Genomic DNA, 57671 nt, shown 5'->3' with positions numbered 1-57671 from the left:
CCCCGGCCGGCCCCGCGACCGACAGCGGCCTGGAGGTGGCCCGATGACCTGGAGCGAGATCTGGCCGCTGCTACAGGAGGCGTCCGTCGCCACCGCGATCATGGTCGGCGTGTCCGGCCTGTTCGCCGCGGTGTTCGGCCTGCTGTTCGGCGTGCTGCTGGTGCTGACCGACCGGGACGGGCTGTTCCCCCTCCCGATCCTCAACAAGCTGCTGGGCGGCGTCGTCAACGTGGGCCGCTCGCTGCCGTTCATCATCCTGATGATCGCGATCGTGCCGTTCACCAAGCTGGTCACCGGCGGCTCCTCGATCGGCACCGAGGCGATGATCGTCCCGCTGGCGGTGGGCGCCGTCCCGTTCTACGCCCGCCTGGTGGAGACCGCGCTGCGCGAGGTCGACCCCGGCGTGGTCGCCGCGGCCCGCGCGATGGGCGCCTCCGGCCGCGAGATCGTCTGGAAGGTGCTGCTGCGCGAGGCCCGGCCCGGCCTGCTCGCCGGCCTCACCGTCACCGTGATCGCGCTGGTCGGCTACTCGGCGATGGCCGGGACGATCGGCGGCGGCGGCCTCGGCGACGTCGCGGTCCAGTACGGCTACGAGCGCTTCGAGACCAAGGTCATGATCTCGACCGTCGTGCTGCTGGTGGTCGTGGTCCAGCTGATCCAGATGCTCGGCGACTGGGCGGCCCGCCGCCTGTCCCACAAGTAGACCCCACCCCGTTCCACCGAGATCCGTGCCGGAAGACCCCGGCGCGGCCCACAGAAAGGCACTCTTCGTGCTTCGTAAGATCACCCTCGCGCTGGCCTCGGTCGGGCTCCTGGCGGGCCTGACGGCCTGCGGCTCGTCCGACGCCCAGAGCAACGACAAGGCGGACGGCCCGCTGAAGGTCGCGGTCAACCCCGTGCCGCACGGCGAGATCCTCGAGTACGTCAAGAAGAACCTGGCCGACAAGGCCGGTCTCAAGCTCGAGATCGTCTCCTTCTCCGACTACGTGCAGCCGAACACCGCCCTCAAGGAGGGCCAGGTCACGGCCAACTACTTCCAGCACGTGCCGTACATGGAGGAGTTCTCGAAGTCCAAGGGCTTCACGATGACCTTCGTCGCGCCGGTCCACCTGGAGCCGCTGGGCGTCTACTCCAAGAAGGTCAAGGACCTCAAGTCCGCGCCGCAGGGCGGGAAGGTCGCCGTCCCCAACGACCCGGCCAACTTCGGCCGCTCGCTGAAGCTGCTCGCCGACAACGGCCTGATCACCCTCAAGCCGAACGCCCCGGTCACCGCGACCGAACGCGACATCGCGAGCAACCCCAAGGGCCTGAAGTTCACGCCGGTCAAGGCCGCCCAGCTGCCGCGCACGCTGGACGAGGTCGACCTGTCGGTGATCAACGGCAACTACGCGCTGGCCACCAAGCTGAACCCGGCCAAGGACGCGCTGGCGCTGGAGAAGGCCGAGGGCAACCCCTACGCCAACGGCATCGTCACCCTGCCCGAGAAGAAGGACGACCCGCGCGTCAAGAAGCTGGTCGACCTGCTGCGGGGTCCCGAGGTGAAGAAGTTCATCCAGGACAAGTACCAGGGCTCGGTCCTGCCCGCCGCCTGACCCGAGGCTCCCCGAACGGCCCCCGGACGCCCCGCGTCCGGGGGCCGTTCCCGTCGGCGCGTGGTCGTGCCCTCCCGCGCCCCGACGGGATGATCCGCCGATTCCCTCCGGATCTGTCGGCCGGTGCTGATAGGACTTGTGCCGACGTTGATCCGGAAAGGGGCCCGTATGGGCGTGTACCAGCATCTCACCGAGTTCGCCGGGCTGCCGGTGGCCGAGTTCGACTTCGAGACCGAGGAGGACGCCGAGCTCCCGCCCGCCGCCGGGCACGCCTGGGCCGTGCGCACCTCGTTCGACGAGGAGTCCTTCGAGCAGGTGTGGTCCCGGTTCCGGGCGGCCGTGGACACCACGGCGGTCACCGCGCTGGTCATCGGGTACTGGGGCGCGTCCTACGACGAGCACGAAGCCGACCCCGTGGCGCTGCTCACCGAGGCCGCCGCCGACTTCCCGGCGCTGCGGGCCCTGTTCCTCGGCGACATCACGGGGGAGGAGGCGGAGATCTCCTGGATCGAGCACTCCGACATCACCCCGCTGTTCACCGCCTTCCCGGAGCTGGAACGCTTCGAGATCCGCGGTGCGGACGGCAACGAGGGCAGGATCCGGCTGGAGCCGATCAAGAGCACCGCGCTGAAGCGGCTGCGGTTCGAGTCCGGCGGGCTGCCCGCCCGCATCGTGCGGGCCGTCGCCGCCAGCGACCTGCCGAACCTGGAGCACCTCGACCTGTGGCTCGGCACCGACACCTACGGCGGCGACGCCACGATGGCGGACCTGGAGCCGATCCTGACCGGGGAGCGGCTGCCCTCCCTGCGCCACCTGGGGCTGGAGGACTCCGAGACCCAGGACCAGGTGGCCGAGGCCGTGGCCGGGGCTCCGGTCGTGGCGCGGCTGGAGTCGCTGAGCCTGGCCATGGGGATCCTCACCGACGCGGGCGCCGAGGCGCTGCTGTCCGGCCAGCCGCTCACCCACCTGCGCAGGCTCGACCTGCACCACCACTACCTGGGCGACACCATGATGGACCGCCTCCGCGCCGCGCTGCCCGGCGTCGACCTGAACCTCGACGACCGGCAGGAGACCCACCGCGACGGCTGGCGTTTCATCGCCGTCTCGGAGTGACGCCGTGACCATCAACGAGCACCTCACCGAGTACGCCGGGCTGCCCGCGTTCACCTTCGACGAGTCGACCCCGACCGAGGGACTGCCCGACGCCGCCGCCGTCGCCTGGCGCGTCCGCACCGAGGAGTGGGACGCCAGCGGCGAGTGGGAGCGGATGTTCGAACGCTTCCTGTCCACGGTCGACACCGCCTGCGTCACCCACCTGATCATCGGTCACTGGGGCCACCTCCAGCGGGACGGCTCCGGCTACCCGCCCGGCAGCCTCGCCAAGGCGGCCGACCGCTTCCCGGCGCTGCGGCACGTGTTCGTCGGGGACATCGTGCTGGAGGAGAAGGAGGTCTCCTGGATCGAGCACGGCGACCTGAGCCCGCTGCCGGCGGCGTTCCCGGCGCTGGAGCGGCTCGACGTGCGCGGCAGCGAGCGGCTGCGGCTGGAGCCGTTCACCGGGGCGAACCTGCGGACGCTGCGCTTCGAGACCGGCGGCCTTCCCCGCGAGGTCGTGCACACCGTCATGGCCAGCGACCTGCCGAACCTGGAGCACCTGGACCTGTGGCTGGGCACCGACACCTACGGCGGCGACGTCGGCGTGGGAGACCTGGAACCGATCCTGACCGGGGAGCGGCTGCCGTCCCTGCGCCACCTGGGGCTGGAGAACGCGGAGATCCAGGACGAGGTCGCGGCGGCCGTGGCGGGTGCCCCGGTGGTGGCGCGGCTGGAGTCGCTGAGCCTGGCGCTCGGGGCGCTGACCGACCGGGGCGCCGAGGCGCTGCTGTCCGGCCAGCCGCTCACCCACCTGCGGAGGCTCGACCTGCACCACCACTACCTGGGCGACGCCATGATGGACCGCCTCCGCGCCGCGCTGCCCGGCGTCGAGGTGGACCTCTCCGAAGGCCACGGGCCGAGGGACGACGGCGGCCACTACATCGCCGTGTCGGAGTGACGCCGTGACCATCAACGAGCACCTCACCGAGTACGCCGGGCTGCCGGTGTTCACCTTCGACGAGTCGACCGACCTCGACGAACTGCCCGACGCCGCCGCCGTGGCCTGGCGCGTCCGCACCGAGGAGTCCGGCCACGAGGACGAGTGGCGGCGGGTGTGGGCGGACTTCCTGGCGTGCGCCGACACCGCGGCGGTCACCGCGCTGATCATCGGCTACTGGGGCTCCTCCAGCGTCTACCCGCCCAACGCGCTGGTCGAGGCGGCCGACCGCTTCCCGGCGCTGCGGTCGCTGTTCGTCGGGGAGATCCTGCCGGAGGAACAGGACATCTCCTGGATCGAGCACGGCGACCTGAGCCCGGTGCCGGGGACGTTCCCGGCGCTGGAACGGCTCGACGTGCGCGGCAGCCAGGACCTGATCCTGGAGCCGTTCACCGGCGCGAACCTGCGGACGCTGCGCTTCGAGACCGGCGGCCTGCCCGGCGAGGTCGTGCGGGCGGTCGCCGCCAGCGACCTGCCGAACCTGGAGCACCTGGACCTGTGGCTCGGCACCGAGGAGTACGGCGGCGACGCCACCGTGGCCGACCTCGAACCGTTCCTGTCGGGGGAGCGGTTCCCCGCGCTGCGGCACCTGGGCCTGGAGAACGCCGAGATCCAGGACGAGGTCGCGGCGGTCGTCGCGGGAGCCCCGATCGTGGCGCGGCTGGAGTCGCTGAGCCTGGCGCTCGGGGCGCTGACCGACGCGGGCGCCGAGGCGCTGCTGTCCGGCCCGCCGCTCACCCACCTGCGGAAACTCGACCTGCACCACCACTTCCTGACCGAGGGGATGGCGAACCGGATCCGCGCGACCCTGCCCGATGTCGAACTGGACCTCGACGAGAAGCAGGAACGTGACGACGACGACTGGCTCTTCATCGCCGTGTCGGAGTGACGCCGTGACCATCCGCGAGCACCTCATCGGATACGCCGGGCTGCCGGTGTTCACCTTCGACGAGTCGACCGACCTCGACGACCTGCCCGGCGCCGCCGAGGTCGCCTGGCGCGTCCGCACCGAGGACTTCGACGAGGAGGACGAGTGGCGCGCGGTGTTCGAACGCTTCCTGGCGTCCGTCGACACCACGGAGATCACCGCGCTGGTCGTCGGGTTCTGGGGCCATGACTGCGGCGAGGGCTACACCTATCCGCCCACGCTGCTCGCCGAGCGGGCCGACCGGTTCCCGGCGCTGCGGTCGCTGTTCGTCGGGGACGTCGTGATGGAGGAGCACGAGGTCTCCTGGATCCCGCACGATGACCTGGGCCCGCTGCTGGCGGCGTTCCCGGCGCTGGAACGGCTCGACGTGCGCGGCGCCGACGGCCTGGTGCTGGAGCCGTTCCGCAGCGCGAGCCTGCGCACCCTGCGGTTCGAGTCCGGCGGGCTGCCCGGCCATGTGGTGCGGGCCGTCGCGGCCGGCGACCTGCCGAACCTCGAACGCCTCGACCTGTGGCTCGGCGTCGGCCGTTACGGCGGCGACGCCACCGTGACCGATCTCGTCCCCATCCTCGGCGGCGAACGCCTCCCCGAGCTGCGGCACCTGGGGTTGGAGAACGCGGAGATCCAGGACGAGGTCGCGGCGGCCGTGGCGGGTGCCCCGGTGGTGGCGCGGCTGGAGTCGCTGAGCCTGGCGCTGGGAACGCTGACCGACCGGGGCGCCGAGGCGCTGCTGTCCGGCCAGCCCCTCACCCACCTGCGCGAACTCGACCTGCACCACCACTTCCTGACCGACCCGATGACCGAACGCGTCCGCGCCGCGCTGCCCGGCGTCGCCGTCGATCTCCGCGAACAGGAAAGGGCCGACGGGGACTGGCTGTTCGTCGCCGTCTCGGAGTGACCCGGAGAAGAGAGATGCCGATGCCCACCCATGGCCCCAGGCGGGTCCACGTCACGACCCCGGAGTGATCCATGGTCTTCGCCCACTCCCTGGAGGACTTCGCCGGTCTCCCCGTACGGGACTTCTCAGACTCCGACCACGAGGTTCCCGAGCCCGGCGCCGTGGCCTGGCGGCTGCGCGACTGGAACTTCGCGCAGTCGTGGGAGACGTGCTTCGAGGAGTTCCTCGGCGCCGTCGACACCGCCGAGGTCACCACGCTGGTCGTCGGCCACTGGAGCAACGGCGAGACCTACCCGCCCGACCTGCTCGCCGGGGCGGCCGACCGGTTTCCGGCGTTGCGGAACGTGTTCGTCGCCGACATGACCGTGGAGGAGAACGAGGTCTCCTGGATCCAGCACGGGGATCTCACCGGGATGTTCCGCGCGTTCCCCGGGCTGGAACGGGTCACCGTGCGCGGCAACACCATGCGCCTGGAGCCGGTCCGGTCGGAGAACCTCCGGGAACTGAGGTTCGAGTCCGGCGGCCTGCCCGGCCGCGTGGTGCGGGCCGTCGGCGCCGGCGACCTGCCCGGCCTGGAGCATCTGGAACTGTGGCTGGGGATCGAGGAGTACGGCGGCGACGCGACCGTGGCCGACCTGGAGCCGATCCTGTCCGGCGAGCGCCTGCCCGCCCTGCGCCACCTGGGCCTGATGAACAGCGAGGACCAGGACGAGATCGCCCAGGCCGTCGCCGCCGCCCCCGTCGTGGCGCGCCTGGAGTCGCTCGACCTGTCGATGGGGCTGCTCAGCGACCGCGGCGTCGAAGCGTTGCTGTCCGGCCAGCCCCTCACCCACCTGCGCGCACTCGACCTCGGCAACAGCCGCATGTCCGGCGACCTGGGCGCCCGCCTGCGCGCCGCGCTGCCCGAGACCGCCCTCGTCGGCCTGCCCCGCCCCGGCGACGCGGGCCGCGCGGAGAACGGGTGCCTCGGATGCCACGAGGCCGTCGCCGACTGCGAGTGCTACTGCCGCTCCTGCGGTGAGAGCCGCGAGGAATGCTCGTGCACCGTCTTCCTCTCCGACGAGTGGTACGTCAGGGTCACGGAGTGATGTTCACCGTGGTCGGAACGCCCGGCGACCGGCGGGTGACGATGTTCGCCGACGCCTGCCGGGCCGAGGGCGCGGGCGAGCCGCGCGTGGTCGGATGGCCGGACGTGCTGCGCGGCGCGGACCCGGCGTTCGGGCCGGGAACGCTGGTGCGGATCGACTCGCCGGGGGAGGACCCCGAGGCCGACGCGCTGCTGCGCGGGCCCGGCGACCCGACGCGGGTCGGGGGCGGGGCCGCCTGGTACGCGGCGTTCCGCGCCGGGCTGGAACGCGTCCGCGACGCCGCGCACCGGTCCGGGGCGCGGCTGCTGGGCGACCCCGACGAGATCGCCGTCATGTTCGACAAGCGGCTCTGCCACGCCCGCCTCCAGGCCGCCGGAGTGCCCGTCCCGCCCGCGTTGCCCGAGGTCACCGGCTACGCGGAGCTGCGGGCGCGGATGGCCGAGGCGGGGGAGCGGCGGGTGTTCGTCAAGCCCGCGCACGGCTCGTCGGCGTCGGGCGTGGTGGCGTTCCAGACCAACGGGACCCGCGTGAAGGCCGTCACCTCGGCGGCGCGCGGCCCCGGCGGCTTCCACAACTCGCTGCGCGTGCGCACCTACGAGGACGAGGCCGACGTCGCCGCGCTGGTCGACGCGCTCGGCGCCGACGGCCTGCACGTCGAACGCTGGCTGCCCAAGGCGTCCCTGGACGGCCGCGTCCTCGACCTGCGCGTGGTCGTCGTGGCCGGCGAGCCCACCCACGCGGTGGTCCGCACCAGCCGGGCCCCGATGACGAACCTGCACCTGGGCGGGCGGCGCGGCGACCTCGACGCCGTCCGCCGCGCCCTCGGCGAGGACGGCTGGCGGCGCGCCCTGGACGTGTGCGCGCGCGCCGCCGCCTGCTTCCCCGGCAGCCTCATGGTCGGCGTCGACCTGCTGGTCGGCATCGGCTGGCGGCGGGTCGCGGTCGGAGAGGTCAACGCGTTCGGCGACCTGCTGCCCGGCCTGACCGGCCTGCCCGAGGGCCCGGCTGTCGGTGCCGACACCTACACTGCGCAGGTCAGAGCCGTCCTGTCAGGAAAAGCCACCCCATGCGCGACATGAACGAGATCGTCGGCAGCCACGACCTGCTGCTGGTGACGCTCGACACCCTGCGGTACGACGTGGCCGCCGAACTCGCCGCCTCCGGCCGGACGCCCGTGCTGGCCGGGCTGCTGCCCGGCGGCCGGTGGGAGCGGCGCCACACCCCCGGCAGCTTCACCTACGCCGCGCACGCCGCGATGCTCGCGGGCTTCCTGCCGACGCCCGCCGAACCGGGCCCGCACCCCCGGCTGTTCGCGGCGGCGTTCCCCGGCAGCGAGACCACCGCCGAGGGCACCTGGCGGTTCGCCGCCGCCGACCTGCCCACCGGTCTCGCGGACGCGGGCTACCACACGGTGTGCGTCGGCGGCGTCGGCTTCTTCAACAAGCTCACCCCGCTGGGGTCGGCGCTGCCGTCGCTGTTCGCCGAGAGCCACTGGGAGCCGGGGTTCGGCGTCACCGACCCGAGGTCCCTGGAGCACCAGATCGACCGGATCGAGCAGGTCGTCGCCCGCCAGCCCGCCGACCGGCGGCTGTTCCTGCTGCTCAACGTGTCGGCGCTGCACCAGCCCAACTGGTTCCACCTGGACGGCGCGACCCGCGACCACGGCGACTCCCGCGCCAGCCACGCCGCCGCCCTGCGGTACGTGGACCGGCACCTGGAACGCCTGTTCGCCGCGGTGCGCCGCCCCACCTTCGTGATCATCTGCTCCGACCACGGCACCGCCTACGGCGAGGACGGCCACGTCGGGCACCGCATCGGCCACGAGGTCGTGTGGACCGTTCCCTACGGAGAGTTCGTACTGGCATGACCACCGGCCCCTACCAGGCGTACGTCTACTCGTACCCCCACAAGACCGCCTACCGGCCGCTCGATCCGCGGCCGTCGCTGCGGGAGGTGTGGGCGGGGGAGGACACCCGCGCGCTCTTCCTGTACCTGCACGTGCCGTTCTGCGAGATGCGCTGCGGCTTCTGCAACCTGTTCACCCGCACCGGCGCGCCCGAGGAGCTGACCGGCGCCTACCTGGACGCCCTGGAACGGCAGGCCGCCGCCGTCCGCGACGCGGTCGGGGACGCGACGTTCGCGACGGCCGCGTTCGGCGGCGGCACCCCCACCTACTTCACCGCCGCCGAGCTGGAGCGCCTCTGCGACATCGCCGAACGCTTCGCCGACCTGCGTTCGGTGCCGCTCGGCGTGGAGACCTCGCCGGCCACCGCCACCCCCGACCGCCTCGCCGTCCTGGCCGAACGCGGCACCACCCGGATCTCCATCGGCGTGCAGAGCTTCGTCGACGCCGAGGCGCGCGCCGCCGTCCGCCCGCAGAAACGCGCCGAGGTGGAGACCGCCCTCGGCAACATCCGCGCCGCCGCCATCCCCGTCCTCAACATCGACCTGATCTACGGCATCGCCGGCCAGACCCCCGCGTCCTGGCGGTACTCCCTGGACGCCGCCCTCGCCTGGCGGCCCGAGGAGATCTACCTGTACCCGCTGTACGTGCGCCCGCTGACCGGCCTCGGCAAGATCGGCCGCGAGTGGGACGACCAGCGCCTGGAGCTGTACCGCGCCGGCCGCGACCACCTGCTGGAGGCGGGCTACGAGCAGGTGTCCATGCGGATGTTCCGGCTGCCGGGCTCGGAGAGCGGCACCGAGTACTGCTGCCAGACCGACGGGATGGTCGGCCTGGGGTGCGGGGCGCGCTCGTACACGTCGGACCTGCACTACTCGTTCGAGTACGCGGTGGGCGCGGGCCAGGTCCGCGCGATCATCGACGACTACGTGCGGGCCGAGGACTTCACCACGGCCCGCGTGGGCTTCCGGCTGGACGCCGCCGAACGCCGCCGCCGCCACCTCCTCCAGTCGCTGCTCCAGGCGGACGGCCTGGACCGGGGGCTCTACCGCGCCCGGTTCGGCACCGACCCGCTGGACGACTTCCCCGAGGACCTCAAGCCGTTCGCCGACCGGGGCTGGCTGGCGGAGACCCCGGACCTGCTGCGCCTGACCCCCGAGGGCCTGGCGCACTCGGACGCGATCGGCCCGGCGCTGTTCTCGGCCGAGGTCCGCGCCCTGATGGACGCCTACGAGGCCCGCTGATGGACGCCGGGCACCTGACGATCCTCTACCGGGGTCCGCTGGCGAGCTGCGACTACGACTGCCCGTACTGCCCGTTCGCCAAGCGTCGCGACACCCCCGAGCAGCTCCGCGCCGACCGGGCGGCGCTGGAACGCTTCACCGCCTGGGTCGCCGACCGGGACCATCCGGTCTCGGTGCTGTTCACGCCGTGGGGCGAGGGCCTGGTGCGCTCCTGGTACCGCAGGGCGCTGGTCGAACTGAGCCGCCTCCCGCACGTGCGGCGCGTCGCCATCCAGACCAACCTGAGCCACCGCACCGCCTGGACCGCCGACGCCGACCCCGCGCGCCTCGCCCTGTGGGCGACCTACCACCCCGGCCAGACGCCCTACGAGCGGTTCCTGACCAAGACCCATGAGCTGGCCGAACGCGGCATCCGGTTCAGTGTCGGGATCGTGGGGCAGCCCGAGCACCTGGCCGACGCCCGCCGCCTGCGCGCCGACCTGCCCGGCCACGTCTACCTGTGGGTGAACGCCGCCGAGGGCCGCGCCTACACCGACGCCGAGGCCGCCGAGTGGACGGCGATCGACCCGCTGTTCTCCTACAGCCGCCACCCGCACGCGAGCCTCGGCCGCGCCTGCCACACGGGCGAGACGGTGGTCTCCGTGGACGGCGAGGGGACGGTCCGCCGCTGCCACTTCGTGCCCACCGTCCTGGGGAACCTCTACGACGGTTCGTTCCGCGCGGCCCTGGGGCCCCGCCCCTGCCCCCTGGACACCTGCGACTGCCACATCGGCTACGTCCACCTGAAGCCGCTCGGGCTCTACGACGTCTTCGCCGGAGGGATCCTCGAACGCATCCCCCACCTGGCCTGACCCGCGACGGAGGAGGCGGGCGGAACGGGTGTGAACCCGAAGGGGCGCTTGTGGTGATACATCTCCGACAAGTCCCCTAGAAGGGTCGTTCCACATGGACGTTCTCCGTCTGCTCCGCTGCCTGGGCCACCGGTTGGACCACCGCACTCCACCGACGATGGAGTTCCAGCGGGACCGGCTGCTCCGGGTGATCGCGGGGCAACGGTGAAGCGAGTCCTCGTCTGGGCGTCGGTCGCGACGGCGGCCGTCACCGTGACCGGCAGCCTGTCCGCCTACGGCTACTACTGGCGGCTGCAGAGCAGCATCCGGCAGGAGGACACCGACCGGCTGATCGGCGGCAACCGCCCGCCCAAGCTCAACGACGCCCTCAACGTCCTGGTCCTGGGCTCCGACACCCGCAAGGGCGCCAACGCCCGGTACGGCCGCGGGCACCAGCACGAGACGCCCAAGTCGGACACCATGATCCTCATGCACCTGTCGCCGGGCGGCGGCCAGGTGCTCGGGGTCAGCTTCCCGCGCGACCTGCTGGTGCCGATCCCACCCTGCACCCGCCCGGACGGGACGGTCGTGCCAGGCGCGCCCCAGGCCATGCTCAACGAGGCGATCGGACGCGCCGGACCGTCCTGCACGATCAAGACGATCGAGAAGCTCGCCGGCATCCACATCGACCACTTCGTGCAGGTGGACTTCACCGGCTTCAAGGAGATCACCACGGCGATCGGCGGTGTGCCGATCTGCCTGCCGAAGGACGTCAGGGACAAGGACTCGGGGTTCCGCAAGCCCAAGGGCACGCACCGGGTGCAGGGCGAGGAGGCCCTGGCCTACTTCCGGCTGCGCAAGAACATCGGCGACAACTCCGACACCCAGCGGATCAAGCGCCAGCAGATGTTCCTCGGGGCCATGGCCAAGCAGGCGACCAGCACCGGCGTGCTCGCCGACCCGGGGCGGCTGAACGGGCTGCTGACCTCCGTGGCCAGATCGCTGACCACCGACAGGGGGCTCCGCCTGACGAACATGCTGAAGATCGCCCAGAGCCTGCAGGGCATCGACCCCGGCAGGATCCGGTTCATGACCGTGCCGAGCGGCCCGTGGGCCCGGGATCCGGACCGGATCGTGCTCAGCGACGGCGCGCAGCCGTTCTTCACCGCGCTGCGCAACGACACGACCATGCCCGAGCCGGTCAAGGCCGCCGCCATCCCCGCCAGGGTCCGGGTGCTCAACGGCTCGGGCGTCCAGGGCCGGGCCCGCGTGGTCGGCGACCAGCTCGCCGAGCGGAAGTACACCGTCATCAAGGTCGGCAACCTGGCCGCCCCCACCGCCAGGACGGTGATCCGCCACGCCCCCGCCGACGCGGCCGCCGCCAAGGCCCTGGCCGGACTGATCCCCGGAGCCGCGACCAGACCCGGCACCAGGTCCGCCCCCGGCGTCCTCGACCTGGTCATCGGCGCGAACTTCACCCGCGTCAAGGGCGGCGGCATCCCCCGGCAGCAGGGCGAACACCGCGCCACCGACGACATCTGCGGCGCCGCCAAGACCTGACCCCGCCGCTCCCCGTTCCCGGCCCGGCCACGCCCCGACCGATCGCAACCCCGAGCGTCATGGCCCCGGCCGTCATGGCCTCGGTTGGTCACGGGCCTGGTTGGTCACGGGCCTGGTTGGTCACGGGCCTGGTTGGTCACGGCCCCGGCTGGCTATGGCCCCGGCCGTCATGGCCCTGGCTGGTCACGGGTCCGGTTGGTCACGGGTCCGGCTGGTTACGGCCCTGGTTGGTCACGGGCCTCGGCTGGCGGCGGCTCCGGCTGGCGGCGGTCCCGCTTGGTCGCGGGTCCCGCTGGGCGTGGTTCCGGTCGGTCACGGCCTTGGGCCGGGGCGGATGTCCCTTGGTGACGTGGGGAAGTTGTCACCAAGGGACATCCCTCGCGGTCCCGGAAGGGCAGCTCTGGGGAGGACGGTCAGCGCCGCTGCCGGGGGAGTCGGTCCCCCGGGCCCCCGCGGTGCCGGCTGACCGGCCCTCCTCGGGCCGCCGCGGTCCCGTCGGGACGCGCGGCCCCGTCAGGTCTCCTTCTCGGGGCGGTAGTCGGCCTCGGATATCCCGAACGTCCAGGCGACGCCCTCGCGGGCCGTCCGCGTCGTCGGGGGGACCCGCAGGTGGTAGGTGCGGTACGAGCCGTCCGGCTCGGGGGTGGAGTTGACCACCTCGACCATCACGACCGGCTCGTCGCCCGGCAGGTCGATCCGCCACAGCACGCCGGTCTCGTCGCGGTGCAGCGGGCGGGCGCCGGTCTCGGCCAGGTACCGGTCGTAGCCGAAGATCTCCAGCATGACGCGGCGGAGCTCGGCGTTCTCCTCGGCGGCGATCCGCTCCACGGTGAGGCCGCCGAGGGTGCCGACGAAGTCGGCGGGAACCGGCATGCCGCGCCAGGCGTGCAGGGCGAAGCCGTCGGCGTAGGCCAGGGCGGGGCCGTCGCCGCGGTGCAGGCGGCCCGGCTCGTCGCGGTGCAGCTCCGTCGGGCGTTCCGAGACGATCACCAGGCGTTCGTAGGGCCACCACCAGCCCGCGTTCCGCGCGGCCTCGGCCAGCCCCGGCGGCAGCCGGTCCAGCTCGTCGAACTGGGCCAGCCAGGGCGCGTCGTGCTGGCCCAGCACCGCGTCCAGCGTCGCCGCGCGCAGCAGCGACTCGGCCCGCGAGCCCTCCTCGGCCAGCGCGCCGATCGCCTGCCGGACGCGGACGACGAGGTCCTGCGTCCCGGACCACAGCGGCGCGCCCGTGCGGGACCAGGACCGGGCCCACCGCTGCGGGCCGAGCGCCTCGCAGGCGGCGGCGCGGGCGGCCTCCCAGGGGCGGGTGCGCACGGCGTCGCGGACCGACGCGCCCGCGTCGGCGGGCACCTGCGGCACCGCCAGCCCGGCCTCGCGCAGCACCTCCTCGTGCCCGGCGATCGCCGCGGCGGCCAGGGCGCCCCGCGCGGGGGAGGAGACCCACAGGAAGCGCTCGGGGGCGGGCAGCCCGGCGGCGGTGTAGGCGGCGGTGATCCCGGCCTCGGCGCGGGTCCGGTCGCCGGGGCCGGTGGCGAACGCGGCGGCCTGCCAGGCCAGCATCAGGCCCGCGTGGTCGAGGGGTTCGATGTCCAGGGTGCTCATGACCGGTGCTCTCAATCTGCGACGACGCGGACGCTGCCGGGCACGTACTCGCGCTGCCGGATCACCCGGTACCAGCCCTTCGGCAGCGAGATCGGGGCGTGCTCCTCGTGCGACAGCCGGCCGCCGGCGGGGAGGTGGAGGTGGTCGGGCACCAGCGGGTCGGGGTCGCGCAGTAGCACGCCCTCGGCGGTCAGCGCGTGCGCGTGCCCGGTGGCCTCGCCCAGTGCCAGCACGATCCGGCCCCGCCCGTCGCGCGGCGTGGGCGGCAGGTTCCGAACGGTCTCCGGCACCGCCTCTTCGGCGACCGGCACGATGAGGATGTCTCCCTGTCGGTACATGTCGCGCAAGGTAGACGGCGCCACTGACACTTTGGCCCGGCCGCAGGTCACACGGCTGATCGCCGCGTCCGCCGCCGGGTCAGTAGCCGCGGGTGCGGCGGGCCGCCGGGCGGGCCCACCGGCCGCCCGCGCTGAGGCCGACCCGCTGGAACGCCCGCACCAGCTCGGTGCCCAGGTTCACGCCTGCGCCCAGGGCCAGCGCCGTGGACAGCGCCGCGACCAGGCTCAGCGCGCCCGCCGCCGCCTCCCCGGTGTTGAGCTCGACCATGCCCCGGTACAGCAGCGTCCCGGGCAGCAGCGGGGAGATCGCCGGAACGATGAACGGCAGCGACGGGGCGTTGCGCCGCCGGGCCAGCAGGCTGCCCAGCGCCCCGATCAGCACCGCCGACACCGCCGCCGCCAGCACCGGCTTGACGTGCGCGTTCAGTAGCAGCACGTAGACGATCCAGATCAGCGCGCCGCCGACCGCCGCCGGAAGCAGCACGTCGCGCGGCACCGCCAGGCAGATCGCGAACGTCAGCGACACCGTCGCCGCCGCCAGCACCGGGACCGGCGTCAGCAGCGCCGGGAAGTCGGGCAGGTGGGAGACGCTGACGTCGACGTCCAGCGACACCGCCGCGTACACGGCCACGCCGAGCCCCGCCACGATGGCGGTGATGATGAAGAAGACCTCCAGCAGCCGCGCGCCCGCGCTGACCAGGTCGCCGGTGATGCCGTCCTGGACGCTGGCGACCAGCGGGCGGCCCGGCAGCAGTGCCAGCACCGCGCCGGTCACGATCGTGGAGGCGCGGCCGGGGCTGTCGGCGGCCACCACCACGATCGCCGCCGCCGTCGCGCCGATCGCCGCCGCCACCGCGAGCTGGAAGAACTCGGCGATGCCGCGCCGCGCCAGCCAGGCGGCGGTGCGGTCGCCGCACAGCGTCGCCACGAACGCCGTGGTCGCCACGATCGTCCCGCCGCCCACCAGCACGCCCGCCGACGCCGCGATCAGCCCCAGCGACACCACCATCAGCCACAGCGGGTACGGGCCCCGGCCGCGCTTGATCTCGGCGAGCCGCCGGTGCGCCTCGTCCAGCCCCAGCATGCCGATGGACGCCTGCTGGACGAGCGCGTGCAGCTCGGTGAGCCGCCAGAACGCCGGGGTGCGGCGGCGGATCGCGCGGGCGGCGGTGACCGGCGGGGCCCCGTTGCCCGGATGCGCCGACACCATCAGGCTGGTGAACATCACCTGGACCTCGCAGCGCGGCAGCTCGTAGGCGACCGCGAGGCTGAGCATGGCCTCGTTGACGCGTTCGGTGGACTCGCCGCTGGCCAGCAGCAGCTCCCCGACGCGCAGCACCAGGTCCAGGGCGCGCGGATCGACGACCTCGCCGGGCTCGTCCTCGGGGGGTTCCGGCGGCGTCCCGTCCATCAGCACCTGCAGGCTGCGCCGCAGTCGTTCCGACGTCCCCATGGGTGAGCGCGTCCTCCGGCCCCTCGACTCCCGTTCCCGCCCGCGAGGCTACCCGCGATGATCCGTTCCTTATCCCCTGAAAAGGGGTGTCCTTTTCCACAGCGTCGAGGAGTGAACGCGCTCGGTGACCTTGGCACGATCCGGCCACACCCCTCAAGATCCGAACTTCCGCAGGTCAGAGGCCCTCTAACAGGGATCCACCCTCTACGGCAAGGAGCCGCAGTGAACATCCGACGCGTCGCGGTGGCCGGTCTGGCCGCCGCCGGAGTCACCCTCGGGGCGGCCACGGTGGCGACGCCGGCGTCCGCCGACACCTCTCCCTATGCGGAGGGCACCACCCTCGGGCCCTGGCCCGTCCTCAAGCGTCCCGTCAAGAACGAGAACGTCCGCGCCCTCCAGTGGTTCCTGAACTGCCTGGGCCACAAGGTCGACAAGCCCTCCAACTTCGGACCCGCCACCCAGGACAGGGTGAGGCGGCTCCAGCAGACCCACCGGATCCCCGGCGGCGCCGACGGCAACGTGGGCGCCTACACCTGGATGGCCGTCCTCGGCAAGGCCAGCCCCATGGGCTACAAGCAGCGCAACGACTGCGTCAGCGCGCTGCAGGTCCTGCTGAACAAGTGGGACTACGGCCACGACCTGGCCATCGACGGGGCGCACGGCGACAACACCCGGACGAAGCTCAGGCGGTTCCAGCACGGGCACGGGCTTCCCGTCACCGGCCATCCCGACACGAACACCCTCTACAAGCTGATCGCCACGCGGCCGCACGTCGCCAAGTGACAGACCACCCTTCCCGGGCCACGCGACGGCTCCCCGCGACGACGCGGCGGAGCCGTCCCTGACCCTCCCGATCCCTGACCGGGGATATCCACAGAACGCGGTTCTGTCACCCTGGTGTCGGCGGGGGCTGGTACCAAGGAGCGATGAGCACTCCAGCCGTTCCGGACGACGCCCTCCGCCACGAGGCCGAACGCGTTCTGCGCGCGCTCGCCGGGGACCACGCCCGGCTGCGCGACGACCAGTGGACCGCGATACGCGCGCTCGTCGTCGAACGACGGCGGGCGCTGGTCGTGCAGCGCACCGGCTGGGGCAAGTCGGCGGTGTACTTCGTGGCGACGCGGCTGCTGCGCGAACGCGGCGCGGGCCCCACGGTGATCGTCTCCCCGCTGCTGGCGCTCATGCGCAACCAGATCTCCGCCGCCGAACGCGCCGGGATCCACGCCCGCACGGTCAACTCCGCCAACGTCGACGACTGGGACGCCGTGTTCGCCGAGGTCGAGGCGGGCGCGGTGGACGTGCTGCTGGTCAGTCCCGAACGCCTCAACAACCCCGACTTCCGCGACCAGGTCCTGCCCAAGCTCGCCGTCGGCGCTGGACTGGTCGTGGTGGACGAGGCGCACTGCATCTCCGACTGGGGCCACGACTTCCGGCCCGACTACCGGCGGCTGCGGACCCTGCTGGCCGACCTGCCGCCGGGCGTCCCGGTGCTGGCCACCACCGCCACCGCCAACGCCCGCGTCACCGCCGACGTCGCCGAGCAGCTGTCCACCGACGACACCCTCGTGCTGCGCGGCCCCCTCGAACGCGACTCGCTGCACCTGTCGGTCGTCCGGCTGCCGTCGGCCGAGCAGCGCGTCGCCTGGCTCGCCGAGCAGCTGGACGCGCTGCCCGGCTCCGGGATCGTCTACACCCTCACCGTCGCCGCCGCCCACGAGATCACCGCCCACCTGCGCGACCGCGGCCACGAGGTCGCCGCCTACTCCGGCCAGACCGACCCCGCCGAACGCCTCCAGGCCGAGCAGGACCTCCAGGACAACAAGCTCAAGGCCCTGATCGCCACCAGCGCCCTCGGCATGGGCTTCGACAAGCCCGACCTCGGCTTCATCGTGCACGTCGGGGCCCCGCAGTCGCCGGTCGCCTACTACCAGCAGATCGGCCGCGCCGGACGCGGCGTGGACCGCGCCGAGGTGATCCTGCTGCCGGGCCCGGAGGACCGCGAGATCTGGGCCTACTTCGCGAGCCTGGCGTTCCCGTCCGAGCAGGTCGTCCGCGCGACCCTGGACACCCTCGCCGACGCCGGGCGGCCGCTCTCCCTGCCCGCCCTGGAGACCCGCGTCGACCTGAACCGCGCCCGCCTGGAGATGATGCTCAAGGTCCTGGACGTGGACGGGGCGGTCCGCCGGGTCAAGGGGGGCTGGGAGGCCACCGGCCGGCCCTGGGCCTACGACCGGGACCGCTACGCCCGCGTCGCCGCCGAACGCGAACGCGAGCAGCGCGCCATGCTCGACTACATCGCCACCACCGGCTGCCGTGAGGAGTTCCTGCGACGCCAGCTCGACGACCCGGAGGCGAGGCCCTGCGGCCGCTGCGACAACTGCACCGGCCGCCACCGCTCCGCCGAGGTCAGCGAGCAGAGCGCGAACCAGGCCCGGGAACGCCTCCACCGCCCCGGCGTGGACCTCGCCCCGCGCCGCATGTGGCCGAGCGGTGTCAAGGACGACCTCGGCGTCTCCGGCCGGATCCCCGCCGACGAGCAGGCCGAGCCGGGCCGCGCCCTCGGCCGCCTCACCGACATCGGCTGGGGCAACCGCCTCCGCCAGATCTTCGCCGAGGGCGCCCCCGACGCCGAGATCACCCCGGAGATGTTCGACGCGGTGGTGAAGGTCCTCTCCTCCTGGGACTGGGCCGAACGCCCCGCCGGCGTCGTGGCGGTCGGCTCCCGCACCCGCCCGTTGCTCGTGGGAAGCCTGGCCCACCGCATCGCCCAGATCGGCCGCCTGCCCTACCTGGGCGAGCTCGTCCCCCTCGGGGAGCCGGCCCCGCGCCGCCACAACAGCGCCCAACGCCTCCGCTCGGTCTGGCACACCCTGGCCCTGCCCGACGATGTGGCGGCGGCCGTGGCCGAGGCCGGCGGCCCGATCCTGCTGGTGGACGACCGCACCGACACCGGCTGGACCCTGACGGTGGCGACCCGCCTGCTCCGCAAGGCCGGAGCCCCGGCGGTCCTCCCCCTGGTCCTCGCCGTCCCGAACTGACCACACCACCCCCACCTCCGGCCAACCCCAGGAAAGGAGCCCGTCCACACCCCAGCCACCGCCCCCTGACAGGAGGCTTCGGTCCGAAGGTCGGGGCTCGCGCGGTCCTTCCTTGGTCCTCGCCGCCGGGAACTGATCGCGCCGCCCCTCCACCTCTGGCCAAGTGCATGAAGGGGCCCGTCCGCATCACGGTCACCGACCTCTGACAGGAGGCTTTGGTCCGAAGGTCGGGGCTCGCGCGGTCTTTTCTTGGTCCTCGCCGTCTGGAACTGGCCGCGCCGCCTCCCCTGGCCAAGTGCATGGAGGGGCCCGTCCGCATCAGAGTCACCGACCTCTGACAGGAGGCTTTGGTCCGAAGGTCGGGGCTCGCGCGGTCCTTTCTTGGTCCTCGCCGTCCGGAACTGATCGCGCCGCCCTCCGCCTTCGGCCAAGTGCATGGAAGGGGGCCGTCCGCATCACGGTCACTGGCCTTCGACGGGTGGCTCCGGCCCGTCGGGCATGTCCGGGCATGTTCGGGGTGGTGCTGGGGTGATGTCGCCCTCCTCGCCTTGTGTGGGCGGACGCGACCGAGGTCTTTTGGGAGGCTTCGGCCTTCGGGTCTGGGCGGGGGCGGCCAGTGGTGCCGCGTGGTCCCGAGCTCGTTGGACCGGGTTTTACGGCTCGTGCCTTGTCAGGGCTTGGCGAGCGCGATGTTGTTTCGTGGTCTGACCTGCAGGCCAGATCGCTCGTCCCTAGGGGTGGGGTGCCGCGTTGGCTCTTGGGGTGGGCTTGGTGCCGGGGGTGGTCGTGACGTTGGGTTTCGGGGTGGTCAGGGGATCTTCGTCCACGGGGCCGCCGGTGGCGGGGGTGCTCGCCGGGGCGTTCGCCGTGGGGTGGCCGACCGGGGGTTGTGCGGCGCGGTCGGGCATGAGGAACGGTACGGCGGCGGTCGTGAGCAGGGCGGCTAGGGCCGTCGCGGCGCGTCTCGTCGCGGGGCGGGCCGGGGTGTGCGCGGGCATGGGCTCTCCAGGCGGATGGCGGCCGGGAACCCGATCCTTCGTCACGTGGCGTGACGAGGCAAGTGCCGTGCGGGGTGTGTCGCGGCGCGCGGCCGGGGGCCGCGCGCCGCGGGGGTCAGCTCTTGATCTGGTTGTCCACGGCTTCCAGGCTCGGACGGGCCCCCAGGTGCTGCATGGCCTGGGACGCCAGGCGGGCGCCCGACGCCAGGGCCTCCTGCGGGGGCTTGCCGTCCAGCCAGGCCGGCAGGAAGCCCGCCACGAACGCGTCGCCCGCGCCCGTCCCGTCAACGATCTTGTCGACGGGCTCGGCGGCGACCGTGATCGGCTCGGGGCGGCCGTTGGTGAACCACAGCGCGCCGTCCGCGCCGCACATGATGACCACCTGCGGGTACCAGGCGGTGAGCACCTTGGCGGCCTGGTCGGGGACGTCGCGGCCGGTCAGGACCTCGGCCTCGTCGGCGTTGACGATCAGCAGCCGGGCGCCCTGCGTCCACTCCAGGAACGGCTCGGCGCCCATCCGCTTGAGCGGGGAGGACGAGCCGCCGTCCACCGAGATCGACATCTGGGCCTTGCGGGCGAGCTCCAGGGCGTGGGTCGCGGCGGCGCGGGAGCCCTCGTTGATCAGGGAGTAGCCGGACATGTGCAGGTGGGTGCCCTGGTTGAACAGGTCCCGGCAGCGCTCGATGTCCTCGGGCAGCAGCGCCGCGTTCGCGCCCGGGTCCGACAGCATGGTGCGGTCGCCCTTGTGGGTGACCAGCACGACGCAGGTGCCGGTGGGGCGTTCCCCGTCCATGACCAGGCGGGCGTCGACGCCGTAGCCCATCAGTTCCATGTCCCGGTTGCGGCCCGCGATGTCGGAGCCGCGGCGGCCGACGAAGGCCACCTCGACGCCCTCCAGGGCGAGCCAGGACGCCACGTTGGCGCCGGAGCCGCCGCCGTGGGTGGTGACCGCGGCCGGTGTGTCGCTGCCCTTGGCGAGGGGGAACGCGGCACGTGCCACGGTGTCGGTCATCAAGTCGCCAACCACGACCACGCGCGTCATGGGAGTCATCACCTCGATCAACACGGCCCGCGTGAGCGGCAGACATGGGCGTGTGCTCGACCGTAACAGTTCTTGACCCCCGATTAGGTCTCGAACGCGCAGCGAAACACGGGAAGCCGCCGGTTTTTCCTGGCCGAGGCCGACGCGGAGCGGCCCGCGACGTGCCTTACCCTCGGGTACGTGACCGAGGAGTATCCGGATCATTGGGAGGCCGACGTCGTCCTCACCGACGGGGGGACGGCGCATCTGCGCCCCATCCGGAGCGACGACGCCGAGCTGCTGCGCGCCTTCTACGCCCGCCTGTCGCCCGAGTCGATCTACTACCGGTTCTTCTCGCCGCGGCCGACGCTGAGCGATCGTGAGATCGCTCACTTCACCACGGTGGACCACGACCGGCGGGTGGCGCTGATCGCGACGATCGGCGACGCCATGGTGGCGGTGGTCCGCTACGACCGGCTCGCGGACCGGCCGGGGACGGCCGAGGTCGCGTTCCTGGTGGAGGACGCCCACCAGGGCCGGGGGCTGGGCGCGGTGCTGCTGGAGCACATCGCGGCGGCGGCCCGGGAACGCGGCCTGCACCGCTTCGTGGCCAGCGTGCTGCCCGACAACCGGCGGATGACCCGGGTGTTCCGGGAGGCCGGGTACCGGGCCGAACAGCGGTTCGAGGACGGTGTGATCGAACTGGTGCTCGACCTGGAGCCGACCGAGACCTCGGTGGAGGTGACGGCGGCGCGCGAGCACCGGGCCGAGTCGCGGTCGATCCAGCGGCTGCTGTTCCCCTCGTCGGTCGCGGTGATCGGCGCGAGCCGGTCCGAGCACACGGTCGGGCAGACCGTGCTGCGCAACCTGCTCGGCGGGGACTTCACCGGCCCCGTCTACCCGGTGCACCCGACGGCGACGGCGGTGGCCGGGGTGCGCGCCTACGCCTCGGTGCTGGACATCCCCGACGACGTCGATCTGGCCGTGGTCGCGGTGCGGGCCGACTCGGTGCACGAGGTCGTCGAGCAGTGCGCCGGGAAGGGCGTGCGCGGGCTGGTGGTGGTGTCGTCGGGGTTCGGCGAGACCGGGCCGGAGGGCCGCGCCCGCCAGGAGGAGCTGGTGCGGCTGGCGCGCGCCTACGGCATGCGCGTGGTCGGCCCCAACTGCCTGGGCGTCGCCAACACCGACCCCGAGGTGCGGCTGAACGCCACCCTCGCGCCGACCATGCCGGGCCGCGGCCCCGTCGGGTTCTTCTCCCAGTCGGGCGCCCTCGGCATCGCGATCCTTCAGCGGACCGCCGAGCGGGGCATCGGCCTGTCCACGTTCGTCTCGGCGGGCAACCGCGCCGACGTGTCCGGCAACGACCTCATGCAGTACTGGGAGGAGGACCCGGCCACCAAGGCGGTCCTGCTCTACCTGGAGTCGCTGGGCAACCCGCGCAAGTTCGCCCGGCTGGCCCGGCGGCTCAGCCGCCGCAAGCCGATCGTGGCGGTCAAGAGCGGCCGCAGCACCCAGGGCGTTCCGCTGGGGCACGCGGCCGCGGCGCTCAGCCTGCCCGACCACGCGGTCAGCGCGCTGTTCGCGCAGGCCGGGGTGATCCGGGTCGAGGACCTGTCGGAGCTGTTCGACGTGGCGCAGCTGCTGGCCTACCAGCCGCTGCCCGCCGGGGACCGCATCGCGATCATCGACAACTCCGACTCGCTGGGGCTGCTGGCCCAGGACGCCGCCGTCGCGCTGGGGCTCCAGGTCCGCCCGCCGGTCAACCTGGGCCCGACCGCCCAGGGCCCCGAGTACGAGGCGGCGCTGCGGGCGGCGCTGGAGGACGACACCGTGGACGCGGTGGTCGCGCTGTTCACGCCGCCGACGATCGGCGGCTACGACGTGACCGTCCCCGAACGGATCCTCCAGCTGGCGGCCGGGAGCGGCAAGCCGATCGTGGCGACCTACCTGGGCTCCAAGGGCATGCCCCCGGACCTGCGGGTCGCCGGGCCCGACGGGAACGCCGCCGAGGGCTCGGTCCCGTCCTACCCGGCCCCCGAGGACGCGGTCCGCGCGCTCGCGTACGTGATCCGCTACGCGCAGTGGCGGCAGCGGCCGCCGGGCCGCCTCCCCGACCTGCCGGGCGCGGACCGCCGCCGCGCGCGGGCCATGGTGGAGGAGTGGCTCGGGGACGGCGGGCCCGTGGAGGCGACCCCGGACCAGGCCGTCGAGCTGCTGGGCTGCTACGGCATCGCCGTCGGCGGCGAAGGGACCGACGACGGCGTCCCGGCGCGGATCGTGACGATGGAGGACCCGTCGTTCGGCGCGGTGATCTCGTTCGGGCTCGCCGACGAGACCGCCGCGCTGCTGGACGACCGGGCCTACCGGCTGGCGCCGCTCACCGACGTGGAGGCCGCCGAGACGGTCCGCGCGGTCCGGACCGCGCCGCTGCTGCTGGGGCACCGGGGCGCCGAGCCGGTGGACGTGGCCGCGCTGGAGGAGCTGCTGCTGCGGGTCTCCCGGCTCGGCGACGACCTGCCGGAGGTGGCCCGGCTGGAGCTGGACCCGGTCACGGTGAACCCGTCCGGGGCCTTCGTCCGCCGGGTCGCGCTGCGGCTGGAACGCCCCCGCGGCCCCCGGCCCGAGCTCGGCCCCCGCAGGCTGGGCTGACCTTTCGGGGCCGGACCCTGCGGCGGGCCGAGCCGCGGAGGCCGGCCGTCAGGACGGCGGGGCCGGTTCCGGCTCGGGCGTCGGCGGGATCGGGTCGGGCGTCGGGGTCGGCGGCACCGGGTCGGGCGCGGGGCCCGGCGGCACCGGGTGCGGCGGTGACGGCTCCGGTCCCGGCGCGGGTCCGGGCGGCGGCTCGGGCGGCGGCACCGGAGGCTGCGGCGGGGGAGCCGGGTCCGGCGTGGGCGGGGGCACCGGCGGTGGCGACGGGAGCGGATCCCTGCCGGTCGGGGTCCGACCGGCCGTCTGTCGGAAGGTCATGCCCTCCCCCTACCCCGCCGCGCAACGAATGACCATGTTCGCGTGGGCCGCATGTGCGGCGCACACCACAGACAGGGCAGGATGGGCACCATGAGGGAAACCCGAGCGACGGCTCACGGGTTGCGCACGGCCATCGAGCGCAGCGGCTACTACCCGGCACTCGTCGCGGACGCGGTCGAGTCGGCCATCGGCGACGAGCGGGTGATCGCCTACGTGGTGCACCACGAGGCGACCTTCGACCCCGCCATGGAGGTGCGGCGGCACGTCACGGTGCTGGTGCTGTCGGCCGGGCGGCTGCTGGTCTGCCACACCGACGAGCACCCGCCGGGCGACGGCATGGCACAGCCGCACGCCTCCACCACGACCGAGGCCGTCCGGCTGGACCGCGTCCAGTCGGTCGCGGTGACCCGGGTGGTGCCCGACCCCGCCTCCTACGCGCCGGGCACCCCGCCCACCGAGGTGGTGCTGACGATCGGCTGGGGCGCGATCGCCCACATCGACCTGGAGCCCGCCACCTGCGGCGACGAGAACTGCGAGGCCGACCACGGCTACACCGGCAGCGTCACCGCCGACGACCTGTCGCTGCGGGTCAGCGAGGCCGCCGACGGCGCGGACGCGGTCACGCAGGTGCTGGCGTTCGCCGAGGCGCTGTCGGCCGCCACCGCCAAGTGACCCCGAGCAAGTGATCACGGTGTGACCGAACGAGCGGAGCGTTCATGAGCGAGGCCGTCTCCACGCGGGCCGTTCCCGGGCCGCCCGTCCCGCGCTACGGCGCGGGCGCGCTCGCCGACCTTCCGGGCTCGGTGCTGGCCGCGCTCGGCGTTCCGGGCGCGGCGAACGTGCTCGGCCTGCCGGAGCTGCCCCGCGCGTGCGTGCTGCTGGTGGACGGGCTCGGCTGGGAGCTGCTGCGCGCCCATCCGGAGGAGGCGCCGTTCCTCGGCTCGCTGGAGGGGCGTCCGCTGACCGCCGGGTTCCCGGCGACCACGGCCACCAGCCTGGGGTCCCTGGGGACGGGGCTGCCGCCGGGCGGGCACGGCCTGCTGGGCGTGCAGGTCGCCGTCCCGGGCACCGGGCGGCTGCTGAACTGCCTGAGGTGGCAGGACCCGGAGGTCGCGCCGCAGGAGTTCCAGGCCGCCCCGACCGTCTACGAACGGGCCGCCGCCGACGGCGTCGCGGTCGCCTACGTGGCGCTCGGGCTGTACCGGAACACCGGGCTCAGCCTGGCCACCGCGCGGGGCGCGCGCTACCGGGCGGCCGACAGCCTCGGCCAGCTCGTGGGGCGCGCCGAACGGGCCCTCGCCGAGGGCGACCGGGCGTTCGTGACCGTCTACCACGCCGACCTGGACTCCACCGGGCACCGGTTCGGCGTGGCCTCGGCGGACTGGCGGCACCAGTTGCGGTTCGCGGACCTGCTGGCCGAGCGGCTGGCGGCGGCGCTGCCGCCCGGCGCCGCCCTGTACGTCACCGCCGACCACGGCATGACCGACCCGGCCGAACGCGTGGACGTCGACACCGACCCCGAGCTGAACGCGGGCGTGGCGCTGCTGGGCGGCGACGCGCGCGCCCGGTACGTGTACACCGAGCCCGGCGCGCGCGCCGACGTGCTGGCGGCCTGGCGCGAACGCCTCGGCGACCGCGCCTGGGTGTACTCCCGCGAGGAGGCGGTCGCGGCGGGCTGGTTCGGGCCGGTCGAGCCGGACCTGCTGGGCCGGATCGGCGACGTGGTGGCCGTCCCGCACGGCGACCTGGCGATCATCGCGTCCGAGCGCGAGCCGTGGCTGGACCGGATGGTCGGCATGCACGGCTCCCTGGTCCCCGCCGAACTGCTGATCCCGCTGCTGACGACCGCCCGCCCCTGAACCACGCCGTCGGGGCGGGCCCGGGGCCGCCCGCCGTCCCGGGCGTCCCGCGGCTCTGTACGCTCTGGAGGCGTGACGAACCACGCCTCACCCCTCCCACATCCGGACAGCGGGGTACAGACTGGCGATGTGCACCCTCTCATCGACGTGCCCGCCCTGGAGCGGCTGCTGAGCGGCCAGTCCCCGCCGGTCCTGCTGGACGTCCGGTGGCACCTGGCCGGACCGCCCGGCATCGAGTCCTACCGGAAGGGGCACCTGCCCGGCGCGGTGTTCGTGGACCTGGACCGCGACGTGGCCGGGCCGCCCGGTCCCGGGGGGCGGCATCCGCTGCCCGCCGCCGCCGACTTCGAACGCGCCATGCGCCGCGCCGGGGTCCGCGCCGACCACCCGGTCGTGGTCTACGACGACGCCGACTCCACCGCCGCCGCCCGGCTGTGGTGGACGCTGCGGTACTTCGGCCACCCGCGGGTCCGCGTCCTGGACGGCGGCCACCGCGCCTGGACCGAGGCGGGGCGGCCCGAGACCACCGAGGAGCCGCCGGTCGAGCCCGGCGACTTCACGGCGCGGCCCGGTCGGTTGCCGGTGCTGGACGCCGAGGGCGCGGCGGCGCTGGCCGGGGCCGGGGTCCTGCTGGACGCCCGCGCCGCCGAACGCTACCGGGGTGAGACCGAGCCGATCGACCCGGTGGCGGGGCACATCCCCGGCGCGGTGAACGCCCCCACGCTCGGCAACGTCGGCGTGGACGGCCGCTTCCTGCCCGCCGACCTGCTGCGCGAGCGGTTCGCGAAGCTGGGCGCGACGGACGCGGTGGACGTGGGCGCCTACTGCGGGTCGGGCGTGACGGCGGCCCACGAGATCCTCGCGCTCACCCTGGCGGGCGTTCCGGCGGCGCTGTACGTGGGCTCCTGGTCGAACTGGGTGGCCGACCCGGCCAACCCGGTCGCCACCGGCGAACACTGAGCCGCCGGACGGGGTGATCGAGCGTTCATCTGATGTCCGAACGAACAGAGGCTGATCGTTCAATTGCGATCAGCCTCTTGTGTTCGGAAATGTGCGTCTCTAGGGTCTCCTCAACGTCGGCGGAGGTCCTCCGTTCCCGACGGTTCCGGCGCCGCAGCGAACGCGAGGTCACCGATGCCCCTGTCCCGACGCGGCTTCCTCACCGCCACCGCCGCCGGAACCGGCGCCACGCTGCTCGGCGGCGTGGCGTCCGCCGCCCCGGCGCGCGCCGCCGACGAGTTCGACGTCCTCCGGCAACGCTGGCGCTCGCTGGTGCTGGGCGCGGGGTTCGACGCGGCGGCCGAGCCGTTCCGCGGCAGGCTCGCCGGGCTGGGCGCCGACGCGGCGGACCTGCGCCGGAGCATGGCCCCCGCCGCCGGATCGCTCTGGCCCGACCTGGTCTACGCCGACCCCGAGCCCGACACCGACGCCGAGTCCTTCACCCACTCCGCCGCCGTCACCGGCTCGCTCCAGCGCCTGGTGACCATGGCGCACGCCTGGGCGCAGCCCGGCACCGGGCTGACCGGCGACGCCGCCCTGCTCACCGCCGTCACGACCGGCCTCGACCACCTGCACACCCAGGTCTACCGCGCCGGGCAGGCCCGCTACGGCAACTGGTGGCACTGGCAGATCGGCGCGCCGCGCGCCCTGTTCGACCTGTGCGCGATCCTCGGCGACCGGCTGCCCGCCGACCTGGTCGCCGGGCTGGTGGCGGCGGTGGACCACTTCGTCCCCGACTCGGCGGTCGCGACCTACACCGGCACCAGCACCGGCGCCAACCGCGTGGACCTGTGCCGCTCGATCGCGTTCACCGGCGTGGTGGGACGCGACGCCGCCCGGCTCGCGCTCGCCCGCGACGCGCTGTCGCCGGTGTTCCCCCACGTCACCACCGGCGACGGCTTCTACCGGGACGGTTCGTTCATCCAGCACGGCTGGGTGCCCTACACCGGCACCTACGGCAACGAGCTGCTCGGCGGCCTGGCGGTCCTGTTCGCGTTGCTGGCCGGGTCGAGCTGGGCCGTCACCGACCCGAACCGGCGGCTGTTCCTGGACTCGGTGGAACGCTCCTACGCGCCGGTGCTGTTCAACGGCCTGATGATGGACGGCGTCTCGGGCCGGGGGATCAGCCGGGGCGCCGCGCCCGGCGACCCCGCGCGGGCCCGCGACGACGACCACGTGCGCGGCCACGCCGTCATCGCCAACATCGCCCTGCTCGCCCAGGGCGCGCCGCCCGCCGAGGCCGCCCGCTGGAAGGGCATGGTCAAGGGCTGGGCGGCCCGCGACGCCTACGCGCCGCTGCTGTCGGACCCGCGCCTGGGCGTCGCCGCGCTGGCCCGCTGCCGGGAGATCCTCGACGACCCCGCGGTCGCGGCCACCGCCGAGCCGACCGGGCACCGGCTGTTCGCCGCGATGGACCGGGCGGTGCACCGCCGGCCCGGCTGGGCCGCCATGGTGAGCATGTCGTCGGCCCGGATCGCCTTCTACGAGCACGGCAACGGCGAGAACCTGCGCGGCTGGCACACCGGCGCGGGGATGCTCTGCTGGTGGGGCGCGGACTTCGGCAACGGTCAGTACTCCGACGCGTTCTGGCCCACCGTCGACCCCTACCGGCTGCCCGGCGTGACGGTCTCGCGCAAGGCCCTGGCCGACGCGGCGGGCGGCGCGTGGGGGGCCGACAAGCCGAACGCGGTCTGGGTCGGCGGGACGACCGACGGCGAGTTCGCGGCCGTCGGGCAGGACACGCGGGGCCTGCACAGCACCCTGACGGCCAGGAAGTCGTGGTTCCTGCTGGACGACGCGGTGATCTGCCTCGGCGGGGGCGTCGCCTGCTCCGACGGGACGGCGGTGGAGTCGGTCTACGACAACCGCAACCTCGGCGCGTCCGGCACGCACGCGCTGACCGTCGACGGAACGGTCCAGCCGGTCGCCCACCCGTGGTCGGCGACGTTCCCGGCGCCCCGCTGGGCGCATCTGGCGGGGTTCGGCGGCTACGTGTTCCTCGACGACCGGGCCGTGGTGTTCCGCCGGGAGGAGCGGACCGGACGCTGGCGCGACATCAACACCGGCGGGAGCACCACCGCGATCACCCGGCGCTACCTGGCGCTCTACCGGCACCACGGCACCGACCCGGTGTCGGGGGGCTACGCCTACCTGGTCATGCCGGGGGCGACGGCGGCGGCCACGGCGGCCCGGGCGGACGCCCCGTGGGCGACCGTGCTGGCCAACGGGCCCGACCGGCAGGGGGTCGCGGTGCCGTCCCTGGGCGTCACGGCGGTGAACTTCTTCGCCGCCGGGTCGGCGGGCGGCGTGACGGCGAGCGCCCCGGCCTCCGTGCTGGTGCGCGAGCGCGGCGACGGCACGGCGGTGGTGTGCGTGGCGGACCCGAGGCGTTCGGCCACGACGATCGACGTGACGTGGGCGCGCGCCGTCGGGTCGGTGGTGTCCAGGGACCCGACGGTGACCGTGACCGGCACCGGGGCGTCGCTGGCGCTGCGCGTGAACGCCGCCGGGTCGGCCGGGGCCGCCCACCGGCTCGTCGTGCGCCTCTGACGGGCCCGGGGCCGGGTCAGGGGAGGAACGCGGCGCGGTCGGGCTCGGGGAGCCACTGGCGTCCGGGGTCAAGCGGCCGGTAGCCGTCCCGGATGTGGGAGATCAGCAGCGGCAGCGCCGGGTGCCGGTTCTGCCGGTGCCACATCAGCAGCCAGGGGTAGGCCGGCGTCGGGTCGACGATCGGGACGTGCACGACGTCCGGGTGCCAGGGCAGGAGGATCTTCGACCCGACGAAGCTGTACAGGTCGTCGGACCCGCCGATGCGCTCCACGAAGTACTCCATCCCGAAGTCGGGACCCGAGGTGTCGATGCCGACGCCGAACTCCGCGTTGAGGTACCGGTAGTACTCCGCCCACTCGGTGTCGTGGGCGTTGCCGGGCATCCACGCGGTCGTGCCCGCCAGCTCCGCCATCGGGACCCGCTCGCGCCCGGCGAACGGGTGGCGGCGGCTGACCAGCAGCTCCAGCGGCTCCACGTAGGCGGGGACGCGGGCGATCTCGGAGTCGAGGTCGGCGGTGGCGCGGCCGAGGAACGCGTCGACCGTCCCGGCCAGCAGCGCGGGGGCGGCGGCGGTCAGCCCGTCGGAGGTCACGACGTCGATCCCCACGTCCGGATGGGCCTCGTGGAACCCGCGCACCATCTCGATCGACGCCAGCCGGGTGCGCAGCACGTCCACCCGCAGCGAGCGCAGGCGGCTGCGCACCAGCTCCACCGCCTGGTCGGCGAGGCCGAGCAGGGCGCGGGCGGGCACCAGGAACGCGCTGCCGTCCGCCGTCGGCTCGGCCCCGGTGCGGGTCCGGAACAGCAGCGTCGCGCCGAGGTCGGCCTCCAGCCGCGCGACCCGCTTGGAGACCGCCTGCTGGCTGAGGCCGAGCAGGTCGGCGGCGTGGCTGAACGACCGTTCGTCGGCCACGGTCACGAAGGCGCGCACCGCGCCCAGGTCCAGGTCCACTCAGCTCCTCTTACAACGAACGGTTGTCGGTTCCCGGAGTGTCGAATGTTGGACTCCCCGGTCACCTCACGGGTGGGATGCGGTTTCCGAGCAGAAACCTACAACCACGGGGAGTGGGCCGGGTGGACTCCTTCGCGCACCTGCACGTTCATACCGAGTACTCGATGCTCGACGGCGCGGCCAAGGTCGGCGCGCTCGTGGCCGAGGTCGCGCGGCAGGGCATGCCCGCCGTCGCGATGACCGACCACGGCAACATGCACGGGGCCTACGAGTTTCACCAGGAGGCCCGCAGGGCGGGCGTCAAACCGGTCCTGGGCATCGAGGCGTACGTGGCCCCGGCGTCGCGACGGCACCGCGAGGCGGTGTTCTGGAGCGAGGACCCGGCGCTGCGGAGGACCGACGAGAGCACCGGCGCGGGCGGCGACGTCTCCGGGCGCGGCCTCTACACGCACCTGACGATGTGGGCGGCCGACGCCGAGGGCCTGCGGAACCTGTTCCGCCTCCAGTCCCGGGCCTGGCTGGAGGGGCGCGCCCAGAAGTACCCGCGCATGGACGACGAGCTGCTGGCCGAGCACGCGCGCGGGGTCATCGCCACGACCGGCTGCCCGTCCGGGGAGGTCCAGACGCGGCTGCGGCTGGGGCAGTACCCGGCGGCCGTCGCGGCGGCCGCCCGCCACCGCGACCTTTTCGGCGCGGAGAACTACTTCGTCGAGCTGATGGACCACGGCCTGCCGATCGAACGCCGCGTCCGCGAGGACCTGCTGCGCATCGCCCGGGAGCTGGGCCTGCGCCCGCTGGTCACCAACGACTCCCACTACGTGACCGAGGACCAGGCGCGGGCGCACGACGCGCTGCTGTGCATCGGGACGGGCAAGCGGCTGGCCGACACCGACCGGTTCCGGTTCTCCGGCAGCGGCTACCACCTCAGGCCCGCCGCGGAGATGCGGGCGGCGTGGGACGCGGAGGTGCCCGGCGCCTGCGACAGCACGCTGCTGGTCGCCGAGCGGGTCGGCGACTACGCGGAGGTGTTCGCCCACCGGGACCTGATGCCGCGCTTCCCCGTCCCGGAGGGGGAGACCGAGGCGTCGTGGCTGCGCGCCGAGACGCTGCGGGGCGCGCGCCGCCGCTACGGCGACGACCCGCCGCGCGAGGTGCTGGACCGCGTCGACCACGAGCTGTCGGTGATCGAGGACATGGGGTTCCCCGGCTACTTCCTGGTCGTCGCCGACATCTGCCGCCACGCCCGCGCCCAGGGGATCGGGCTCGGGCCGGGCCGCGGGTCGGCGACCGGCTCGATGGTCGCCTACTGCACCGGGATCACCGAGCTGGACCCGCTCGAACACCAGCTGATCTTCGAGCGGTTCCTCAACCCCGAGCGCGTCACCATGCCCGACATCGACCTGGACTTCGACGACCGCCGCCGCGACGAGATGATCGACTACGTGGCCCGCCGGTACGGCGACGACCGGGTCTGCCAGATCGTCACGTTCAACACCATCAAGGCGAAGGCCGCCGTGAAGGACGCCTGCCGGGTGCTGGGGCTGCCGTACGCGCTGGGCGACCGGATCACCAAGGCGTTCCCCGCCGCCGTGGGAGGCAGGGAGATCCCGCTGTCGGCCGTGCACGACCAGGCCCACCCGCGCCACGGCGAGGCCGCCGAGCTGCGGCGGATGTACGAGACCGACCCCGACGTGCGGCGCGTCCTCGACACCGCCCGCGGCGTGGAGGGGCTGACGCGGGGCACCGGCGTGCACGCGGCCGGGGTGATCCTGTCGTCGGAGCCGCTGCTCGACGTGCTGCCGCTGGTGCGGCCCAAGGCCGACGGCCCGGTGGTCACCGGGTTCCCGTTCACGCAGGCCGAGGACATGGGCCTGCTGAAGATGGACTTCCTCGGCCTGCGCAACCTCACCGTCGTCAACGACGCTATCGCGAACGTCCGGGCCAACAAGGGCGTGGACATCGACATCCTGAACGTCCCGCTGGACGATCCGGCCACCTACGCGCTGCTGGCGCGCGGCGACACGCTCGGCGTCTTCCAGCTCGACGGCAACGGGATGCGGTCGCTGCTGAAGATGATGCGGCCGACGGAGTTCACCGACATCGCCGCCGTGTCCGCGCTGTACCGGCCGGGACCGATGGAGATGAACGCCCACGTCAACTACGCGCTGCGCAAGACCGGGCGGCAGAAGGTCGAGCCGATCCACCCCGAGCTGGCCGAGGCGCTGGAACCGATCCTCGGCGACACCTACCACCTGGTCGTCTTCCAGGAGCAGGTGATGGCGATCGCCCAGCGGCTCGCCGGGTACTCGCTGGGGGCGGCCGACATGCTGCGGCGGGCCATGGGCAAGAAGAAGAAGGACGTGCTCGACGCCGAGTGGGGCCGCTTCTCCGCCGGCATGCGGGAACGCGGGTTCTCCGAGGAGGCGACGCGGGCCGTGTGGGACGTGCTGGTGCCGTTCAGCGGCTACGGCTTCAACAAGTCGCACACCGCCGGGTACGGGCTGGTGTCGTACTGGACCGCCTACCTGAAGGCCAACCACCCGGCCGAGTACCTGGCGGCGCTGCTGACCTCGGTGGGCGACGACAAGGACAAGATGGCGGTCTACCTGTCGGACTGCCGCCACCTCGGCGTCCGGGTGCTGCCGCCGGACGTCAACGAGAGCGTGGCGGGGTTCGCGGCGGTCGGCGAGGACATCCGGTTCGGGCTGGGGGCGGTCCGCAACGTGGGCGCGGGCGTCGTCGACGCGATCGTCGCGACGCGGGAGCGGACGGGGCCGTTCACCGGCCTCGCCGACTTCCTGGCCAGGGTCCCGGCGGTCGTGTGCAACAAGCGGGTGATCGAGTCGCTGGCGAAGGCGGGCGCGTTCGACGGGCTGGGGCATCCCCGCCGCGCGATCGTGGAGGTCCACGAGCAGGCGGTGGACGCGGCCGTGGACGTCAAGCGGCACGAGGCGCACGGGCAGGACGCGCTGTTCGGGGCGTCGGCCGAACCCGGCGGGGGCCTGACGGTGACCGTGTCCGACGCCGAGTGGGACCGGGCCACGCTGCTCGCCCACGAACGCGACATGCTCGGCCTCTACGTCTCCAGCCACCCGCTGGACGGCGCCGAGGGGCTGCTGCGGGCCCACCGGGACCTGCCGATCGCCGCCCTGCTGGCGTCCGGGCGCGCCGACGGGCACGTGCGCGTGAGCGGCATCATCGCCGGGCTCCAGCGCAAGGTGACCAAGCGCGGCGAGCCGTGGGCGATCGTCACCCTGGAGGACCATGACGCGTCACTGGAATGCCTGGTCTTCCCCAAGAGCCACCTGCTGTACGGCGAACTGCTCGCCGAGGACCGGGTGGTCTCGCTCCGAGGACGCCTGAACCTGCGCGACGAGACGCTCGGCCTGCACGTGGAGGAGGTCGGCGTCCTGGACGTCACCGTCCGGGAGAACCCGGTGGTGCTGTCGGTGGCGGAGGCCCGGGTGACGGTGAACCTGGTCCGCGAACTGCGGAACGTGCTCACCGCGCACCCGGGCGGCACCCCCGTCCACCTGCGCATGCGGCGCCCGCCGGGCGGCCGGGACGTGCTGTTCGACCTGCCGGGCTTCCGGGTGGAGCCCGGCCCGGCGTTCTACGGCGACGTCAAGTCGCTGCTCGGGGCGAACGCCGTCGAGTCCCCGTGATCCGAGTCGCCGTGAGGGGCGTCGTCGGTCTGGGGCTCGGGCGCGGCCCTGCGGGCGGCGCGCCGGTCGCGGCCGTCGCGCAGCACCCGGGTCAGCGGCTCGGCGGCGCGGGCCAGCAGCGGCCCGGCGATCGCGAGGATCAGCACGTACGCGGCGGCCAGCGGCCCCAGCTTCGGGTTGATCCCGGCGGAGACGGCCAGCCCGGCGATGACGATGTTGAACTCGCCGCGCGGGACCAGCGCCGCCCCGGCGCGGGCCCGGCCGGTGGCCGACACGCCCGCGCGCCGGGCCGCGTACCAGCCGGTGGCGAACTTGCTCGCGACGCCGACCACCGCCAGCAGCGCCGCGACGCCCAACACCGGCGGCAGCGCCGAGGGATCGGTGTTCAGGCCGAAGAACACGAAGAACACGGCCGCGAACAGGTCCCGCAGCGGCGACAGCAGCTCGCGCGCGGTGTGCGCCAGCGGCCCCGACAGCGCGATGCCGACCAGGAACGCGCCGACCGCCGCCGACACCTGCAACTGCTGCGCCACCCCGGCCACCAGCAGCGTGAACCCGAGGACCTTCAGCAGCAGCACCTCGTCGGTGGGGCTGGCGATGAACCGTTCGACCCAGTGTCCGTGCCGCAGCGCCACCAACAGGATCACGGTGATCGTCGCGGCGGCGATCGCCAGCGTGGTCGCCCCGGCCGCCAGCCCGGCCCCGGCCAGCACCGCCGTGAGGATCGGCAGGTAGGCGGCCATCGTCAGGTCCTCGAACACCAGGATCGACAGCACCGCCGGGGCCTCCCGGTTGCCCAGCCAGCCGAGGTCGCCCATCACCTTGGCGGTGATGCCGGAGGAGGTCACGTAGGTGATGCCGCCGAGCGCGACCGCCGCGACCGGCCCCCAGCCGAGCAGCAGCGCCGCGACCACGCCGGGGGCGGCGTTCACCACCAGGTCCACCAGGCCCGGGACGGCGGAGGTGCGCAGCGTTCCCACCAGTTCACCGGCGGTGTACTCCAGGCCGAGGGTGAACAGCAGCAGGATCACCCCGACCTCGGCGCCGATCGCGACGAAGTTCTCGCTGGCGCCCAGCGGCAGCAGCCCGCCGTCCCCGAACGCCAGCCCCGCCACCAGGTACAGCGGGATCGCCGACACCGAGAAGCGCACCGCCACGGCGCCCAGCAGACCCAGCGCGAGGATGATCGCGCCCAGTTCGATCAGCTGGACCGCCGCCTCCTGCGAACCGCCCGCCAGCACCGGCCCGGACGCGTGCCATGAGGAGGTCAGTGACATGCGCTCACTCGCCGGCGGTGAGGATGCGGGCGACGGCGGCGGCCCCCTCGGCGGTCCCGACGGCCACCACCACGTCGTCCCCCTGGAACACGAAGTCCGGGCGCGGGCTGGCGATCACCTGCCCGTTGCGCACCACCGCCACGATCGACGCGCCGGTCCGCGTCCGCGCCCGCGTGTCGCCGAGCGACCGTCCCGCGTAGGGCGACGCGGCCGAGATCGGGATCTGCTCGGTGACCAGCCCCTCGACCTGCCGGTTCAGCTCCGCCAGACGCTCCACGACCCGGCCGGTGCCCAGCAGCTCGGCCAGGGCGTTGGCCTCCTCCCCGGTGAGCTGCACCGACACGACGCAGGTGTCGGGGTCGTGCTTGTCGTACACGACGAGGTCCCGCCGCCCGGTGCGGTGCGACACGACCCCGAGCTGGCGGCCGCGCTCGGTGGTGACCACGTGCCGCAACCCGATCCCCGGCAACGACGTCCGCTCGACGTCCATGACAAGCCTCCGTTTCCCGTACAGGACAGCCCGAAATTCAGCCCCATGCTCTCAGAGGCTGTCCCCAACCCCTGCATGCCCATGGGAGGGGCCCGGCGCGGTGGGCGAGTCAGGAGCCGGTGAGGTCGTCCGGGAAGAACGCCTCGGTGGAGTCGGTGTCGGGCACGAGGACGGCGAGTATGTCCGCCGCGGCCTTCGCCTCCTCGGCGGAGCGCGGCAGCATGACGCTCTCGTAGGCGTTGAGCGCCGCGTCGATGGTGGGGTGCGCGATGACGGCCTGGGCGAGTTCGGCTCCGTCGAGCATCGCCAGGTTGGCACCGACACCGACGGGCGGCATGAGGTGCGCGGCGTCGCCTAGCAGGGTGATGCCGGGGACGCGCTCCCACGTGTGGGGGACGGGGAGGACGTACAGCGGTCGGCTGATGAACGGTCCCTCGTTGCGGCGCAGGAGGTCGAGCAGGCGGTCATCGAAACCTTCGTAGATGTCGAGCAGGCGGGCGCGAACGGCGTCGGTGTCGTCGAGGTCGAGGTCGGCGTTCCAGTCGAGCGGGCCGCGGAAGGCCGCGTAGACGCGGATGCCGCCATCGCCGTCACGCTGGGCGATCAGGGATTTGCGGCCCGCGTTGGCGAACATGGAGCCGTTTCCGACGAGGTCGGCGATGGCGGGGTGGCGCTCGTCGGCGTCGGCGAAGTGGATTTCGACGAAATCGATGCCGCCGTGGACGGGCCGGGCGTCGGAAACGGCGGGACGGATCCGGGACCATGCGCCGTCCGCGCCGACGACCAGATCGAAGTCCTCGACCGTTCCGTCGGCGAGTTCGAGGCGGGCCCCTCCGTCCGGGAGGGGAGCGGCGGCCCGTGCCGCCTGGCCCCAGCGAACGGTGCCGGGGGCCAGGGAATCCAGCAGGAGGGCGCGCAGCCGGCCGCGGTCGATCTCGGGGGCGGCGACGTCGCCGGGCTGGGGGAGGTGATGGTGGAGCAGCGTGGCGTCGCGGTCCATCAGGCGCGTTTCCTGGCCTTCGGGGCGCGCGAGCGCGAGGAACTCCTCGAAGAGGCCAGCGGCTCGCAGAGCGGGCTGACCGGTGTCGGCACGGATGTCGAGGGAGCCACCCTGGGATCGGGCGGCGAGATCGGCCTCGCGTTCGAAGACGGTGACGGGTATGCGGTGCCTCTGCAGGACGCGAGCGCAGACGAGACCACCGGGACCCGCTCCGACGATCGCGATACGGGGGGTGCTGGACATGGGAAGTCCTTTCGGAAATGAAGGTTCGGTTGCTGCCGGAAAGGGGACGACACTCGAACGGTCGTCCCTCTGGGTATTGGCAGTGCACGGCCCCAGTTCGTTGGTTCCTCGTCCGAGACGGGAGAAGCACCGCAGGGCCAGGGCGCCGATCATGTCTATCGCATGGTTCGCCGGCACGTAATCGATTTTTCCGGGCCGTGGAGCGGGGCGCTCGTCCGAACCTCGATGCCCGTGAGGCCGGGACCGGTTCCTGATCAGGACGCTCCGGTCTGCTCCCACACCTCGTCATCCAACGTTCTGACCTGCGCTTTGCCCCGCCAAAGGAGTCCTTCGCGAACGCCTCCGGGCGCGGGCGGCGCCGCCTCGGTCGGTGGCCTCCTGAGCGGCAGGTTCGTCCACCTAAAATGTTTAGGTAGACTCTTAATAGTCGTAGGTCAAGGAGGAGGTCATGGTTCGAGCGGTGGCACATCCGAACGACCTGAAACCCTGATCGACAGGCTGGGGCAATGAACGCCGAACACGACTGGATCACCACACCCGTCATCGCGGACATCCTGCGCGGTCACCTCGACCTGGAGGCGACCGCGCGCGGCCTGCTGCCGCACCGGCTGCCCGCCCGGGCGCGCCGACAGATCCCCGACGACCAGCTGGCCACCGCCGAGGCACAGCCCTCCGGCGTGCGGCTGGTCTTCCGCACCCGGGCCACCACCATCGAACTGGACACGCTGCCCACCAAACGGGTCCACCGGGGTTACCCGGCCCCGGCCGACGGTGTGTACGACCTGCTGGTCGATGGCCGTCTCACCGCCCAGGCCACCGTGCCCGGCGGCAACGTGCGCACGATCACCGACATGGTCACCCGGTCCTTCGAGCTGGTGGAGGGGCCTGTCGGCACCGCCCGGTTCGCCGGTCTGCCCGCGGGTGACAAGGACGTGGAGATCTGGCTCCCGCACAACGAGGTCACCGAGCTGGTCGCCCTGCGCACCGACGCCCCCGTCGAACGGGCGCCGGACGCCGGGCGCCGGGTGTGGCTGCACCATGGCAGTTCCATCAGCCACGGCTCGAACGCCGCCCACCCGACCGCCACCTGGCCGGCCCTGGCCGCGGTCCGGGCCGGGGTGGAACTGGTCAACCTGGGGTTCGGCGGCGGCGCGCTGCTGGACCCGTTCACCGCCCGCACGATGCGGGACGCCCCCGCGGACCTGATCAGCCTCAAGATCGGCATCAACGTCGTCAACGCCGACGCGATGCGCCTGCGCGCCTTCACCCCCGCGGTCCACGGCTTCCTCGACACCATCCGTGAGGGGCATCCGACCACGCCGCTGCTGGTCGTGTCCCCGATCCTGTGCCCGGTGCAGGAGGACACCCCCGGCCCGCTCATGCCCGACCTCGACGGCGGAACCCTGCGGTTCAAGGCCACGGGCGATCCGGCCGAACGCGCCGCCGGGCGCCTGACCCTCAACGTCATCCGCGACGAACTCACCCGGATCGTCAAGCAGCGAACGGCCGACGACCCGAACCTGCACTACCTCGACGGCCGCGACCTCTACGGCGAGAGGGACTACGCCGAGTTCCCCCTACCCGACGAGGTCCACCCCGATCCGGCAGGCCACCGCCGCATCGCGGACAACTTCGGGCGGCTCGTGTTCGGCGACGGCGGCCCCTTCGCCCCCGGAGCCGGCTGACACCGGAAGCGGGGCCTCCAAGGCGGGCGTCACGGCTGTTCAGCGATGAGCGACCAGGTCATGGATGAGGAAGTGGAGCTGCATGTCGTCGGTCTCCTCCGCCCACAGCCCCTCGGCGTCGAGGACCGACGCCGCGACCATCCGTGCCTCGGCGACGAGCTCGGGGTGGTGGTCGAACCCCGGCCACGGCAGGACGGGATAGCCGTTGGCCTCGCCGAACCGCCGTACTCGTTCGATCTCGCCCAGGACCGCGCGCGGCAGGGACGTGTTCGCCCAGGACCACAGCCAGGTCTGCCGCGTCAGGCTCACGCTGCCGATCATCGTGAGCCGACCGGTGAGGAACACCTGCCCGCCTCTCGACCACATGATCAGCGCGTCGTCCAACGACCAGCGGTACTGCACGTCACCCGACAACCCGAAGCGCTCGACCATCAGGGCCTGCCGCGCGTGGGCGCGTTCGCGAGCGGCGAGGACGACCTTCTCCCAGTCGGAGTGGTCGTGCGCCAAGCGGTCCTCCACCACGCCTCCTCGGGCAGGGATATCCGGCAGGATCCTCCCACGCTCGTCGAGGCTCGCGGGCGTGCTTGAACCACACCGGTGACCAGACGCCAACGTGAGATCCACCAGCGCGCGAACCGGTCCGTCAGCGCGAGGTGACGGCCGGATCGCCGCACTGCTCGGCACCCTCGGCCTGCTACTGGCCTACGAACGCAACCGAACGGAATGAGCCCACCCCGCCCAAAGCCAGCCGTCCTTTGCGATCGTTCCGGCCGCCTATGAGGAGGCGGTGCGGCGACGTGGGATGTCGCCGAGCACGGTCGCGCTGGATGCGGAGCCCGATGGAGTCGCGGCGCGTTGACGGCGACGCGCCGCGACTCCATCGGACGGGGTCAGCCCGCGCCGAAGCACAGGAAGCCCATTACTCCGGGTGCCCGGGGTGCTGAGGCCAGGGCTTGGGCGGGGGAGAGGCCCTGGGCGAGTGCCCTGTGGAACGTCGTCATCAGTGCCGGAGCCTCCTCGTCGCGGATCGGGGTGACGCTGGCGATGACCGTCGCGGTGCCTCTGGCCAGGAGCGCGCCGACCATTCCTATTGCGGCATCGCCCGCTTCGGAGCGGCCGATGTCGCAGGCCGACAGGACGACGGTGTGGGGGAGGCGTTCGATCTCTTCCAGGTCGTGGACGAACAGCGGGCCGTCGGACAGCCGCAGGTGCGAGAAGAGGGCGTTGCCGTCGCGGAACTCGCCGTGCGCGGCCACGTGCGCGAGGGACGCGCCGTTCAGCGCGTCGCGGACGGTCTCGGCGTTGGCGTTCCGGCCTTGGAGGACGCGGGCGTTCGGGTACCGGTGGCGGAGGCCATCGACCTCTCTTTCGGCGTGGGCCAGGTCAGGGCCTGACGCCAGGAGCACGTGGCCGGGCTCCTTCCGGCGCCGTACCGCGTGGAACCACGCCGTCGCCGAGGGCGCGACGGTGAACGGATGGCCCGTCAGTGACGGCAGTGCCGCCCACGGAACGGTGTGCAGAGGACCGTTCGGGACCAGGACCAACTCGCGGTCGGTCAGATCGGCATGGAGCGGGGCGAGGACCCGTTCGTCCAGGCCGGCGCAGGCAAGGGAGAGCCCCGCTTCGGCCTGCGGGTCGTCCCGTCGCGCCGCGCGGCGGGTGGCGGCCCTGGTCAGGCGCGCCGCGTGGGCGATCTCGTCGAACGCGCCCAGGCGATGACGGCGCGGGCGGCCGTCGCGGATCGTCACCGCGTGCAGGTCAGCGCCGACGCGGACCAGCTCGATGAGGACGCGTTCGCCCAGGGCTCCCGTCAGTTCCGGAGTTCCCGCGCGGGCCGGTGGCCCGGAACGCGGGGCCGGGCGGCGGTAACGTTCCGTGCGGATCTCTCCTTCGAGGGCGTTCAGGCGTTGGAACAGGTCCGGTACGGGCTCGCCGTCAGCCGTCGTCGTTGTTCGGGAATGGCTGAGCGCGCGGAGCCGGGCCAGCGCGGCGGCACGGTCGCTGTCCCGTGGCGGGCCGGGGTCGTGGGGGCGGCGGAGCAGGGCGCGGCGGCGTTCCTCCAGTGACAGCAGCTCGCGGGCCGAACGCGACAGGCTCAGCCCCAGGTCCGCCAGTTCCGTGGCCAGGTTCGCGGCGCGGGCCCGGAGTTCCAGCGCGGCGAAGACCTCCGCGTGGTCCTCCACCACGCGCAGCCCCGACCAGACCGCCGCCACCGCGCCGTTGAGGTCGCCGCGGGAACGGCGGTCCAGCGCCAGCGCGTGCCAGGCCGACGCCCGCAGCGCCGCCGGGCCCCGGACGTGGAAGCGGCTCACCCGTTCCAGCAGGTGGCCGGCGGGGCGTCCCAGGTCCAGGGCCGTGCGGGCCGCCATGATGCGCGCCTCCGCGGCCGCCTCCGTCCAGCCGCCCCGTTCCAGGCGGTCGGCCGCCGCGGTCGCCGAGCTCAGGAAGACCGGGGAGCGTTCCCCCGCCGCCCAGCGCGCGCGGAGCAGGACGTGCTCGGCCAGCAGCATCCAGCCCGTCCGCTCCTGGGCCGCGAACGTCGCGCGCGCCCGCTCCGCCGTCTGCGCCGCGCGCTCGGGGTCGCCGTCGGACAGTTCGGCGTGCGCCAGCAGGAGCAGGCCGTCGGCGAAGTCGCAGTCGTGCCCCTGCTCCGCGGCCTCGTCCAGCGTGGCGGCGAGCAGGGACCTCGCCTCGTCGACCAGGCCCGCCATCAGCAGCGTCTCGGCGCGCTCCAGGCGGCACTGCGTCAGGCGCTCGCCGACCAGCCCCGGCTCGGCCAGCGCGAACAGCTTCAGTGCCTGCGGCAGGTCGCCCCGGCGGGCCACCACGAACGCCAGCGCGCCCCGCGCGACCGCCGTCTGGTAGGTCAGGTCGGCCTTCGCCGCCACCTCGACGGCTTCGCGCAGTGCGGGTTCCGCGCCGCACAGCACGCCCTGCATCGCGCGCGACACCCCCAGCGTCGTCAGCAGCCCCGCCAACGACGCCGGATCATCGCTCCGGCGGATGCGGGCCACCACCCGCTCCGCCGTCCGCCGGGCCTCGCCGAACCGGCCCGCCCGCGCCAGCGCGCACGCCAGGTTCGCCGTCAGGCGGTCCGCGTCCGCCGACGGCAGCTCCTCTCCGACGCCGGACGCCTCCACCAGCGCCGCCGTCACCTCTCCCCGCGCCGCCAGCAGACCCACCAGGTGAACGCGGACCCGCGCCACCTCGCGCGGCCCCCGCTCCGCCGCCACGGACAGCGCCGTCCGCAGCAGCCCCAGCCCTTCCTCCAGCCGTCCCCGCTCGGCGGCGGCCACCCCCGCGCGCTGTAGCTCGGTCACGTTCAAAGGCGCACCCAGCTCGTCACGATCGACGCCGTGTCCGGCAGGTCGAACACCAGGCTCACCAACCCGTCCGGCACGGCCGGGAACGCGAACTGTCCCGCCGGATCGACGTCGGTCGTCCACTCCGTCGGCCCCCGCCGCAGGTGCCGCAGCCGCGCCCGCGCGGGCGTCGACGGCGTGACCCGGCCGGTGATCTCATGGCCGTGGTCCAGCCGCGTCACCTCGATCTCGATGACCGCGTCCGTCCCGGTGAACGTCAGCCGCCGCGCCGTGCCCCGCAGCGCCGCCGTGGAGTAGCGCGGCTCCATCGTCAGCTCCGCCAGGACCGCGCCCGGGACGCGGGACGCCAGCGCGGCGCGCGCCGCCGCCGTCACGTGCGGCGGCACCGGGTCCAGGGCGTCGAACGCGGCGCGGACGCGGGCCGTCAGGTCGTCGTCGTTCACTGTTCGAGCCTCCGGTTCAGGGCGGCCAGGCAGCGGGCCCGGGTCGGGCCGATGCTGCCGACCGGCATGTCGAGGAGGTCGGCGAGGTCGGCGTAGCTCGGCGCGGTCGCCAGCAGCCGCAGCAGCACCTGGCAGCGGCGCGGCAGCTCCTGGAGCGCGAGCGCGACCCGGTCGAGGCGGTCCCGGGCCAGCACCACCCGTTCGGGCCGCTGGTGGTCGGGGACGGGCGGGTCGCCCGGGTCGTCGGGCCGTTCCCGCGTGCGGCGGCGGGCCGCGCGCAGGCTCTCGCGGCGCGCCGTGGTCGACAGCCATCCGCCGACCGCCGCCGCGTCCTCGACGCGGTCGAGCCGTTCCACCAGCCGAAGCCACGCGGTCTGCACGACGTCACCGGCGTCGGCCTCGTTCAGCCCGTGCGCACGCGCGATCGACCACAGCATGGCGCTGTGCCGCTCCACCAGGCGGTCCCAGGCCGCGCCGTCGCCGTCGCGCGCCCGCGCCACCAGACGGGCGATGTCGTCCTGTCCCTCCAGGGCCACGAAGTCTCCTCCCGAGGCCCCCCGCTGAACAGGACCCTAGGCGCTCCGGTCACGGACCGTCGCGGACGGTTACCGCATCGCGTCCGGGTTGTTCTCAAGAACTGATGGTTAAAGAGGGATGAGACGGGGAAACAGTGGCGACCGGGCCGCGCCCGGTGCGTTACTGGGAGAGTGATCGCGCGTGCTCGGATCGTGGCGGCCGTGGCCGGTGCGCTGCCGCTGCTCGCCTTTCCCGCGCCCGGACTCGGCTGGCTGGCATGGGTGGCGCTGGTGCCGGGAATCCGCGTGATCCGCGCCGCCGCGAGCGTCCGCGAGGCCGCCGTGCGGGGCTGGTGGTTCGGAGCCGGGTACCTGCTCGCCGCCCTGTACTGGACGCTGCCGAACATCGGCCCCGGCCTGCTGCTGGTGGCGCTGGTGTTCGGCGCGCCGTGGGCGGCGTGGGGCGCGGCCGTGCGGTGGCTCGTCCCCGAACGGCCCCTGGCCGCGCTCGCCGTGCTCCCCAGCATCTGGGTCGTCATCGAACTCCTCCGTTCCTGGCCGCGGCTCGGCGGGCCGTGGGCGCTGCTCGGCGCGAGCCAGTGGGCGTACCCGCCGGTGCTCGGGCTGGCGGCGCTCGGCGGGGTGTGGCTGGTGTCGTTCGCGCTGGTCGCCGTGAACGTCGCCGTGGTGCTGGTCCTGTCCGCCAGACGCCGCTACGCGCTGGCCGCCGCGATCGTCGCCGCCGGGCCCCTCGTCTCCGCGACGCGGGACGCCGAACCCGAACGCGCCCTCCGCGTCGCTCTCGTCCAGCCCGGTGTCATCCGCGATCCGGCCGCCCGTCTTGCCGAAGGCGAACGAATCACCGGAAACCTTCCGCCCGTCGATCTCGTCGTCTGGGGTGAGAGCAGCGTCAGCCACGACCTCAGGAGCCGCACCGACGTGACCGCACGACTGACCGCCCTCGCCGCGCGCGGCGAGCTGCTCGTCAACGAGGACGCCCGCGACGCCTCCGGCCGCATCTCCAAGAGCGCCGTGCTGATCGGACCGGACGGTCCCCGCGCGCGTTACGTCAAGACCCGCCTGGTGCCGTTCGGCGAGTACGTCCCGTTCCGGCGGGCGTTCGGCTGGCTGACCCGCGTCAGCGGGGCGGCGGGCGAGGACCGCGTGCCCGGCACCGGCACGACCACCCTCACCGCCGCCGGGACCACGGTCGGCCCCCTGATCTGCTTCGAGTCGGCGTTCCCCGACCTCGGCCGCGCGGCGACGCGGCGCGGCGCGCGGCTGCTGGTCTACCAGTCGTCCACCGCGACCTTCCAGGACAGCTGGGCGCCCCCGCAGCACGCGTCGCTCGCGGCGGTGCGCGCGGCCGAGACCGGGCGGCCCGCCGTGCAGGCCGCGCTCACGGGTGTGTCGGCGGCGTTCGACGCGCGCGGCCGGAGACTGGCGTGGCTGGACACCGGACGGCGCGGCGCCGCCGTGGTGACCGTGCCGCTGCCCGCCGACGACCCGACCCCCTACGTACGGCTCGGGGACTACGTCGCGTACCTGTCCCTGGCCGTCTCCACCGGTGCTGCGCTGGCGGCGGCCCGGAAGTATCCAGAAAGTTCCATGATCTCTGGCACAAAGTGCCAGCGACGAAGGCGGCGGAGTGAGCAAGGGTTCGGCAAACAGCAAACGCGTGGTGGTGCGTCCGGTGTCCATGATGCAGAATGAGGGGCGCGGACGCCGTCTTCGGGACGGACGAGGCCGTAGGGGAAGACGAGCCTCGGTACAGATCCAGGAGGTCCGGTGACCGCACGTGGCGTCTTCTACGTCCACTCCGCGCCACCTGCGCTGAGCCCGCACATCGAATGGGCCGCCGCAGGTGTTCTCGGCGTGCCCGTTTCTCTAGAGTGGGCCGACCAGCCCGCCGCCCCGGGCACGCTGCGCGCCGAACTGCACTGGGAGGGGAAGGCCGGCACCGCCGCGGGCATCACCTCCGCGCTGCGGAACTGGAAGCTGCTGCGCTTCGAGGTCACCGAGGACCCCACGCCGGGCTGCGACGGGATCCGCTACAGCTTCACCCCGACGCTCGGCGTCTTCATGGGCGTGATCGGCGCCAACGGCGACATCATGGTCCCCGAGGACCGGCTGCGCGCCGCGATGGCCAACGCCGCCGTCGGCAAGACCACCCTGGAGATCGAGCTGGACCGCCTGCTCGGCACGCCGTGGGACAACGAACTGGAGCCGTTCCGCCGCGCCGGCGACGGCGCCCCGGTCCGCTGGCTCCACGCTGCTGTTTAAATGGCCTTTCGGCCCGAACCCCTCGCCCAGGGGCTCGGGAACCGACCGAAAAGCGGGCGAGCGCTGCATCGCTTCGCGATCTTCCGCGGGGGGTCTCGCCTTCGGCTTCGACCCCCCGCCTCAGCCTCCGGACGCGCTCGCGTGCGGGCCGAGGTTCGTCTTGACCGTGGAACCCCCACCGCCTCCAGACGGTGGGGGTTCTTCGTGTGAACGCGCGAAGGCCCGGCGACCTAGGTGGTCGCCGGGCCTTCGCGCGTTCCTGTGGCGGGTGTCGCCGTGCTGTGCGTCAGACGGCGCGGCGGAAGGCGACCGAGACGTTGTGGCCGCCGAAGCCGAACGAGTTGTTGAGGGCCGCGAGGGGGCCGTCGGGCAGCCGGCGCGGCTCGCCGCGCACGATGTCCAGGTCGACCTCGTCGTCCAGGTCCTCCAGGTTGGCGGTGGGCGGCACCAGGCCCTCCCGCAGCGTCAGGATCGTGATCACCGACTCCAGCGCGCCCGCGCCGCCCAGCAGGTGGCCGGTCATGGACTTGGTGCCGGTGACGGTGATCTTCTTGGCCTGCTCCTCGCCGAGCGCGGCCTTGATGGAGTTCAGCTCGGCGATGTCCCCGGCCGGGGTGGAGGTGGCGTGCGCGTTGACGTGCACGATGTCCTCCGGCTTCAGGCCGGCGTCGACGAGCGCGCGGCGCATCGCCTTGGCCTGGCCCGACCCGCTCGGCTCGGGCAGCACGATGTCGTAGGCGTCGCCGGAGTAGCCGCAGCCGGCCGCGATCGCGTGGATGCGCGCGCCGCGGGCGCGGGCGTGCTCCTCCGACTCCAGGATCATGACGGCGGCGCCCTCGCCGAGCACGAAGCCGTCGCGGTTCTTGTCGTAGGGCCGCGAGGCGCGCTCGGGCTCGTCGTTGCGCGTGGACATCGCGCGCATGGAGCCGAACGACGCCATCTGCAGCGGGTGGATGCACGACTCGGTGCCGCCGCAGATCACCACGTCGGCCCGGCCGGCGCGGATCATGTCGATGGCGTAGCCGACGGCCTCGGCGCTGGAGGCGCACGCGCTCACCAGGGCGTGCGAACCGGCCATCGCGCCGAACTCGATGCCCACGTGCCCGGAGGCGCCGTTCGGCATCAGCATCGGGACGGTGAAGGGCGAGACGCGCTTCCAGCCCTTGTCGCGCCAGTCGTCGTAGCTGTTGAGGGCCGTGTGCAGACCGCCGATGCCGGAGGAGATGACCACGCCGAGGCGGTCGCCGTCCACGGTGTCGCCCTCGGGCGCGGGCGCCTCCTCGTCGGCGGCCTTCCGGCCCTTCTTGGCGGGCGGCGCGAAACCGGCGTGGGTCCACGCCTCCCGGGCGGCGATCAACGCGATGGCCTGGTTGCGGTCCAGGCGGCGCAGCTGCGCGCGCGGCATGATCTCGGCGGGGTCCACCGCGAGCTGGGCGGCGAACTTCACCGGGATCTGGTCCAGGATGTCCCAGTCCAGCTTGCGCACCCCGGACTTGCCGGCGAGCAGCGCGGACCAGGTCGACGGCACGTCGCCGCCGAGCGGTGTCGTGGCACCGAGGCCGGTCACGACGACGGTGGTCTTGTCGCTCATCTGAGTGCTCCTCGCAAACTGGGGGTGCGGTCGCGGCGCGCCGTCGCCGTGACGACGGCGCGCCGCCCCTGCGGTCGACCTACTTCTGCAGGTTCTGGACGAAGTTGATGACGTCCTTGACCGTCTTCAGGTTGCGCAGCTCGTCGTCGGGGATCTCGACACCGAACTTGTCCTGGGCGGCCACGGCGATCTCTACCATCGACAGCGAGTCGATGTCGAGGTCGTCGATGAAGTTCTTCTCCGGGGTGACCTCGGACTTGTCAATGCCGACGATCTCGTCGATGATCTCGGCCAGGCCGTCGAGGATCTCCTGCTCGGTGGCAACTGCCATGGTGTTTCCGTTCTCCTTCGGTGGGATGGTCCAGAGCTCAGGCACGGTGACGGCCTAGGGGATCTGGATGACTTGGGCAGCGTAGGCCAGTCCGGCTCCGAACCCGACCAGCAGGGCCGGGGCGCCGGACGGGACCTCGCCGCGCTCGATCATGCGGGCGAGCGCCATCGGGATGGACGCGCCCGAGGTGTTGCCCGCGGTAACGATGTCGCGCGCGACCACGGCGTCGGGCGCCTTGATCTTGCGGGCGATCGCGTCGATGATGCGCAGGTTGGCCTGGTGCGGAACGATCGCGGCCAGGTCCCGCGGCGCCACCCCGGCGCGCTCGCACGCCTCCAGGGCGACCGGCGCGATGGCGGTGGTGGCCCAGCGGAACACCGCCTGGCCGTCCTGCAGGATGAACGACTCACGACCCTTGATCATGATGCGGTCGCTCTGGTCGCCCGCGCTGCCCCACACCACGGGGCCGACGCCGGGCGCGTCGCTGGCCGCCACGACCGCCGCGCCCGCGCCGTCGGCGAAGATGATGCAGGTCGACCGGTCGCTCCAGTCGAGCCACTGCGACATCTTCTCCGCGCCGATGACCAGCACGTTGCGGGCCGCGCCGGTGCGGACCGCCGAGTCGGCGGCCGACAGCGCGTAGCAGAAGCCGGAGCAGGCGGAGTTGAGGTCGTAGGCGCCGGGCGCGTTGAGCCCCAGCCGGTAGGCGACGCTGGCGGCGTGGTTGGGCATCGGCGTCTCCGCCGAGCACGTCGCGACGATCACCAGGTCGATGTCGTCGGGCGTGAGACCGCTTGTGGCCAGCGCCTTCCCGCCCGCCTGGACGGCCATGTCGACGATGGTCTCCTCGGGCGCGGCGATGCGGCGCTCGCGGATGCCGACGCGGGAGCGGATCCACTCGTCGTTGGTGTCCACCATCTCGGCCAGGTCGTCGTTGGTGACGACCCGCGCGGGCTGGTAGTCGCCGAACGCCAGCACCCGGGAGCCGGGCACGGTCGGCGGGACGCGGAACGTGACGGGCCCGGTCATGAGGTGTGCGCCTTGATCAGGTCGCGGGCCTTGTCGAGGTCCTCGGGGCCCTTGAGGGCCAGCGTCTCGACGCCCTTGAGCTCGCGGCGGGCCAAGCCCACCAGCGTGCCCGCCGGAGGCAGCTCGATGATCGCGGTGACGCCGTTCCCGCGCATGGTCTCCATGCACAGGTCCCAGCGCACCGGGGAGCTGACCTGGGACACCAGGCGGTTCACGTACTCGCGGCCGCTGCCGACGGCCGCGCCGTCCCGGTTGGACAGCAGCGTGATCGCCGGGTCGGCGACCGGGGCGCCCGCGACGAGGCGCTCCAGCGTGGCGACGGCGGGCGCCATGTGCTCGGTGTGGAACGCGCCCGCCACCGACAGCGGACGCAGCCGCGCCTTGGCGGGGGGCTCGTCGGCCAGCGCCGCCAGCTGCTCGGTCGTCCCGGCGGCCACGACCTGGCCCGCGCCGTTGACGTTGGCGGGGGTGAGGCCGTGCTTGCCGATCACGGCGAGGACCTCCTCGGGGTCGCCGCCCAGCACGGCGGTCATGCCGGTCTCGGTGACGGCGGCGGCCTCGGCCATGGCGCGGCCGCGCTCGCGGACCAGCACCAGGGCGGCCTCGGGGGAGAGCACCCCGGCGATCGCGGCCGCGGCGAGCTCGCCGACGCTGTGCCCGGCGACCGCGTCGGGGCGGCCCTCGGGGTACAGCGCCTCGAAGGCGGCCAGCGCGGCGGCGACCAGCAGCGGCTGCGCCACGGCGGTGTCGCGGATCTCCTCGGCGTCGGCCTCGGTGCCGTAGCGGACCAGGTCCAGGCCGGTGACGGCGGACCACCAGGCGAGGCGGTCGGCGACGCCGGGTACCTCAAGCCACGGGTTCAGGAATCCGGGGGTTTGGGCGCCCTGGCCGGGCGATGCGAGGAGAATCACGCGACCCAGCCTGCCCGCCCTGGCCCTCCGCTGCCGATGCCGATCGGCACGAAGTTTCGCCGGAGGGCTTTGTACGACCCCTACAAGGCGGCCGAAGCCGACATTGTGCTGTGGGTCCACCGGCCGGGCGGGGCCGTCAGTCCCGCGCGCCCCTCGACTCGAACCGTCCGAGGACGAGGGCGATCCGGAGGGTGAACGCGTTGCGACCGTCGGTGGGCGACAGGCCCGTCAGCTCGGAGACGCGCCGCAGCCGGTACCGGACGGTGTTGGGGTGGACGAACAGCAGCCGCGCGGTGGCCTCCAGCGAGGAGCCCTGCTCCAGATAGGTGGCCAGGGTGTCCAGCAGCGGCGCCCCGGCGGCCAGCATCGGTTTGTAGACCTCCTCCACCAGGTAGCGGCGGGCGGCCTCGTCGCCGTCCAGGGCCCGTTCGGGCAGCAGCTCCGCGGCCAGCACCGGGCGCGGGGCGTCCGGCCAGCCCGCCGCGGCGCGCAGCCCGGCGAGGGCGGCGCGGGCCGAGACGGTGGAGTCGTACAGGTCGTCCACGGGCGGGCCGACCACGACGGGGCCGGGCCCGCACTTGGCGGCGATCCGCCGGGCCGCCTCCAGCGGGTCCTCCGCCCCGCCGACGATCACGACGACGCGGCGGCCCTGCACCCCGGCCAGCACGTCCACGCGGGCGCGGCGGGCGGCCAGCTGCATCTGGTCGATGCTGGCCTCGGGCTCCTCGTCCTCGGCGGCGTACCCGGCGATGACGACGACGGGCTTGGAGGTCCACCCCAGCGCCGCCGCCCAGGAGTGCATGCCGTCGTCGACCTCGCCGTGCAGCACGGCGTTGACGACCAGGGCCTCCAGCCGGGCGTCCCAGGCGGCGCGGGTCTCGGCGGCCTGCGCGTACACCTGCGCGGCCCCGAACGCCACGTCGCGGGTGTAGCGCAGGATCGCCTCGCGCAGCTGGGCGGCGCCGCCGGGCGCGGCCAGCTCGTCCAGCCGGGTCTCCACCACGTCGATGATCACGCGGACCATGTCGATGGTGTGCTTGAGCTTGATCGACCGCATCAGCTCGCGCGGGGCGGTGCCGAACACCTCCGCGGCGATGGCGGGCCTGCTCTGCTCGGCGTTCTTGAACCACTCCACGAACGCGGCGATGCCCGCCTGGGCGACCAGCCCGATCCAGGAGCGCTGTTCCGGCGGCATCCGCCGGAACCAGGGGAGCTGTTCCTCCATGCTGGCCAGGGCCGCCGTGCCGAAGGTGCCCATCGCCTTCTCCAGTCGCGCGGTCGTCTGCGCGCGGAGGGTCGCCTCGTTCGCGTTGTCCACGTCACCAGGGTGCCACCCCGCGGACGGTGGACCGTCCCGCCTGCCTGGTGGGAGCCGGTGCCCGGGCCCGCCGGGGGAAGGCGTCAGCGGTCGCGCCGACCGGTGGCGGCCACGTCGCCGGAGCGGCCGAGGGCGACGGCGGTGAGGTTGCGCAGGGACGGGGATCCGGGGGCGAGATAGTCGCTGTGACCGGCGTTCCCGGCGTCGAAGACCCGCGCGCCGAACGGCCGCGACACCGGGTCGGGGCCCAGCCCCAGCCCGAAGATCCGCACGTGCGGGACGCCCTCCATCCAGTCGGCGGCGCCGCGCCCGGCCCACACGCGGGCGGTGCGCCCCAGCTCGGCCGCGGAGGTCGCCGTGGTGCCGGGGCTGCCGAACAGCGCGATGTCGGTGACGGCGCGCCAGGCCGGTCCGTCGGGGCCCCGGCCCTTGAGGGCGGCCCGGCCGCACACCACCGAGCCGTAGCTGTGGCACAGCAGCCCGACGGTGGCCGAGGGGTTGACCTTGTGCAGGCCGACCACGAAGCGGCGCAGCGCGGCGGCGCCCTGGTCGGCGCGCTGCTCGGTCAGCACGTCGCTGCTGAAGGTGCGGGGCGAGTCGTACCCGAGCCACGCCACCACCGCCAGGTCCCGGTCGCCGCCGGTCCGGCGGGCCTGCCCGTACACCGCGCGGATGCCGCCGCCGGGCGCGGACCAGGGCCTGCCCGCGTGGCTGTCGTAGGCGTTCAGGGTGGTGTCGGCGCCGGGCACCAGCAGCGCGACCCGGCGGGCGCGCGTCAGGTCGCCGATCACCTCGACCGCCTGGCCCCGGCCGCGCGCGTCGAAGTCCAGGAACCGCCGTCCGGGCTTGAGGAACGCGCCCAGCGAGCGGGCCCGCTCGCGGTCGCCGACCCGGTGCGCGATCTCCAGGGCCCGTTCGATCGAGCGCCGCTCGGCGTCGAACCGGACGTCCAGCGTGGACGCCGCCAGCGACGGCGCCGGCAGGGGCGCCGCGTACGGGTCGGCGTGGCCGGTCCCGGCGGTCGTCAGCAGAACGCCGGAGATCGTCGCGGCGCAGGCCAGGGCTCTGCGCAGCCGTCGTCGGGCGCCCTTGGCAGGCGTGCGATGTGGCGGCATGGTCCGTCTTTCTACCGGATACCGGGCAGTGGTCCGGGCACCGGGAGGTCGGGGGCGTTCTCAGCGGGGGACTCTCCGGTGAGATGTACGAACGCGGCCCGAAGTTTGGCTCAAGATCGTTCGAGTCAGGCGGGGGAGCAGGCACAGCCCCGCGAGGACAAGGGCGAACGCGGGCAGCCACACCAGCCGGAGGGGAACCCATTCCAGGCCGTCGGGTGAGGTGTGCAGGCCCGCCAGCGGGCCGGTGACCAGGAACGCCGCCGCTGTGACGAGCATCATGCCGCTCTGGTGCCACAGGAAGATCGTCATGGCGGCGAGGTTGGCCGTCGCGACCGCCGCCCAGGCGCGGGGGCGGCAGGTCCAGCGGGTGAGCGGGCCGCGCAGCAGCAGCGCCGCGCCGGTCTGCGCCAGCCCGAACGCCACCGCCGCCAGCGTCGGCGGGTTCAGGTTGGACACCGGCGCGCCCGGCACACCGACCATCGCGGCCGGGTAGCCCGCCCCGAGGACGAGCGCGGCCGTGGCGACGGTCCCGCCCGCCAGCAGGCCCACCGCGGCGCGGCGGCCGCGGAACGCCCCGTCCGCCCACGCGACGCCCAGGGAGAACGGCACCAGCCAGCCGGTCAGCACGGTCGGCCAGCCGATCCACTCCGGCCCGCCCAGCCCGAACCGGGCCAGGTCGAGCGCGGCGGTCGCCGCGACGGCCGCCACCGGCAGCCAGACGCCGACCCGCCGCCACGCCGCCGCGACCAGCGGGGTGGCCGCGACCAGCACGCCGTAGACGGCCAGGAACCACAGCGGGCTCAGCACCAGCTTGACCATGCGCCGGAGCGTGTCGCCGTCCAGCCCCGCCCACGCCAGCGCGGCGGTGAGCGGGACCCAGGCCAGCAGCAGGAACGGCACCGGCCGCGCCAGCCGGGCCAGCCGCCGCCCGGCCCAGCGCCGGCGGGACCCGCCCGGCCGCAGCCCCTTGGCCGCGCCGTACCCGCCGACCAGGAAGAAGACCGCGAGGGTCTGGAACAGCCACGACACCGGGGTCAGCTCCGGCATCGTCCGCAGCGGGCTGGCCACGCGCATCCCGTCCGGGCCGGTGGCGGTGAACGCGGTCACCAGCCAGTGCCCCAGCACGACGCCGAGGATCGCGAGGGCGCGCAGGGCGTCCACGGCCCGGTCCCGGTGGGCGGGGGTGGCGGCCTCGACCCGCGCCGCGAACCGGGTGAACGCGCCGGGGCGCGCGGGCCGGTCGAGGGCGCGCTGGTAGCGGGCGGCGTGCCAGGCGGGCAGCGTCCCGTACCCGGACGTCCCGTGCTCAGCCACGGCGCACCTCCGCGTCCCGCCCGAGGGCGATCAGGGTGAGGTTGCGCAGGGCGGTCGAGCCGGCCCGGAGGTAGCCGCTGTGCGGGCCCGTCCCGGCGTCGAACCGGACCGCCCCGAACGCCGGGGACACCGGGTCGCGCCCGAAGCCGATCCCGAGGGCGCGGACCTTGGGCACGTAGGCCGTCCAGTCGCCCTCCGACCGTCCCGCCCACACCCGCGCCGCCGTCCGCAGGCCGGCGACCGACCCGGCGGTGGTGCCGGGGCTGCCGAACAGCGCGATCTCGTCCACCGGCAGGTCCGGCGCGGCCCGGCCGCACACCACCGAGCCGTAGCTGTGGCACAGCAGGCCGACCTTCGCGCGGGCGTTGACGGCGTGGATCCCGGCGACCAGGCGGCGCAGCTCGCGGGCCCCGTCGTCGGCGCGGCCGGCGGTCAGCACGACCGGGCCGCGCGTCGAGGGCGACGCGTAGCCCAGCCAGGCGACCACCGCCAGGCGGGCGCCGGGCGCGGCGCGGCGGGCCTGGTCGGCCAGGGCGCGCGCGCCGCCGCCCGCCCACTTGGGCGAGTCGAAGTTGACCAGGTTCCCGTCGGCGCCGGGCACCACGACCGCGACCCGGTCGGCGCGCTCCAGGTCGCCGAGGACCTCCACGATCCGGCCGTCGCCGCGCGCGTCGAACGACAGGAACCGCCGCCCCGGCCTCAGGAAGCCCGCCAGGGCGCGGGCGCGGCCGGTGTCGCGGACGCGTTCGGCGGTGGCGTGGGCGCGGCCGATCTCCCGGTGGGTCGCCGCGTACCGGGCCGGCAGCGTCGCCGGGGACATCTCCGGCAGCGCGCCGGGGGCGGCGTAGGGCTCGCCCCCCTCGTGCGCGGGGGCGAACGGGACCATGATCGCCAGGGTCGCCGCGGCGGCGGCGTATCTGCGCATCGGGGGGAGTCCTTCCTGGTCAGTGGCTTTCGCCGACACCAGGACGCTAGGAATCCCGACCCGTAACGCGGATCAACCGACGGTGCTCACCCGCGACGTGGCACCAGGGTGTGACGCGGACTAATCCGTGTTCCAAAGTCCCGCCCACGGCACCCGCCTGGCGGCTCGCGCCGTGACCGTGCCTGAGCGAGCGCGACATCGCTTCGCGACCTGACCTGCGGGCCCTCGCCTCCGGCGTCGGGCTCGCAGGTCAGGCAACACACTCGCGTGCGTGGCCGAGGCCACTGCGAAACAGGCGCTAGTCCCCGGGGCGCACCAGCCCCACCTCGTAGGCGTACACGATCGCCTGGGGGCGGTCGCGCAGCCCCAGCTTCATGAGGATCCGCCCGAAGTGGGTCTTGACGGTCTGCTCGGCCACGACCAGCTCGGCGGCGATCTCGCCGTTGGACAGGCCGCGCGCGACCAGCGTCAGCACCTCGGTCTCGCGCTCGGTGAGCTCGGCGAGCCTGGCGCGCGACGGGGAGCGGGGCGCGCCCAGCCGGGAGAACTCCGAGATCAGCCGCTTGGTGATGGACGGCGACAGCAGCGCGTCGCCCGCCGCCACGACCCGCACCGCGTCGGCCAGCTCGCCCGCCGAGGCGTCCTTGAGCAGGAACCCGCTGGCCCCGGCGCGCAGCGCCTCGTACACGTAGTCGTCCAGGTCGAAGGTGGTCAGCATCAGCACCTTCGGCGGGTCGGCGGCGTCGGGGGAGCCGTCCAGCAGGCGGCGGGTGGCCTCCAGGCCGTCCATGACGGGCATCCGCACGTCCATCAGCACCACGTCGGGCCGCAGGTCGGCGACGACGCGCAGGCCCTCCGCGCCGTTGACGGCCTCCCCGACCACCTCGATGTCGGGCTGGGCGTTCAGCAGCACCCCGAACCCGGCCCGCACCATCCCCTGGTCATCGACGATCACCACCCGGATGCTCACGAGGCACGCTCCTTCACGGGCAGGACGGCGGTCACGGTGAATCCCCCTTCGGGTCCGGGTGCGGCGGTGAGGCTCCCGCCCAGCATCGCGGCCCGCTCGCGCATGCCGGTCAGGCCGTGGCCGCCGCCGGGCGGCGACGGGGTGGGGCGCTGGCCGTCGGCGGGCGGGCCGTTGACGACGTGCAGGCGGACGTCGTCGTCGCGGCGTTCGGCGGCGAGCGTGACGTGGGAGCCGGGGGCGTGGCGCATGGCGTTGCTCAGCGCCTCCTGGAGGATGCGGTAGGCGGTGAGGCCGACGCCCTGCGGCAGGCCCGCCAGGTCGCCGTCGAGATGCTCGGTGACGTGCAGTCCCGCGCTGCGGGCGTTGGAGACCAGCTCGTCGAGGCGGTCCAGGCCGGGCTGCGGGGCGGTCTCCGCGCCGTTCTCCGAGCGGAGGACGCCCAGGATGCGGCGCATCTCGGTGAGCGCGTCCAGCGCCGTCGAGCGGATCTCCGACAGGTCCCGGCGGGTCTCGTCGGGAAGCCCGGTGACCTTGTAGGGGGCCGCCTCGGCCTGGATGGCGATCATCGACATGTGGTGGGCGACCACGTCGTGCAGCTCCCGGGCGATGCGCTGGCGCTCGGTCAGCACCGCCTCGGCCTCGCGGTGCCGCTCCTCCTGCTCGGCCAGCTCCCGGCGGGCCACCTGCCGCTGCCGGACCAGGTAGCCCGCCAGCAGCGGCAGCAGCAGCAGCGCGATCGCGCCGGCGGCCATCGCCCGGTCGATCACCAGCACCCCGGCCACCGAGACCATCCCGACGCCGACGGTGACGTCGCGGGGGCAGCGCGCGGCGACCTGGTACAGGCACAGCATCGCCACGATCGTGCCGCCGGGCGTGTAGGGGGTGAACAGCGGCGGCCGGGGGTCGAACAGCAGCGTCGCCAGCGCGATCATCCGCCACGCCCCCAGCGGATGCCCCTGCCGCACCGCCAGCGGCACCGCCACCGCGACGGCGATGAGCAGCAGCGTCTGGGGGCCGGGGACGTCGGTGGGCAGGCCGGGGCGCACCGCGTTGTCCAGCAGCGCCTGCCGATAGTTGACGGCCGCGTTCCGCAGCACCGACCAGGTGCCGAACAGCACCGCCAGCGTGATGCCCAGGTCGAAGACCTGCACGACCGCCCCGAACGGCAGCCGCCCGATCCTGATCGCCCGCGTCCAGCGCAGCCAGAACGGCCACGGCCGGTCGAGCGGTGGCGCGGGGTCGGGCCGCCCGGACCACAGGGCGGCGACCAGCGGGCGCCACAGCAGCGCGACGGTGTCGCGCACGCCGGGGGACCCGGAGGCGTCGGCGGTCATGTCGCGCGTTCCCGGACGGGCAGGGCGGCGGTCACGGCGAACCCTCCTTCCGGCGTGGGCCCGGCGGTGAAGCTCCCGCCCAGCATCGACGCCCGCTCGCGCATGCCGGTCAGGCCGTGGCCGCCGCCGGGCGGCGAGGGGGTGGGGCGGTGGCCGTCGGCGGGCGGGCCGTTGGCGACCTTCAGGCACAGGACGTCCCCGGTGTGGGCGACGTCGAGTTCGACGCGGGAACCGGGGGCGTGGCGCATGGCGTTGCTCAGCGCCTCCTGGAGGATGCGGTAGGCGGTGAGGCCGACGCCCTGCGGCAGGTCCGCCAGGTCACCGTCGGCGGTCGTGGTGAGGTGGAGCCCGGCGTTGCGGGCGTTGGAGACCAGCTCGTCGAGGCGGTCCAGGCCGGGCTGCGGGGCGGTCTCCGCGCCGTTCTCCGAGCGGAGGACGCCCAGGATGCGGCGCATCTCGGTGAGCGCGTCCAGCGCCGTCGAGCGGATCTCCGACAGGTCCCGGCGGGTCTCGCCGTGCATGTCGGGGACCTTGTAGGGCGCGGCCTCGGCCTGGATGGCGATCATCGACATGTGGTGGGCGACCACGTCGTGCAGCTCCCGGGCGATGCGCTGGCGTTCGGTGTGGAGCACCTCGGTCTCGCGGTGCCGCCGCTCCTGCTCGGCCAGCTCGTGGCGGGCCACCCGCCGCTGCCGGACCAGATGGCCCCACAGCAGGGGGACCAGCAGCAGCGCCACCGCGACGGCGGCCTTGGGCGGCGCGAGGATCCACACCCCCACCACCGAGATCATCCCGACGCCGACGGTGACGTCGCGGGGGCCCCGCGCGGCGACCTGGTACAGGCACAGCAGCGCCACGACCACGGTGTCGGGCAGGTACGTGCCGGGCAGCCACGGCAGGACGGCCACCACGACCGTCACGACGGCGCTCATCCGCCAGGCCCCCAGCGGGTGCCGCTGCCGCAGGGCGAGCGGGAGCACCGCCGCGAGGGCGAGGAGGAACAGCGCGCCGGACGAGTGGTGGGAGGTGTGCAGCCGCGCCTCGTGGATCAGCCGCGAGTAGCCGGTGGACAGCAGGGACACCGCGACGACCAGGTCGACGGCCTGCACGACGGCCTGCGCGACCGTCCCGAACGGCAGCCGCCCGACCCCGATCCGCCGGGTCCAGCGCAGCCCCACCGGCCAGGGCCGGTCGCGCGGCGCGGGATCGGCGCGGCCGGTGAGCGCGGCGGCGACCGGCCGGGTCAGCAGCGCCCGCGTCTCCCGCGCCCCCTGCCGTTCGCCCCTCTCGCCGGTCACCCTCCCAGCCTAGGGATCCGCGGGACGGCCCGGATGCCCCCGTGGTGCCACGCGGCCGTCATACCGGGGTAGGGGGTCACAGCAGGCCGTGCCAGAGCTGCTCCACGATCAGCGCCCACCAGTGGTCCTCCTCGCGCAGCGCCTCCCGGTCGATCCCGGCCAGCTGCTCCTGGAGCCCGGCCACGACCTTCCCCACCAGGTACGGGTCGCGCGCCGCCGCCATCCGCTGCCGCCCGCGCGTCAGCAGCGCCAGCGACCGGGCGAACGCCGCGACGTCGCCGTTGACGAACCGCGCCGTCCCCTCGTACGGGTCGACCGCCCACACCCAGCCGTCGTCCGCCCCGACGCCCAGCGCGCACATCCCGTCGCCGCCGAACGCCCACAGGTCGGCGAAGCGCCCGGCGTGCGGCGCGCCGATCCGCCCGAGCGCCTCCGCCATCGGCCGCAGCGGGCCCAGGTCGAACAGGTAGGGGATCCGCATCGGCAGGCCCGCGCCGGTCAGGCCCGCCGCCACGTGCGGGGCCAGGCCCGCGGCCGACACCTCGGCCGGGGTGTAGCGGTGCACCGCGCCGTGCCCGAACACGCGGGTCAGCAGCTCGTTGAGCCGGTCGGGGCCGAGCGGCGCGGCGGGCGGGACGTCGGCGGGCGGCGGGACGGGCGAGGGCTCGGGCGGCGGCGGCTGCCCGGCGGCCAGCGCGG

The 57671-nt window shown here is 73.9% G+C and carries 50 protein-coding genes (1 of these 50 running past the window's edge); 24 read left to right on the top strand and 26 right to left on the bottom strand.

Features of this window, described 5'->3' with window-relative positions:
- The 13 genes from AKI01S_RS10295 to AKI01S_RS10235 all read left to right on the top strand — a co-directional run.
- Positions 1–47: the 3' end of a methionine ABC transporter ATP-binding protein gene (locus tag AKI01S_RS10295; RefSeq protein WP_067814355.1), read on the top strand. 985 nt of this gene lie to the left of the window's left edge; only the last 47 of its 1032 coding nucleotides appear in the window; its start codon lies beyond the left edge, outside the window; its stop codon occupies positions 45–47.
- A complete protein-coding gene (locus AKI01S_RS10290) occupies positions 44–703 on the top strand; it encodes a methionine ABC transporter permease (RefSeq protein ID WP_067814353.1) in 660 nt (219 codons plus the stop codon). Before AKI01S_RS10295 ends, AKI01S_RS10290 begins: the two co-directional genes overlap by 4 nt.
- A 67-nt stretch (positions 704–770) precedes the next feature.
- On the top strand, positions 771–1592 hold the full coding sequence (locus AKI01S_RS10285) for a MetQ/NlpA family ABC transporter substrate-binding protein (RefSeq protein WP_067814351.1): 822 nt from the start codon (positions 771–773) through the stop codon (positions 1590–1592).
- Between the two features lie 168 nt (positions 1593–1760).
- Positions 1761–2705 carry an STM4015 family protein gene (locus AKI01S_RS10280; RefSeq protein WP_067814349.1) on the top strand — a complete coding sequence of 315 codons (945 nt, stop codon included), beginning with the start codon at positions 1761–1763 and terminating at the stop codon, positions 2703–2705.
- A gap of 4 nt (positions 2706–2709) precedes the next feature.
- Complete coding sequence (locus tag AKI01S_RS10275) at positions 2710–3645, top strand: STM4015 family protein (RefSeq protein WP_067814347.1); 936 nt, start codon at positions 2710–2712, stop codon at positions 3643–3645.
- Between the two features lie 4 nt (positions 3646–3649).
- Positions 3650–4573, top strand: a complete 924-nt coding sequence (locus AKI01S_RS10270; RefSeq protein WP_067814345.1) for an STM4015 family protein — start codon at positions 3650–3652, stop codon at positions 4571–4573.
- 4 nt (positions 4574–4577) lie between these two features.
- The gene (locus tag AKI01S_RS10265) at positions 4578–5510 is read left to right on the top strand and encodes an STM4015 family protein (protein WP_067814343.1); all 933 of its coding nucleotides are present in this window, start codon (positions 4578–4580) and stop codon (positions 5508–5510) included.
- A gap of 71 nt (positions 5511–5581) precedes the next feature.
- A complete protein-coding gene (locus AKI01S_RS10260) occupies positions 5582–6598 on the top strand; it encodes an STM4015 family protein (RefSeq protein ID WP_067814341.1) in 1017 nt (338 codons plus the stop codon).
- Positions 6598–7677: an STM4014 family protein gene (locus AKI01S_RS10255; RefSeq protein ID WP_067814340.1), complete on the top strand. Its 1080-nt coding sequence runs from the start codon at positions 6598–6600 to the stop codon at positions 7675–7677. Before AKI01S_RS10260 ends, AKI01S_RS10255 begins: the two co-directional genes overlap by 1 nt.
- Complete coding sequence (locus AKI01S_RS10250) at positions 7665–8465, top strand: STM4013/SEN3800 family hydrolase (protein ID WP_067814337.1); 801 nt, start codon at positions 7665–7667, stop codon at positions 8463–8465. The genes AKI01S_RS10255 and AKI01S_RS10250 overlap by 13 nt, the downstream gene beginning before the upstream one ends.
- Positions 8462–9745, top strand: coding sequence for an STM4012 family radical SAM protein (locus AKI01S_RS10245; RefSeq protein ID WP_083999295.1), 1284 nt, complete (start codon positions 8462–8464; stop codon positions 9743–9745). The genes AKI01S_RS10250 and AKI01S_RS10245 overlap by 4 nt, the downstream gene beginning before the upstream one ends.
- Positions 9745–10596, top strand: coding sequence for an STM4011 family radical SAM protein (locus tag AKI01S_RS10240; protein WP_067814333.1), 852 nt, complete (start codon positions 9745–9747; stop codon positions 10594–10596). Before AKI01S_RS10245 ends, AKI01S_RS10240 begins: the two co-directional genes overlap by 1 nt.
- Positions 10597–10800: 204 nt before the next feature.
- Entirely contained in the window at positions 10801–12135 is a 1335-nt protein-coding gene (locus AKI01S_RS10235; protein WP_067814331.1) for an LCP family protein, read from the top strand.
- A 513-nt stretch (positions 12136–12648) separates the two neighbouring features.
- Here the strand turns inward: AKI01S_RS10235 and AKI01S_RS10230 are convergent.
- From AKI01S_RS10230 to AKI01S_RS10220, 3 genes are all read right to left on the bottom strand, one after another.
- Positions 12649–13737, bottom strand: coding sequence for a DUF6745 domain-containing protein (locus tag AKI01S_RS10230; RefSeq protein WP_218009625.1), 1089 nt, complete (start codon positions 13735–13737; stop codon positions 12649–12651).
- A gap of 11 nt (positions 13738–13748) precedes the next feature.
- A complete protein-coding gene (locus AKI01S_RS10225; protein WP_067814328.1) occupies positions 13749–14075 on the bottom strand; it encodes a DUF8820 family protein in 327 nt (108 codons plus the stop codon).
- Positions 14076–14154: 79 nt separating this feature from the next.
- Positions 14155–15528, bottom strand: coding sequence for a threonine/serine exporter family protein (locus AKI01S_RS10220; RefSeq protein ID WP_245681559.1), 1374 nt, complete (start codon positions 15526–15528; stop codon positions 14155–14157).
- A gap of 222 nt (positions 15529–15750) precedes the next feature.
- On the opposite strand from AKI01S_RS10220, the gene AKI01S_RS10215 reads away from it, so the two are divergent.
- A complete protein-coding gene (locus AKI01S_RS10215) occupies positions 15751–16311 on the top strand; it encodes a peptidoglycan-binding domain-containing protein (protein WP_067814326.1) in 561 nt (186 codons plus the stop codon).
- Between the two features lie 143 nt (positions 16312–16454).
- A complete protein-coding gene (locus AKI01S_RS10210) occupies positions 16455–18566 on the top strand; it encodes a RecQ family ATP-dependent DNA helicase (RefSeq protein WP_067814324.1) in 2112 nt (703 codons plus the stop codon).
- Positions 18567–19297: 731 nt separating this feature from the next.
- Here AKI01S_RS10210 and AKI01S_RS50350 read toward each other — a convergent pair.
- Positions 19298–19564 (bottom strand): hypothetical protein, encoded by a 267-nt coding sequence (locus AKI01S_RS50350; protein ID WP_157419754.1) that lies wholly within the window; start codon positions 19562–19564, stop codon positions 19298–19300.
- 115 nt (positions 19565–19679) lie between these two features.
- Positions 19680–20606, bottom strand: coding sequence for a carbohydrate kinase family protein (locus tag AKI01S_RS10205; RefSeq protein ID WP_067814322.1), 927 nt, complete (start codon positions 20604–20606; stop codon positions 19680–19682).
- A 180-nt stretch (positions 20607–20786) separates the two neighbouring features.
- Between AKI01S_RS10205 and AKI01S_RS10200 the strand changes: the two genes are divergently transcribed.
- Positions 20787–23234, top strand: coding sequence for a bifunctional acetate--CoA ligase family protein/GNAT family N-acetyltransferase (locus AKI01S_RS10200; protein WP_067814320.1), 2448 nt, complete (start codon positions 20787–20789; stop codon positions 23232–23234).
- 48 nt (positions 23235–23282) lie between these two features.
- On the opposite strand, the gene AKI01S_RS52760 is transcribed toward AKI01S_RS10200, so the two are convergent.
- Complete coding sequence (locus AKI01S_RS52760) at positions 23283–23552, bottom strand: hypothetical protein (protein WP_083999291.1); 270 nt, start codon at positions 23550–23552, stop codon at positions 23283–23285.
- A gap of 90 nt (positions 23553–23642) precedes the next feature.
- On the opposite strand from AKI01S_RS52760, the gene AKI01S_RS10195 reads away from it, so the two are divergent.
- The 4 genes from AKI01S_RS10195 (at position 23643) to AKI01S_RS10180 (ending at position 28960) form a co-directional block, all read left to right on the top strand.
- On the top strand, positions 23643–24224 hold the full coding sequence (locus tag AKI01S_RS10195) for a DUF5998 family protein (protein WP_067814318.1): 582 nt from the start codon (positions 23643–23645) through the stop codon (positions 24222–24224).
- Between the two features lie 44 nt (positions 24225–24268).
- Positions 24269–25411 carry an alkaline phosphatase family protein gene (locus AKI01S_RS10190; RefSeq protein ID WP_067814315.1) on the top strand — a complete coding sequence of 381 codons (1143 nt, stop codon included), beginning with the start codon at positions 24269–24271 and terminating at the stop codon, positions 25409–25411.
- 129 nt (positions 25412–25540) lie between these two features.
- Complete coding sequence (locus AKI01S_RS10185; protein WP_083999289.1) at positions 25541–26371, top strand: sulfurtransferase; 831 nt, start codon at positions 25541–25543, stop codon at positions 26369–26371.
- A 174-nt stretch (positions 26372–26545) separates the two neighbouring features.
- On the top strand, positions 26546–28960 hold the full coding sequence (locus AKI01S_RS10180; protein ID WP_067814313.1) for a polysaccharide lyase 8 family protein: 2415 nt from the start codon (positions 26546–26548) through the stop codon (positions 28958–28960).
- Between the two features lie 16 nt (positions 28961–28976).
- Here the strand turns inward: AKI01S_RS10180 and AKI01S_RS10175 are convergent, their stop codons facing one another.
- Positions 28977–29912: a LysR family transcriptional regulator gene (locus AKI01S_RS10175; protein ID WP_067814311.1), complete on the bottom strand. Its 936-nt coding sequence runs from the start codon at positions 29910–29912 to the stop codon at positions 28977–28979.
- 77 nt (positions 29913–29989) lie between these two features.
- On the opposite strand from AKI01S_RS10175, the gene dnaE reads away from it, so the two are divergent.
- The gene (gene dnaE / locus AKI01S_RS10170) at positions 29990–33577 is read left to right on the top strand and encodes a DNA polymerase III subunit alpha (RefSeq protein WP_067814309.1); all 3588 of its coding nucleotides are present in this window, start codon (positions 29990–29992) and stop codon (positions 33575–33577) included.
- Here the strand turns inward: dnaE and AKI01S_RS10165 are convergent.
- From AKI01S_RS10165 to AKI01S_RS10155, 3 genes are all read right to left on the bottom strand, one after another.
- Entirely contained in the window at positions 33526–34854 is a 1329-nt protein-coding gene (locus AKI01S_RS10165) for a cation:proton antiporter (RefSeq protein WP_083999287.1), read from the bottom strand. The two genes, dnaE and AKI01S_RS10165, sit on opposite strands and share 52 nt — an antisense overlap.
- A 4-nt stretch (positions 34855–34858) precedes the next feature.
- Complete coding sequence (locus AKI01S_RS10160; RefSeq protein WP_067814307.1) at positions 34859–35344, bottom strand: cation:proton antiporter regulatory subunit; 486 nt, start codon at positions 35342–35344, stop codon at positions 34859–34861.
- A gap of 109 nt (positions 35345–35453) precedes the next feature.
- Positions 35454–36587 carry an FAD-dependent oxidoreductase gene (locus tag AKI01S_RS10155; protein ID WP_067814305.1) on the bottom strand — a complete coding sequence of 378 codons (1134 nt, stop codon included), beginning with the start codon at positions 36585–36587 and terminating at the stop codon, positions 35454–35456.
- Between the two features lie 506 nt (positions 36588–37093).
- On the opposite strand from AKI01S_RS10155, the gene AKI01S_RS10150 reads away from it, so the two are divergent.
- The gene (locus AKI01S_RS10150; RefSeq protein ID WP_067814303.1) at positions 37094–38272 is read left to right on the top strand and encodes a GDSL-type esterase/lipase family protein; all 1179 of its coding nucleotides are present in this window, start codon (positions 37094–37096) and stop codon (positions 38270–38272) included.
- Positions 38273–38311: 39 nt separating this feature from the next.
- Here AKI01S_RS10150 and AKI01S_RS10145 read toward each other — a convergent pair whose 3' ends face one another.
- From AKI01S_RS10145 to AKI01S_RS10130, 4 genes are all read right to left on the bottom strand, one after another.
- Complete coding sequence (locus tag AKI01S_RS10145; protein ID WP_067814301.1) at positions 38312–38791, bottom strand: DUF6882 domain-containing protein; 480 nt, start codon at positions 38789–38791, stop codon at positions 38312–38314.
- 371 nt (positions 38792–39162) lie between these two features.
- Positions 39163–41592 (bottom strand): CHAT domain-containing protein, encoded by a 2430-nt coding sequence (locus AKI01S_RS10140; protein ID WP_245681558.1) that lies wholly within the window; start codon positions 41590–41592, stop codon positions 39163–39165.
- Positions 41593–41594: 2 nt separating this feature from the next.
- The gene (locus tag AKI01S_RS10135; protein WP_067814299.1) at positions 41595–42038 is read right to left on the bottom strand and encodes a hypothetical protein; all 444 of its coding nucleotides are present in this window, start codon (positions 42036–42038) and stop codon (positions 41595–41597) included.
- Positions 42035–42574 carry an RNA polymerase sigma factor gene (locus AKI01S_RS10130; RefSeq protein WP_245681557.1) on the bottom strand — a complete coding sequence of 180 codons (540 nt, stop codon included), beginning with the start codon at positions 42572–42574 and terminating at the stop codon, positions 42035–42037. The genes AKI01S_RS10135 and AKI01S_RS10130 overlap by 4 nt, the downstream gene beginning before the upstream one ends.
- 171 nt (positions 42575–42745) lie before the next feature.
- On the opposite strand from AKI01S_RS10130, the gene lnt reads away from it, so the two are divergent.
- Together lnt and AKI01S_RS10120 are read left to right on the top strand one after the other, a co-directional pair.
- On the top strand, positions 42746–44266 hold the full coding sequence (gene lnt, locus AKI01S_RS10125; protein ID WP_083999285.1) for an apolipoprotein N-acyltransferase: 1521 nt from the start codon (positions 42746–42748) through the stop codon (positions 44264–44266).
- 75 nt (positions 44267–44341) lie between these two features.
- Complete coding sequence (locus AKI01S_RS10120) at positions 44342–44836, top strand: DUF3145 domain-containing protein (RefSeq protein ID WP_067814295.1); 495 nt, start codon at positions 44342–44344, stop codon at positions 44834–44836.
- Between the two features lie 286 nt (positions 44837–45122).
- Here AKI01S_RS10120 and AKI01S_RS10115 read toward each other — a convergent pair whose 3' ends face one another.
- From AKI01S_RS10115 to AKI01S_RS10060, 12 genes are all read right to left on the bottom strand, one after another.
- Positions 45123–46427, bottom strand: a complete 1305-nt coding sequence (locus AKI01S_RS10115; RefSeq protein WP_067814293.1) for a beta-ketoacyl-[acyl-carrier-protein] synthase family protein — start codon at positions 46425–46427, stop codon at positions 45123–45125.
- A gap of 79 nt (positions 46428–46506) precedes the next feature.
- Positions 46507–46758, bottom strand: a complete 252-nt coding sequence (locus AKI01S_RS10110) for an acyl carrier protein (RefSeq protein ID WP_067814292.1) — start codon at positions 46756–46758, stop codon at positions 46507–46509.
- A 54-nt stretch (positions 46759–46812) separates the two neighbouring features.
- Positions 46813–47787 carry a beta-ketoacyl-ACP synthase III gene (locus tag AKI01S_RS10105; protein ID WP_067814291.1) on the bottom strand — a complete coding sequence of 325 codons (975 nt, stop codon included), beginning with the start codon at positions 47785–47787 and terminating at the stop codon, positions 46813–46815.
- Positions 47784–48698, bottom strand: a complete 915-nt coding sequence (locus AKI01S_RS10100; protein WP_067814289.1) for an ACP S-malonyltransferase — start codon at positions 48696–48698, stop codon at positions 47784–47786. Before AKI01S_RS10100 ends, AKI01S_RS10105 begins: the two co-directional genes overlap by 4 nt.
- Positions 48699–48834: 136 nt before the next feature.
- Positions 48835–50016: a PucR family transcriptional regulator gene (locus AKI01S_RS10095; RefSeq protein WP_067814287.1), complete on the bottom strand. Its 1182-nt coding sequence runs from the start codon at positions 50014–50016 to the stop codon at positions 48835–48837.
- 83 nt (positions 50017–50099) lie between these two features.
- On the bottom strand, positions 50100–51131 hold the full coding sequence (locus tag AKI01S_RS10090; RefSeq protein ID WP_067814285.1) for an alpha/beta hydrolase: 1032 nt from the start codon (positions 51129–51131) through the stop codon (positions 50100–50102).
- A 60-nt stretch (positions 51132–51191) separates the two neighbouring features.
- On the bottom strand, positions 51192–52445 hold the full coding sequence (locus tag AKI01S_RS10085) for an acyltransferase family protein (RefSeq protein WP_067814284.1): 1254 nt from the start codon (positions 52443–52445) through the stop codon (positions 51192–51194).
- Positions 52438–53370, bottom strand: a complete 933-nt coding sequence (locus AKI01S_RS10080; RefSeq protein WP_067814282.1) for an alpha/beta hydrolase — start codon at positions 53368–53370, stop codon at positions 52438–52440. Before AKI01S_RS10080 ends, AKI01S_RS10085 begins: the two co-directional genes overlap by 8 nt.
- A gap of 298 nt (positions 53371–53668) precedes the next feature.
- Complete coding sequence (locus tag AKI01S_RS10075) at positions 53669–54340, bottom strand: response regulator (RefSeq protein WP_083999283.1); 672 nt, start codon at positions 54338–54340, stop codon at positions 53669–53671.
- On the bottom strand, positions 54337–55674 hold the full coding sequence (locus AKI01S_RS10070; protein WP_245681556.1) for a sensor histidine kinase: 1338 nt from the start codon (positions 55672–55674) through the stop codon (positions 54337–54339). The genes AKI01S_RS10075 and AKI01S_RS10070 overlap by 4 nt, the downstream gene beginning before the upstream one ends.
- Positions 55671–56972, bottom strand: a complete 1302-nt coding sequence (locus AKI01S_RS10065) for a sensor histidine kinase (RefSeq protein ID WP_245681555.1) — start codon at positions 56970–56972, stop codon at positions 55671–55673. The genes AKI01S_RS10070 and AKI01S_RS10065 overlap by 4 nt, the downstream gene beginning before the upstream one ends.
- Positions 56973–57048: 76 nt before the next feature.
- Positions 57049–57671 (bottom strand): SUKH-4 family immunity protein (locus AKI01S_RS10060; RefSeq protein ID WP_174567369.1); only part of this gene is annotated, 623 nt, incomplete at its 5' end.

This window comes from Actinomadura kijaniata NBRC 14229 (assembly GCF_001552175.1).
Classification (GTDB): Bacteria; Actinomycetota; Actinomycetes; order Streptosporangiales; family Streptosporangiaceae; genus Spirillospora; species Spirillospora kijaniata.
Note: the sequence above shows the minus strand (reverse complement) of the source record. Positions and strands in the feature narration are given on the sequence as shown.

Bases quoted from the DNA above. Each gene is read 5' to 3' on its own strand.
- AKI01S_RS10255 (WP_067814340.1), top strand. From the start codon at position 6,598: ATGTTCACCGTGGTCGGAACGCCCGGCGACCGGCGGGTGACGATGTTC.
- AKI01S_RS10070 (WP_245681556.1), bottom strand. From the start codon at position 55,674: ATGACCGCCGACGCCTCCGGGTCCCCCGGCGTGCGCGACACCGTCGCG.
- AKI01S_RS10230 (WP_218009625.1), bottom strand. From the start codon at position 13,737: ATGAGCACCCTGGACATCGAACCCCTCGACCACGCGGGCCTGATGCTG.
- AKI01S_RS10245 (WP_083999295.1), top strand. From the start codon at position 8,462: ATGACCACCGGCCCCTACCAGGCGTACGTCTACTCGTACCCCCACAAG.
- AKI01S_RS10260 (WP_067814341.1), top strand. From the start codon at position 5,582: ATGGTCTTCGCCCACTCCCTGGAGGACTTCGCCGGTCTCCCCGTACGG.
- AKI01S_RS10180 (WP_067814313.1), top strand. From the start codon at position 26,546: ATGCCCCTGTCCCGACGCGGCTTCCTCACCGCCACCGCCGCCGGAACC.
- AKI01S_RS10290 (WP_067814353.1), top strand. From the start codon at position 44: ATGACCTGGAGCGAGATCTGGCCGCTGCTACAGGAGGCGTCCGTCGCC.
- AKI01S_RS10195 (WP_067814318.1), top strand. From the start codon at position 23,643: ATGAGGGAAACCCGAGCGACGGCTCACGGGTTGCGCACGGCCATCGAG.
- AKI01S_RS10225 (WP_067814328.1), bottom strand. From the start codon at position 14,075: ATGTACCGACAGGGAGACATCCTCATCGTGCCGGTCGCCGAAGAGGCG.
- AKI01S_RS10090 (WP_067814285.1), bottom strand. From the start codon at position 51,131: ATGCCGCCACATCGCACGCCTGCCAAGGGCGCCCGACGACGGCTGCGC.
- AKI01S_RS10115 (WP_067814293.1), bottom strand. From the start codon at position 46,427: ATGAGCGACAAGACCACCGTCGTCGTGACCGGCCTCGGTGCCACGACA.
- AKI01S_RS10240 (WP_067814333.1), top strand. From the start codon at position 9,745: ATGGACGCCGGGCACCTGACGATCCTCTACCGGGGTCCGCTGGCGAGC.
- AKI01S_RS10080 (WP_067814282.1), bottom strand. From the start codon at position 53,370: ATGCGCAGATACGCCGCCGCCGCGGCGACCCTGGCGATCATGGTCCCG.
- AKI01S_RS10150 (WP_067814303.1), top strand. From the start codon at position 37,094: ATGAACGCCGAACACGACTGGATCACCACACCCGTCATCGCGGACATC.
- AKI01S_RS10160 (WP_067814307.1), bottom strand. From the start codon at position 35,344: ATGGACGTCGAGCGGACGTCGTTGCCGGGGATCGGGTTGCGGCACGTG.
- AKI01S_RS10220 (WP_245681559.1), bottom strand. From the start codon at position 15,528: ATGGGGACGTCGGAACGACTGCGGCGCAGCCTGCAGGTGCTGATGGAC.
- AKI01S_RS10205 (WP_067814322.1), bottom strand. From the start codon at position 20,606: ATGACGCGCGTGGTCGTGGTTGGCGACTTGATGACCGACACCGTGGCA.
- AKI01S_RS10210 (WP_067814324.1), top strand. From the start codon at position 16,455: ATGAGCACTCCAGCCGTTCCGGACGACGCCCTCCGCCACGAGGCCGAA.
- AKI01S_RS10105 (WP_067814291.1), bottom strand. From the start codon at position 47,787: ATGACCGGGCCCGTCACGTTCCGCGTCCCGCCGACCGTGCCCGGCTCC.
- AKI01S_RS10250 (WP_067814337.1), top strand. From the start codon at position 7,665: ATGCGCGACATGAACGAGATCGTCGGCAGCCACGACCTGCTGCTGGTG.
- AKI01S_RS10155 (WP_067814305.1), bottom strand. From the start codon at position 36,587: ATGTCCAGCACCCCCCGTATCGCGATCGTCGGAGCGGGTCCCGGTGGT.
- AKI01S_RS10165 (WP_083999287.1), bottom strand. From the start codon at position 34,854: ATGTCACTGACCTCCTCATGGCACGCGTCCGGGCCGGTGCTGGCGGGC.
- AKI01S_RS10280 (WP_067814349.1), top strand. From the start codon at position 1,761: ATGGGCGTGTACCAGCATCTCACCGAGTTCGCCGGGCTGCCGGTGGCC.
- AKI01S_RS50350 (WP_157419754.1), bottom strand. From the start codon at position 19,564: ATGCCCGCGCACACCCCGGCCCGCCCCGCGACGAGACGCGCCGCGACG.
- AKI01S_RS52760 (WP_083999291.1), bottom strand. From the start codon at position 23,552: ATGACCTTCCGACAGACGGCCGGTCGGACCCCGACCGGCAGGGATCCG.
- dnaE (WP_067814309.1), top strand. From the start codon at position 29,990: ATGCGGTTTCCGAGCAGAAACCTACAACCACGGGGAGTGGGCCGGGTG.
- AKI01S_RS10190 (WP_067814315.1), top strand. From the start codon at position 24,269: ATGAGCGAGGCCGTCTCCACGCGGGCCGTTCCCGGGCCGCCCGTCCCG.
- AKI01S_RS10110 (WP_067814292.1), bottom strand. From the start codon at position 46,758: ATGGCAGTTGCCACCGAGCAGGAGATCCTCGACGGCCTGGCCGAGATC.